The sequence below is a fragment of the Nonomuraea sp. B12E4 genome, assembly GCF_039871825.1.
Classification (GTDB): domain Bacteria; phylum Actinomycetota; class Actinomycetes; order Streptosporangiales; family Streptosporangiaceae; genus Nonomuraea.
The window spans coordinates 56,864-114,534 of the sequence record NZ_JBDPME010000008.1; the positions used below are offsets into that span (position 1 = coordinate 56,864).

The window sequence follows — 57,671 nt, forward strand, 5'->3', positions numbered from 1 at the left end:
TCGCCATTGACCGAATCCGCGTCCTCGGCGACCCACGACCTGTCGCCGTCGGCCCGCCGCGCGGCCGCGCCAAGATCGGCCCGACCAATCCGGGGGTAACGCATTAGGCTGATTCCAGGACGACTCGGACGGAGGCGTGGCCGGAGATGAGCGAGGCCGATCCGCACATCCACGTCGAGCGCAAGGTGATGCAGGCCGGTGCCGACTACCGCAACCTGATCGCCTCCACACTGGGTGCCGTGCCCGACGCGCCGAGTGTCGTCACCACCGGCTGCGGGCTCCAGGTGGCCTACGCGATGACCTCGCCCCGCCCGGAAAGCGTCACCTGCCTCGCCTGCCGGGAGCACGCGCGCCAGGAGCACCTGCGCTTCGCCGAGCAGGTGGAGCGCATGGGCTGGATCCCCGGCTCACCCATCGACGCCGACCAACTGGCCAAGACCGCGCAATGGGCCAGGGACATGGCGGAGAGGTTCGGCGGCTACTCCAAGGGCTGGTGACGACACCGGGCCGGGACCCCCGGTCAGGCGGGTGCCGGGGTTGTGCCGCCGGGCCGCGTCGATGAGCTCCTCGCCGGTCGGCTCCCGCCGCACGGTGACCACCATGCCGAGGCAGCCAGCCGCAACATCCCCGACCGCGGGGCCGTGGCTCAGAAGGTCCGGGAGAACGACTTCGAATACAACGGGGTCACGGGAAACCTCAACTTCCGGGAGTCGCGCCTGCCGGTAAACGGCAACCTGGCGACTCTCCGGATGGACGACATCAGCAAGCTCGACGCCCCCGCAATGCGTCCTCTTCCAGGGATACCTGTACGACAGGGCCCCGGCCGCGCCGTCCCCCGCCTCCTGTCCCGGCGGGCAGGCGGCACCGGCGCGCTGAATCCGTCCGCGGCGGCATCCCCAGTTTCGGGGGCGGCGCGCGAGAACGTACGTTGCGTGGTTTTTGCGGAGGGCTGAGCGATCTTCCGTACTGTGCGGGCAAGTTTGGCGTAAGCGAGATCGATTCCCGGTCATTCGCTCGTCGAGTTGCAGGTATATCCGGATCTGAGGCCGTTTCCCGAGGTCGCCTCGACAGCGGTCGTGCCCCGGGAGACGATCGGCTCGAACCCGCTCGAAAGGCGCCCGCCATGGCGATGTACGGCTATCGCTGTCCAGATTGCAGCGACCTCGCGATCGCATTTCCGATCGGCACCGCACCCGCCTCGGTGCCGTGCCCGGACTGTGGCGCGACCTCGGCCCGGGTGTTCTCGGCGCCGAGGCTGAGGCGTACTCCGGCCGCCGTGTCCGCGCGGTTGGGGCGTGCGGAGCGCAGCGCCACCGAGCCCGAGGTCGTCACGGCGCTGCCGCGGCGTCGCGGCGGGGGCGCGGTGGCCGCCCATCCCGCCACCAGCCGCCTGCCGCGTCCGTGACCGTCCCTGCGCCTGATCAGGAGTCTGCCGGATGGCTTACTCCCAGAACCGATGAGGAACCCAGCCGTGCCAGAGCTGATCTTCCCGCTCGACTCGACCAAGAAGTTCACCGACCAGGCCAAGATCGGTCACAACCGCTGGCATCCCGAGATCCCGCCGGTGGCCCGGGTCACGCCGGGCGACAGCTTCCGGGTCCACTGCCGGGAGTGGTTCGACGGCGCGATCCACAACGACGACTCCGCCGAGGACATCCGCGACGCCCCGCTGACGACTGTGCACGCGCTCAGCGGCCCGTTCGCGATCGAGGGTGCCGAGCCGGGCGACCTGCTGATCGTGGACATCCTCGACGTGGGGCCCATCCCACAGGAGGACAGCGGTCCGCTGGCCGGGCAGGGCTGGGGTTACACCGGGATCTTCGCCACCAGGAACGGCGGCGGGTTCCTCACCGAGCAGTTCCCCGACGCCTACAAGGCCATCTGGGACTTCTCCGGCCAGAACGCCACGTCCCGCCACATCCCAGCGGTGTCGTTCACCGGCATCGTCCACCCCGGGCTCATGGGCACCGCGCCTTCGGCGGAGCTGCTGGGGAAGTGGAACGCGCGGGAGGCGGCGCTGATCGCCACCGACCCGCACCGGGTGCCGCCGCTGGCCCTGCCGCCCGAGCCGCGGGACGCCGTCCTCGGGTCGGTGCCCTCGTCCGAGTACGACCGCGTCGCGGGCGAAGCCGCCCGTACCGCGCCGCCCCGGGAGAACGGCGGCAACCAGGACATCAAGAACCTCACCAAGGGCTCCCGCGTCTTCTACCCGGTGTTCGTCCCCGGCGCCAACCTGTCGGTCGGCGACCTGCACTTCTCCCAGGGCGACGGCGAGATCACCTTCTGCGGCGCCATCGAGATGGGCGGCTTCGTCGACCTGCACGTCGATCTCATCAAGGGCGGCATGCAGACGTACGGCGTGAGCGAGAACGCCATCTTCATGCCGGGCCGCGTCGCCCCCCAGTACAGCGAGTGGCTGGCGTTCTCCGGGGTGTCGGTCACGCTGGACGGCGAGCAGCGCTACCTGGACTCGCAACTGGCCTACCAGCGGGCCTGCCTGCACGCGATCAACTACCTGACGGCGTTCGGGTACAGTCCCGAGCAGGCATACCTGCTGCTCGGGGCCGCGCCGATCGAGGGCCGGCTGTCGGGGGTGGTGGACATCCCCAACTCCTGCGCCACCGTCTACCTGCCGACCGCGATCTTCGACTTCGACATCCGTCCCGGCGCGTCTGGCCCGGCCCGCGTGTCACCGGGCACCAGCGCCCCGCACGCCGCCTTCACCTGAACCGCCCTCTCAGTCAGCCGGACGGGGTGGGGAAGCTCGGTTCGGCCTCCACCGGGGTGGCGAACGGATCAGCCTCCCCACTCACCTGGAACCCATCGCCTGTATCCATGGGCACTGTTGTACAGCCACGCGCGCGGGTGGGGACCGATCTTCGCTCTCAGGGCACTCGGGTATGCCCGGCATATTTCAGATAAAAAATGCAGTGGGCAATAATGGACGAGATTTGACCCGTGGCCTTTCCGAAAACCGGCGGGCATGGGCTTTTCCGGCCCGCGTACCTCGGAGCGAGAAGAATGGCACTGACCACCGCCGAACGCAGGGGGGCGCTCCGCGCGGTCATGCGCGCGCCGCTGCTGCTGTACCGGCTCGATCTGGGATGGATTCTGGGGCGGCGGTTCCTCTACCTGGCGACCCGGGGCCGCCGCACGGGCCTGCGCCGCGAGACGGTGCTGGAGGTGGTCGGCCTGGACCGGGCGACCTCGACGGTCTACGTCGTGTCCGGCTGGGGGCGCGCGAGCGACTGGTACCGCAACCTCGAAGCCGGCCCCGCCCTGGAAGTACGCCTGGGCCGGCGCCGGCTGCGCGCCCCCGAGCACCGGTTCCTGACGCTCCAGCAGGCCCGGGTCCTGCTCAGCCGCTACCGATCGGCCCATCCGGTCGTCTGGAGGCTGCTCGCGCCGAGGCTCGGCCTGCCCGGCGACCCCATGGCCGTCCAGCAGGTGTACGCGGTGGCGTTCCGGCCCACCTGAACGGGGTCAGGGCGGCGAAGGCTGCCCCAGCGGGCCGAGCAGAAATCGGCCGCTGCGGTTCGGCAGCTCCAGCAGCGCGTTGATCAGCGGGGCGAGGCGCCGGAGCTCCTCCAGATGGGCGGCGCTGAGCAGGGACAGCTTCAGCCGGCCCGCTTCGGTAAGGGTGAGGCGCACCTCGCGGCGATCCCCGGCCCTTCCCCGGTTGCGCCTGATCAGGCCGAGCCGCTCCACCCGGTCGGCCAGTTGTACGGCGCTGTGGTGCCGGGTGCACAAATAGCCGGCGAGCTCGCCCATGGTGGGCCCGCGGGAGTCGGAATGACCGCGAACCGCCAGGAGCAACTGGTGCTGCGCCGACGTGAGACCCACCTCGGCCGCCCGCTGCTCGCTCCACCACAGGAAGGAGCGGAGCCAGGCCCGCGACGAGAGCAGGTTGGCGTAGTCCTGATCGGTGAGTCGTTCCGACGGTCGCCCCATAACAACAACCCCTCTTAACGTGATATTATCACACAAAGAGATACAAATCGGGCGGCCGCAAAGGGTCGGAAGCTTACGCCGCCGTCAATCAACGGCCGTCGTTCTCACAGCCTCAGGCACGCATGCTGGTGCATGCGCAAAGGTGGTGAAAGACATGGCTGGCGAGACCATGCGGATGCACCCCGACATCGCGGAACTGCGAGCGAAATACGAGCTCGCCGCGGAGTCACCGATCGCCAAGGCGGTCGCCGGTCTCACGTTCCTGACCGGGCTCTACCTCGCGATCTCTCCGTGGGTCGTCGGGTTCAACGGATTCACAACCCTGACGGTCAACAACCTGGTCGTCGGGCTCGCGCTGGCGATGCTGGCCGCCGGATTCGCCTCCGCCTACGGGCGGACGCACGGCATCGCCTGGATCGCACCGCTGATCGGCGTGTGGACGATCATCGCACCCTGGGTCGTCAGCGGAGACGTCGCCACGACAGGGACGATCTGGAACAACGTGGTGACCGGCGCACTCGCTGTACTGCTCGGGCTCGCCGCGATGGCCGGGATGAACCGCCCATTCGGCTCGCCGCTGGGCCGGCGCCGCTGACTGCCCGGGCGAACCCATCAGACGGGAGCCGGCCCACGCCGGCTCCCGTGTAGACATACCCGAGCGCCTCGTCGATGAGGAACCGCGTCGCTTCCCGGTCGGCGGCTCCCATCTCACCGATCTCGCTCGGCATGGAAGCGCCTTTCCGTGCGCTGGGGATCTCATTCAGAGCGTACTTGCGGTTGATCTTCCGTACCGGCAGACCGTCGTGACTCCGGGCGCCCGAGCCTGGATCTTCACAGCTCAGGGCCTTGGCGGGGGCGGTGATACCCTTCCCCCATGACCCCGCAGGAGCTCGCCAACCTCGCCCATCTGCGACGGGCGCGGGATCTGATCGACCGGGAATACGCCCGCCCGCTCGACGTGCCGACGATGGCGCGCCACGCGCTCATGTCACCGGCGCACTTCTCCCGGCAGTTCCGGGCCGCCTACGGCGAGACGCCTTACAGCTACCTCATGACCCGCCGCATCGAGCGGGCGATGGCGCTGCTGCGCGCGGGTGTCAGCGTGACCGACGCGTGCATGGAGGTCGGCTGTACATCGCTCGGTTCGTTCAGCTCCCGGTTCACCGAGCTCGTGGGCGAGACGCCGAGCGCCTACCGGGCGCGGGACCACCGGGCCGAGGCGGCCATGCCTTCCTGCGTGGCCATGGTGCGCACCCGGCCGACCAGAAACGCCCCGAGCAGAAATGGAGAAGCAGGACGTGAGGCCGCCGCCTAGCGTTGGCCGCATGTCCATCGCACTTCAGTACTGCCACATCACCGTCAACGACGTGGACGAGGCGGTCGCCTTCTACGGCCACGCGCTCGGCCTCGCGGTCCGCAACGACGTCGCGTCCGGTGACTTCCGCTGGGTCACCCTCGGCAGCCCGGACCAGACGGGCGCTGAGATCGTGCTCTCCGAGCCGCACGCCGGCCGGTCCCAGGCGGACGGCGACACCATGCAGGAGCTGCTCACCAAGGGCGTCCTGCCGATGACCGTCTTCCGCACCGACGATCTCGACGCGACCTTCGAGCGGGTCCGGGCATCCGGCGCCGAGGTGCTGCAGGAGCCCATCGACCAGCCCTGGGGCCCGCGCGACTGCGCCTTCCGCGACCCCTCGGGCAACATGGTGCGGATCTCGCAGGAGCCCAAGTCCTCCTAGCCGTACGCGCTTCCGGCTGCCGCCACCCGGCCGGCAGCCGGATCCGCCTCCATCCGGCCCTGGCCTGACAACGCCTTTCACATCGTTACAGTGGCGCTGACCTGCGGCTTCGCTTAGCTTGAGTAGCAGAGGGGAGTACTTCCCAAGAGCCGGTCCGGTCAATACGGACGTGACCACGTCCTCGGGGCGGCCGCCTGTGCCGTGAAGGAGACCTCGAACGGCCGATCGCCATCGTTCCAGGAGGTTCCATGCCGGCTCCCGCAGAGGTGATGACGGCTGCGCCGCTGGAGAGCATCGGCTCGCCGCAACTGTGGGCGATCAGCATCGCCTGTCTGGCGCTGCTGCTGGGCGCGGACTTCCTCCTGACGCGCCGCCCGCACAAGGTACGGATGCGCGAGGCGGTCGGCTGGTCGGTCTTCTACCTGGCACTCCCGCTGCTCTTCGGCGTCTACGTGTGGCGCGCGTTCGGGACCGGGGTGGCGTTGGAGTTCTACACCGGTTACGTGGTGGAGAAGTCGTTGTCGGTGGACAACCTCTTCGTGTTCATGCTGCTTCTCTCCGCGTTCGCGGTGCCGCGCGAGCTGGCCCAGCGGGTGCTGCTGTACGGCATCATCGGGGCGCTGGCGTTGCGGGCGGTCTTCATCGCTCTGGGCGCGGCCGTGCTGCAGAGCGGCACCTGGGCGTTCCTGCTGTTCGGCGGGATCCTGATCGTCACCGCGTGGCGGATCCTCAGGAACGCCGTGATCGGCAAGGAGCAGGAGGTGGACATCTCCTCCATGCGTACGATCCGCCTGCTGCGGCGCGTCATGCCGGTCACCGAGGACTACCGGGGCTCCCGGCTGGTGGTCCGCGAGGGCGGGCGGCGTGCCCTGACCCCGCTGGCGCTGGCCATCGTGGCGGTCTTCGCCACGGACATCGTGTTCGCGGTCGATTCAGTGCCCGCCGTGTACGGCGTGACCGAAGACCCCTACCTCGTCTTCGCCACCAACGCCTTCGCCCTGCTCGGCCTGCGGGCCCTGTACTTCGTGCTGTCGGACGTCCTGGGCAAGCTGCGGCATCTGAACTACGGGCTCGGCATCATCCTGGGTTTCATCGGACTCAAACTCGTCCTGCACTGGGCACACGGCCTCTGGCCCGCGGTCCCGGAGATCCCCACGCTGATCTCGCTCGGCGTCATCGTCGCGGTGCTGGCGATCGTCACGATCACCAGCCTGCACGCCAACCGCAGCGCAGCCCCCTCACGCCCGAACATCTGACTCCTCGGTCTCCCACCGCCCCCTGCCCCACGACGAGCCCGTCTGTGCTCTCCGTCGTTCCCGACCCCACCCGACACGTCCTGGGTCTCTCCACCAGCTCCGACGACCACGACGGCCCCCACCGGGATTTCCGTGATCACCAGCGATTCCGTCACTGACGATCCCTAGACTGTCGGCGCCCCAGTTTGATCATTCCGATCGATCGGAGATGCCATGTCGGTGCGGCGGCGGCTCGGAGCGCCCGAAGATCTGGAGACGCCGCGTCCCCTTCCCGGACGTTCGCCCGTTCCCCAGCGGATCACCGCGATCGCGGTCACCACGGACCTGAGCCGGACGGCGGTCGCGACGGCGGCGCCGTGGTTCCCGGGTCACAGCGAGGCGCTGGTGCTGGCGGACGGGGCCGTGGCCCGCCTGGCCATGCCCGACGACCGCGGAACCGTCCACGATCTCTGCTTCGACGGTGACGGCTCGGCGCTGACCGCCATGGTCAGCCGCAATTCGATCCGCCGCTGGGCGCTCGACGGCTCCGGCGAGGAGTGGCAACTGGGCATGATCGGCAGCGGCGGTTCGTCCGACCTGCCACTCGCCCAGGTCGCGGCCTCCAGCAGCCTGGGGAACGCCGGCCGGGCGGCTGGGGTCTTCGCCACGGCCAACGCGTTCACCCAGAACGTCGTCGTCCGTGACGCGCGGAGCCGGCAGGTCCTGCACGACATCCAGCAGATCTTCCGGGACCTCCCGCACGACGACCGGATGGTGAGCGAGGGGACCGTCGCCCTGGACGCCGGCGGATCACGCGTGGCCTTCTGCCGCCCGCGCCGTACGTTCTGGAAGGAAGACGAGGCGATCGTCGTCCAGGAGGTCGGCAGCAGTTCGTACGCCGAGCACCGGACCGGCATTCGCTGGGCGAACGGCCTGGCGTTCAGCCCGGACGGTGCCGCGGTCGCCATCGTGGGAGCCCAGGAGGACCAGACGCTGGCCACGATCATCGACCTCGACGACCCGGCCGGCGATCCCGAGCCCGTGGTGCTGCCGACCGAGGAACGCGTCGACCGGGTCAACCTGCGGCCCGTGTGGTGCGGCACCGAACCGCGCGTACCGATCGTGGAACGCGACCATGTCACCGTCTGGAACCTCGCCACCGCCTCCCCCGTCCTCTCGGTGAACGTCCCCGGCCCTCGAACCGCCACCACGCTCAGCCCCGACGGCCGCACCCTGGTGATCGCCTCCCCCGACGACGGCGTCCACGCCCACCCCCTCCCATGACCCTCCGTCACGCCCAATGCGACCCCTCCCAAGACCCCGGAACCCCGAAACAGGAACCCCCGCCGCTATGAGCTCCCTTGACGAACTACTGAACGCACGCCCGACCAAGCAGGTCTGGCACGAGGTCTGCCTGCTCCTCGCCGGACTGGACGAGGCGGGACTGGCCTCGGTCACGCCCCGGGTCCTCTCCTGGCCCGCGCAGCAACGCCCGATGCCCGACGACTGGTGGGCCCAGTGGACGGCGGGCGACGTGCGCCCGCACCACCTCCTCGCCGGAGTCCGCCACCTCGGGACCCTGCACGTCGCCCACGAAGACTTCGACGAGGACGAGGGCGAGGAGACCGGACTCGACGAGGCGTCCTTCTACGAGGGAGCCACCGCGGTGGCTGCGCCCTCCGACCTGTCCTGGGTGGCGCTGGGCGCGGCGGCCGAGTGGCACCACAACGGCGGCGACATCGTCCGCTGGGACACCAGGGAGAAGGATCGTCTGACCTGGTTCCTCGACGGCGGCGACTATCACGACGAGCCCCACGACCTCCAGCTCAGCCCCGACGGCCGAATAGTGATCACTTCCGTCGAGGGCCACCTCCGCGCCTGGTCCGCCGAAACCGGAGACGAACTGTGGGCCTTCCCCGAACTCTCCGACTCCGACGACGAGGACGAGGACTCAGAGGACTCAGAGGACTCCGAGGCCAAAGCCCCGTCAGCCGACCTCAGGAACCAGAACGGCGAGAGTGAGGGCCCGCCCCCCGACTTCAGAGACCGAAACGACGACGTCGAGCATCAGAACACCGACACCGAAAACCCACACGAAGACAAGCGATTCAACCAATTCGACCTGGTCAGGATCGGCTTCAGTGGCGACGGCCGCCGGGTGGCCTTCGGCATCGGTGCGTTGAGCCGAGTTGCCGGGAGGGCGGAGGAGGAGGGCCGGGTCGCCGTGATGGAGGCGGAGACGGGCCGGGTGGTGCTCAGCTTGCCGACCGGGCAGGCGTTCGGCCCCGTCGCGCTGGACGCGAACGGACACCTGCTGGCGCACACCTCGCCAACCGGGCAGGTGGTGGTCCGCGAGGTCGGCACCGGCACCGTGCTGGCCACCGTCCCAACCCAGCTCAGCCAGGTGAACGCCCTCGCCCTGTCCCCCGACGGGACTGCGGTGTTCGCCGCAGGCGGTACGGCCGACGATGCCGCACCGGCCGCCGAACTGCTGAGTCTCACCCCCTCCCACCCGGCCGGTGAGCTGATCCAGCCGACGGAACTCCCGTATAAGATCGACACAAGCTCAGTCACAACCTGTTGCGCAACACGCGCCGTGTGGACCGACCACGGCCCGTACGCCTTCATAACGGCATCCGGCGGCTCAGCCGGAGGCGCCGGCTCAGTGCTCTTCGACTCAACCGGGCGAACGCTGTGGACGGACCCGAACCACCAGATCGTCTCCTTCACCCCGGACGGCCGAGCAATGGTAACCGTCGACACGACCATCGAGGCATGGTTCCTCCCCGGTCTGGCCACCCCCCGCGAAGAGACGACAACGTAACCACCCCAGCAGAACCACCCCCACGCAACGCTGACCACAACCCCCAAACCGCCGGTCAGCCCCTGCGCTCACACGCCTCCAACCGCCCGCATCGGCGGCGGACGCCTCCGGCGCAAGAACCGACCCCACCGCCGAAGTGAGCGGCCCTCCGGCGGCGTCCGGCCGTCGAGGGTCTTCCTTCCCGTGGCGTCAGGCCGTCGGGGGGTCGTCCTTTCCGTAGAGGGCCGCGAGGAGCGGGCGGGTCAGGGCGGCCATCTCGGCGGGTGAGCGCGGGCAGTCGCGCTCCAGCCAGTCGGTGGCCACCCCGATGAGCGCTCCCGCGGTGAACGCGGCGGGCACGTCGTGCGGGACGGCCGCCGTGTAGTCGAGCGGCGCCCCGGTGCCGCACCCGGCGGCGGCCCGCCGTGCGCCGACGTAACCCGCCACCGTGGCGCGGCGCCGCACGTGGTCGATGACCCGCGCGCTTCCCTGGGGCCCGAGCACGCTGCGGTAGAGGCGGGCGTGCTCGGCGAGGTGGGCGAAGAAGGTGCGCAGCGTGTCGGTGGTCGAGTCCGGGGTGTCCTTGGTCTCCGGGCTGGGGATGGCCTCGATCAGGTCGTCGATCATCGCGGTGCACGCCGTCTCGGCCAGCTCGTGCACGTCACGGTAGTGGTCGTAGAACGTGGAGCGGCTCACTCCGGCGTGCTCGACGACGTCGGCGACGCTGATCCGGGACAGGTCGCTGTCCTGAACGAGGTCGATCAGCGCACGGCGCAGGGCCGCCTGCGTGCGGCGCACCCGCGGGTCGCCCAGCTCGCCGTTTGTCTCCCTGGTGAGTGCCACGCCTCAGTGTACTGTCCCCTACATGTGTAGGTTAGCCTACGGCTGTAGGGAAATTGGCATGCTGATTGGGGAATCGTGACCACTGAGTCCGCTGAGACGCTCCAGATCGCCCGCACCTGTCCGTACGCTCCACCCGAGCAGCACCTCCGCCTCCTGCGCGAGCAGCCGGTCACGAAGGTCAGGCTGCCGGGCGGGTCGGACGCCTGGGTCGCCGCCCGCTACGAGGACATCCGCACGGTCCTGAGCGACCCGCGCTTCAGCGCCAACCGCCGCCACCCCAACGCCCCCAGGCTGAACGGCGAGCTGTCAGCCGCCGACTCGCCGCTGCCCAAGATGATGCTGGAGATGGACCCGCCCGAGCACGGACCGGTCCGTCGCGCCGTGATCGGGGAGTTCACCGTCAGGCGCATGGCGGCGCTGCGGCCGCGCATCCAGCAGATCGTGGACGAGCACCTCGACGCCATGCTCGACGGCCCGCGCCCGGTCGACCTGGTGCAGGCGCTGGCCCTGCCGGTCCCCTCGCTGGTGATCTGCGAGCTGCTCGGCGTGCCGTACGAGGACCACGACTTCTTCCAGACCAACTCCGCGCAGTTGCTCGACCACAACATCACGGCGCAGGGGCGGCAGCACGCGGCCCTGGAAATGGCCATCTACCTGGACAAGCTGATCACGTCCAAGGAGGAGAACCCCACCGACGACCTGCTCGGCCGCCAGGTGATCAAGCAGCGCGAGAGCGGTGAGGCAGACCACGGTGCGCTGCTCAGCCTGGCATTCCTGCTGCTGATCGCCGGGCACGAGACCACGGCGAACATGATCTCGCTGGGCACGTACATGATGCTGCAGCACCCCGAGGCGCTCGCGGCGCTGCGCGCGGACCCGGACAAGGCGCCGGGCGCCGTGGAGGAGCTGCTGCGGCACTTCACCATCGCCGAGTTCGCGATCATGCGGATCGCCATGGAGGACGTGGAGCTCGGCGGCACGGTCATCCCCGCCGGGGAAGGCGTGCTCACGCTGGCCAACGCCGGCAACCGCGACCCGGAGGCGTTCGAGAACGCCGACGCGTTCGACATCGAGCGCGACGCCCGCAGCCACCTGGCCTTCGGCTTCGGCCCGCACCAGTGCCTGGGCCAGAGCCTGGCCCGCGTGGAGCTGGAGATCGTCTTCAACAGCCTGTTCCAGCGGATCCCCGGCCTGCGGCTGGCCGTCCCCGCCGAGCAGCTCTCGTTCAAGGACCACTCCACCGTCTACGGGATGCACGAGCTGCCCGTCACCTGGTGACGAGAGCGGCCGCCGCCGCTCCACCTGAGGCCCTGGTACCGCCGGGCGAGCGCGGATGCTCCCCGGCGGTGCCGGCTACTCGTGGCCGTGGTCGTCGTGGCCGTGGTCGTCGTGGCCGTGGCCATTGCCGTTGTCGTGGCCGCGGCCGTGGCCGGAGTGGGGGCGCAGGCCCGACAGGTCGCGGGCGACGACGGTGTTGCGGTCGGAGACGCTGCTGCCGAGCGCGAACTGCGGCCAGTAACCCATGATCTCCTGGCGGCTGCGCTCGCTCCACCGCCGGGCCAGGTCGCTGCGCGTCTTGTAGAAGTTCAGCGCGAAGCCACCGGTGTGCACGCGCAGCAGGGAGAACCCGCCTGGATACTCCTTGCCCGCGGCCACCTCCTGCAGGGTGACCTTCGGCGCCAGCGGGCTGATCGTACGCTTGTTGCGGTGGGTGTGCCCGGCGTGGTGCAGGAAGAGCCCGGGCGTGCCGGCGTAGTCCTGCAAGATGGTCTGGGCCTGCCCGGCGTCGAGCGAGTTGCTCGCGCTGATGGGGAACGCCGAGTCCTGGACGACGAGCGGGTGGTGGCCGAACACCAGGGTCGGCCGGTCCCGGTCCTTGGCGAGCTCGGAGCGGAACCAGTCGAACTGGTCGGTGGACAGGGCGCCCGCGTCGCCGCCGTTGCCCGGCTTGTCATAGGTGTCGATGCCGATGACCCGCAGGCCCTCCGGCAACTGGCGGGTGAAGTACGTGGGCTCGCTCCCCGGAAAGAACGCGTCGTGGAAGCAGTCGTTGCCCTGCCACTGCCCGGCCCGGCAGCCCGCGTAGGGGTCACCGACGTGCGCCCGGTCGTGGTTGCCCCGGGTGACGAAATAGTCCTGACGGTAGCGGCCGAACCGGCTGAGCATGCGGCCGGCCGTGCTGAGATCGACCGGCACCGCCTCGGCCGAGATGTCCCCGGCCGCCATCAGGTAGTCGGCCCCCAGCAGGTGGGCGTCGCGGACGAGGGCCTCCAACATGACCTCCGGGTACGGCGGCAGCCCGGGCTCCTGCGTGATCCCGATGTACTGCGGCTGGCCGCCGACCAGGCCCGCCTGCGTCTCGCCCATGTGCAGGTCGTTGCACAGGGCGATGGAGAACAGGAACCGGCCGGGCGGGGGCTTGGGGGTGGTGAAGCTGAACGGGCCCGAGCCGTCGAGGCCGTGGTCGGAGGTGCCCACGGCGTTTCCGCTGATGAGGGTGAACGGGGTCGGCGGGACCGGCTTGCCGTTCGAGCGTGCCTGGTAGTAGTACGTCCGGCCGGGCTCCAGGCCCTCCAGCTCGACGTAGTGGTAGGGGGTGTGGTTCGACAGGCCGCCCGCGACCCGGTTGAGGCGGTCGGGACGGGTGCCCCAGCGCACCTCGCCGTCGGCAGGGGCGGGCTCCATCCGGCCGAGACCATCGTCGCTGCCGGTGTAACCGGTGTACCAGGTGACGATGGCACGGTCTTCGGTCAGGGTCACCAGTTCGAGGTTCGCCGGTGACACGTCGCCGCCGCGGGACGACGCCTGCGCCACGCCACCGCCGACGGCGGCACCGGCGAACAACGGGGAGGCTGCCGCCACAGCGGACCAGCGCAGAAGGTCACGTCGGGTGAAATCACATCCAGGCATGACGGGCAAGGTATGGGACAGGAGTGAACAACCTGTGGGCCGGAGGAGATGGCAGATAGTCCATTTTCGAATGATTTGTCCGCCCTCACGGCCTCCGGAGGGTACCGGCGCCGAGGGCGTCGACGACGGGCTTCATCGCGTTCGGGTCCACGCCGTTGCGTTCGAGCTGCTCGGCGGGCATGGAGGAGGCGTAGCGGCCGACCATGCCGCGCGGCCTCCTTCGCCACCGCCGAGTCCGGGCCGGTGGCGAAGACGACTTAGGCGCCGATGTCCATCGACGCGGGGTCCTTGCCCGCCTTCTCCGCGCCCGCCCGCGGCCGGAATTCAGCCGGTCCGCAGGACTGGAAACGGCCGCTCTTTTGACCCGGCAAACCGCGGATCACTCATTTCATCGGGCACACCTGGAAAGGATCTTGGCAAGATCGCTTCTCACGGGCCCCTCTCATCGGCAAGGGGTGGCCGATTGCGGCCAGTCGGGAGCTTTCCGTAAGCGGGCTATTTACAACTATTCGCCGACCGGTCACCCTATGACCGTGGCCACACCCACCTCGTTGATCAGCGGCTGGCGCTGAAAGTCAGCGAGGTTGTCAACCAATGCGATTTGGTATCCGCTCACGCCAATACGCCAGGAGGGGTGGTGCAGTCATAGAAATTCTGCACGGCCAGCGATCCCAAATTCGTTATGGCGTAAAGCCACACCAGAAGGAATGACACCGATGAGAATAACGCGACGATTACGGGCCGCCGTGTGCGTGGTGGTGGCCGGTGCGATGCTGGTGGCCGGGGCAGGGACGGCGTCGGCCGCGCCCGGGGTCACCCCGGCGGACGTGACGTTGAACCTGAACCCGGGCGAATCGACGACGATCGCCAAGACCGTGTCAACTCCGGCGATTCCTCCCAAGCCGGATATCGCGTTCCTGATCGACACAACAGGGAGCATGGGCGGGGTCATCTCGAACGTGCGGACCAATGCGAACACCATCTTGTCCAACGTCGCTTCGGCGCAGCCGGACGCACAGTTCGCGGTTGCCGAGTACAGGGACGTGTCGGTGGACGCGACGCCGTTCCGGGTGGCGCAGAACCTCACCGGCAACCAGACCGACGTCACCAACGGTCTCAACTCGCTGGCCGCGACGGGCGGCGGCGACATCCCCGAGGACGGCATCAACGGTCTGTTCCAGGTCGCCTCCGGGGCGGTCGGCTTCCGGCCGAACAGCACACGGATCGTGTTGCTGATCGGGGACGCCCCCAGCCATGACCCCAGCAACGGCCATACGCTGGCCGATGCGATCAGCGCCCTGCAGGCAGCAGACATCACCGTGCTCGCGTTCGACCTGTCCGGGCTGGACTCGACCGGGCAAGCGACCGCGATCACCAACGCCACGGGTGGACAACTGTTCTCCGGCCTCAACCCCTCGGAGGTCAGCGACACCATCCTGGCTGCCCTGAACAACCTGCCGGTCACGGTCACCCACCAGCTGCGCGACTGCGACCCGAACCTGTCGGTGTCCCTGACCCCGGGCAGCCGGACGATCACCAGCGGCGATGATGCCACCTTCAGTGAGACCGTCTCCGTCGGCGCCGGAGCCGTACCGGGAAGCACGATCACCTGCAAGGTGGACTTCCTGCTCAACGGCGCCCTGTCACCAGGCTTCACTGAAACGATCACCGAACACGTTCCGAAGGTGACCCCATCGATCACCACGACGCCATCGGGTACGGTGCCCGCGGGCGGGAACGTCTCTGATACCGCGACCCTGTCCGGCGGGTACCACCCGACGGGCACCGTGACATTCGAGCTGTTCGGGCCAGGTGACACCGACTGCGAGACGCCCATCGCGACTCGTACCGGGACGGTGTCGGGCAGCGGCACCGCCGTGTCCGGGAACATCGCCGCGGGCGGGGTGGGTACGTACCGATGGGTAGCCACCTACAGCGGCGATGACAGCAACAACCCGGTCACCTCGGCGTGCGGCGACGAAGAGGTCGAGGTCGTCAAGGCCACCCCGGGCATCACCACCACCCCATCGGGGTCCACGCCGGCCGGCGGCGTCGTGTCCGACACCGCCACCATCTCCGGCGGGTTCAACCCCACCGGTACCATCACATTCCACCTGTACGGCCCCGGCGACACCACCTGCACGACACCGATCGCCACCCGCACCGACACGCTGTCCGCCGGCGGCACCGCCGCATCCGGCGACGTGACCATCGGCGCGGCCGGCACCTACCGGTGGTCCGCCACCTACAGCGGCGACGCCAACAACAACTCCGTCACCTCACCCTGCAGCGCCGAACAAGTCGTCGTCACGCCGCAGCGGCTGACCGGACGGGCCTACGGCCTGACGGCCACCGCCTCCCTGGCCGGCATCCAACTGGTCAACATCGCACCCACCCCCGACACCGGCCACATCTCCACCACCTCGACCAGCACCACCTCGGTGCCCTGCACCGCCACCCTCAGCGGACTGATCAGCGCGCACGCCCTGTGCGCCAAGGTCGCCACCACCGAATTCCCCGGCAAATCCGTGGCCACCGCCTCCATCGACGACACCACCGTCGGGATCACCGGCATCCCGGTGATCACCGTCAAGACCATCAACTCCAGCTCCACCACCACCTGCGCCGGATCCACCGGAACCACCACGATCGCCTTCCTCAAGGTCGGCAACACGGTGGTCATCGCAGAACCCACCAATATCCAACCCAACACGACCGTCAACGTCGGCGTCGTCAAGCTCGTCCTCAACGAGCAGATCCCCTTCACCACCCCCGACGACGGCCTGACCGTCAACGCCGTCCACATCAGCGTCAACGCCCTCGGCCTGGCCAAGACCGACGTCGTCCTGGCCTCCTCCGAAAGCGATATCGGCAACTGCCCATAACCCAACCCACCTGAACCGACCAACCCCAAGGCCGGGCGGAGCATCGCGGCTCCGCCCGGCCTCGGCCGCGCTTCAGGCGCCCCGGGGTCGCTTTGCTCCGCATCGGCGGTCTCGCCCTGGCCGCCCAGCTCTGGCGAATCTGGAAAGGGCAGAACTGGCCGCCATCCCCGGGATCGAGGCGGCGTTGCGGGCGACGCGGTGGTTCACCGACGAGCCGGTCCCGGCGGGCGAGATCCGCCGGGTGCTGGAGGCGGCCCGGTGGGCGGGGTCGGCGCGCAATCGCCAGCCGCTGCTCAGGCCACCTCGTCAGGTGCGAAGTAGTCGCGTAGCAGGGCGATCTTCCCGTCGCGGAGGCGGAAGATCTGCACCAGCGACATGCCGCTCTCCCCCGCGGGGCCGTCGAAAGCGGTGTCGATCTCGACGATGAACACGTCGGGGTCGGCCGTGGCGTGCAGGATGTAACGGGTCCTGTCCACGTTCACGGTGCGGTCGTCGCTCGCGGAGCGCTCGTAGTAGGCGGTCATGGCCCGGCGGATCTCCTCGCGCCCCGCCATGCGCCGGGGATAGGAGTGCCCGGCCGGGAGGAGCGGGGTCTCCAGGACGCCGTCCTCGGTGAACAGCTCGGCCAGCGCGGCCGCGTCCCTGGTCATGCCGGCCCAGACGTACCGCTGGTAGGTCTCCTGGTTGGTCAAGGGCATGGCTGGCTCCTCGGCTGGTCTGTCCCGCGGCGAGCGTAGTGCACCCGGGCGCCGCCGTGCGGGCCCGGGCGCGTGCTCGGTCGATCAGATGACGACGTAGCAGTTGACGCCGTCCGACTCGCGGTAGCAGTGGGCGGTCTCGATGCCGCTGATCTTGGTGTAGACGTTCGCGCCGATCCGGTGCCACGTTCCGTGCATGCTGAGCCAGTAGGGCTCGTACGCCATGGTGAACGCGTCGGTGTCGCTGTAGCCGGCGGCGTAGCTGTAGGTGTGGCCGTTCATGCTCGCCGTACGGCAGTTCGAGTCGGCTGTCACCCAGCTCGTGGCGTTGCCGCCGGTCCAGTTCCAGATGTCGCAGTTGCCGCCGTAACCGGCGTTGTAGTTGCGGATGTCCTTGGCGATGACCAGATTCTGCAGGCTGTCGTGCCGGACGACCAGGCCGCAGCACTCCACGTCGGCGGCGGTCGCCGCGCCATCGGGCTGGGCGGCGGGGGCGTCCGCCGGCGCGGTCAGCGGCGGCCCCTGCGGCTTGTCGTCCGCGTAGGCGGCCGCGCTCTGCGTGCCCAGGATCGACAGGGTGAGGGCGAGGGCGAGCATGACACAGCGGATGATGCGGCGAGTGCGTGACTCCACGGCGATCCTTCTCTCTGCTCCTGCGTTCAGCGGCCCGGCCAGGTGATCCGCGCCGGGCCTCTCATGGCATGAGCAGGCTCACCGGTCGGGGATGAGCGGGGCAACAGGCGGGCGGCCGCCCGGGACGGTGGAACGAGACACGGCCGCTGAGCTGCGCGGACACGAAGAGACGGGACGGCGGGACGGCCGTCCCCGAGATGGGACGGCCGTCCCCGGGACACGGTGGGGGTCAGAGGACGCTGGAGAGGAAAGCCCTGGTGCGCGGTTGCTTGCAGTCGGCCAGGAGCTCGGCGGGGGTGCCCTGCTCGACGACCACGCCCTCGTCGAAGAACGTCAGCGTGTCGCCGACCTCGCGGGCGAAGCCGATCTCGTGCGTCACCACGACCATGGTCATGCCGTCGAGGGCGAGCTTCTTCATCACCTCCAGCACCTCGTCCACGAGCTCCGGGTCGAGCGCGGAGGTCGGCTCGTCGAAGAGCATGAGCGTGGGGTTCATGGCCAGCGCCCTGGCGATGGCGACCCGTTGCTGTTGCCCGCCGGAGAGCTGGTGCGGGCGCTTGTGCGCGTGGTCGGCGAGCCCCACCTGGGACAGGTGCTCCATGGCCAGCTCGCGGGCCTTCTCGCCGCGAACCCCGCAGACGTGGACGGGCGCGCAGGCGACGTTCTCCAGCGCGCTCTGGTGGGCGAACAGGTTGAACCGCTGGAACACCATGCCGATCCTCATGCGGAAGGCCGCGAACCGCTTGGGCGTCCAGGGGTGGTATTTCCCGTCGCGCAGAGAGTAGCCGACCTGCTCGCCGAGGACCCGCAGACTGCCGCCGAGCACCGGCTCCAGGCCGTTCACGCAGCGCAGGAACGTGGACTTGCCCGATCCCGACGGACCGATGATGCAGCTCACCTCGCCGGGGGCGACGGTGAAGTCCACGCCGTGCAGCACCTGGGTGTCGCCGTAGCTCATGCGGACGTCGCTGGCGACCACGACCGGTTCGTCGTTCATCAGGTCCCTTCCGGTTTCGGCTGGCGGGGCAGCACCCGGGCGGCCAGGCCGCCGCCGCGCACCAGCCGTACGGCGTCGGAGCCGAACCTCCGCTCCAGCCTGCTCTGCAGGAAGGTGGCGATGGCGGTCATGAGCATGTACCACAGGCTCGCGACGATGAGCAGTTCCATGATCAGGTTGTTGGACTTGTAGATCTGGCTGGCGTTGGTCATCAGGTCGTGCCCGGCGACGACGTAGACCAGCGAGGTGGTCTTCAGCATGGAGATGAACTCGTTGCCGGTGGGCGGGATGATGATCCGCAGCGCCTGCGGCAGCACGATCACCCGCATCCGCTTGCCCGGCGTCATGCCCAGCGCGTACGCGGCCTCGGTCTGCCCCCGGTCCACCGCCTGGATCCCGGCGCGTACGGTCTCGGCGAAGTACGCGGCCAGGTTGAGCCCGAGCCCGAGCATCGCCGAGGTGAAGCCGGTCATCACCTGGTTGGTGTCCCACTTGAGACCGATCATGGTGAACGGGATCTTCAGGATCAGTTCGGGGAACAGGAATGCCAGGTTGTACCAGAAGATGAGCTGCACCAGCACGGGCGTGCCGCGGAAGAACCAGATGTAGAGCGTCGCCAGCCACTGCAGCACCGGGTTGAGCGACAGCCTCATGACGGCGAGGAACACGCCGAGCACCAGGCCCAGCACCGTGGCCAGGATCGAGATCTCGATGGTGACCAGGATCCCGCTCAGGATGAGCGGGTCGAACAGGTAGTCGAGGACGGCCCCCCAGTCCAGCCGGGGGTTGGCCACCACGAGGGCGACCAGCCAGCCGCACACGAGCAGCGCGACCAGGCCGGCCAGCCAGCGCCCCCAGTGCCAGGTCCGCGCGATCAGGACGGGCTTGCCCGACGGGTCGGTGATCGGTTCGGTACGCATGACGGCTACTTCGCGCCGTTGACGAGGGCCGACTCGATCGCCAGCTTGTCCAGGTCCCAGGCCGCGAGGATCTTGCCGTACTCGCCGCTCTGGATGAGCGCGTTGAGCGCGTCGCGGACGGCCTCGATCAGCGCCTTGTTGTCCGGGCGCAGCGCGATGCCCCACAGCGCCTCGGTGCCGTCGATGGACAGCGCCTCCACCTGCGTCTTCGGGTCGGCGGCCTTGTAGGCGGCGACCACGTAGTCGGTGATGTTGGCCTGCGCGCGCCCGTTGTTGACCTGGAGCAGCGCCTCCTGGTCACCGGCGAACTTGAGCATCTCCAGCCCCTTCTCGCCGTCCTTCTTGCACTGCGCGTCGGTGGCCTCGGCCAGCTCCAGGGACGAGCCGTTGTCGACCACGGAGATCGTCTTGCCGCACAGGTCGGCCGGGGTCTTGATGCCCTCGGGGTTGCCCTTGGCGACCACCATCCCGGCGCCCGCCTTGACGTAGTCGACGAAGCTGACCTTCGTCCGCCGCTCGGGGGTGTCCGACATCGAGGACATGAGGATGTCGTAGCGGCCGGTGATGATGCCGGGGATCTGGGAGTTGAACTCCTCGTCGGTGATGGCCAGCTTGACGCCGAGCTTCCTGGCGATGGCCCGGCCGAGCGACGCGTCGAGCCCGATCGCGGTCTTCCCGTCGGACCCGATCATGTTCATCGGGGGGTAGCCGAGGGAGCTGGTCATCTTCAGGCCGCCGGACTGGAGGTCGGCGGGCAGCTTGGCGGTCAGCGCCGGGTCGGGCTGGATGGCGTTGATCACCGTGGCGGCCTTGTCGTCGGCCGGCGCCTGATCGAGTACGACCGGCGCCGCGCTCTTGCCCGCCGGGGCGGACGGGTCGGCGCTGAGCGACTGGGCACCGCATGCCGTGCCGGTGAGGGAGGCGAGAAGCAGGGGGATGACGATCCGGATCTTCAAGGTGGCTCCTTTCAGGATCGTTGCCAGCGGATCTCGCCACCGACGACGCTGGTCAAGACCTTCGTATGGGGGATGGAGTCGATGTCTGCGGTGAAGGGGTCGGTGTCCACGGCGATGAGGTCGGCGAGCCGTCCGGGGGCGAGCACGCCCTTGCGGCCCTCCTCCCCCGCCGCGTAGGCGGACCCGAGGGTGTGCGCGAGCAGCGCCTCGCCGACGCCGAGCCGCTGCTCCGGCTGCCAGCCGCCGGGGGGATGGCCGTCAGTCCTGGTACGGGTCACCGCGGCGTGCAGCGCGACGAACGGATTGGGATGCTCGACCGGCGCGTCGGATCCGAAGGCCAGCGGGACGCCCGCGTTCAGCATCGTGCGCCAGGCGTAGGAGGCGAGGTCGTGCCCGCCGATCAGGGCCTGGACCAGGTCCATGTCGCTGGTGCAGTGGACCGGCTGCATGGACGCGACGATGCCGAGCCGGGCCATCCTGGTGATGTCCGAACGGCGCAGGTGCTGGGCGTGCTCGATGCGGTGGCGCAGGCCCGCGGGCCGCCCGGCCTCCTCGTAGGCGTCGATGACCAGCCGGTTGGCCCGGTCGCCGATGGCGTGCGTGGCCACCGCGATCCCGGCGGCGGAGGCGGTGCGGATCAGCTTCACCAGGTCGTCGTACGGGGTGACGGCGATGCCGTGGTTGTCCTCGTCGCCGGCGAACCCCTCGATCATGTGGCAGGTGTGCGAGCCGAGCGCCCCATCGCTGAACAGCTTCACCGGGCCGGTACGGAACCAGTCGTCGCCGTCCCCGGTGCGGCGGCCCTCGTCGATGGCGGCCTCCAGGTGGCCGACCGGGATCGCCTTGTGCACCCGCAGCTTGAGCCCGCCTTCGTCGCGCAGCCGCAGGTAGGCGGCGCGGCAGTCCTCGCCGTCGATGTCGTGCACGCTGGTCAGGCCGAGTGCCAGCAGCTCTTCCTGGGCCGCGCGCAGCTCGTCCACCAGGTCGCCCGCCGCCACCATGTCGCGCAGCGGGTAGGAGGCCGACTCGCGCAGGATGCCGGTCGGCTCGCCGTCCTCGTCCCTGACGATCTGGCCGCCCACCGGGTCGGGGGTGGTGCGGTCGATGCCGGCCAGGCGCAGGGCCCGCGAGTTCGCCCACACGGTGTGGCCGTCCACGCTGGGCAGCGCGGCGGGCCGGTCGGGGCACACCGAGTCGAGCGCGTACCGGTCGGGCTGCACCGGGCGGTCCCACACGTTGCTGTTCCACCGCCCGCCGGCGAGCCAGGCCCCGGGCGCGAGCCGGGCGGCGTGCCCGGCGATCGCGGCCAGCGCCTCCTCCAGGGAGCGGGCCCGGCGCAGGTCCACCTGGCTGAGCTCGCGCGCGTAGTTGGCGGTGTGGATGTGGGCGTCGTAGAGGCCGGGGATGACCGCCGCGCCGTCCAGGTCCACCAGTTCGGCGCCGCCGCCGGCGGCGGCGCGCACCTCCGCCTCGGTGCCGATCGCGACGATCTCCGCGCCGTCCGCGGCCAGTGCCTCGGCCGGCGGGTGTTGCGGCTCACCGGTGTGGATCCTGGCGTTCCTGAAGACGCGAATCGTCATACCAGCCTCTCGGTCGGAATGAGGTGAAACGAAGGGTGGGAACACTGTAGGACGTGCGCACTAGAGTCTGAAGTCGGTGATATACGACATTTCATACCTCTGAGGTGAAGTAACTCTTATGCTCAAGGCGGAACATCTGAGGACGCTGACCGAGGTGGTCCAGCGCGGGTCTTTCGCCGCCGCGGCCAACCGGCTCGGGTACACCGCCTCCGCGGTCTCCCAGCAGATGGCCATCCTGGAGCGCAAGACCGGGGTCCGCCTGTTCCACCGGTCGGCCCGCAGGGTGCTGCCGACCACCGCGGCCGAGGTGATGGCGCGGCACGCCGCGATCGTCCTGGCCGACATGGACCGGCTGCTCGCCGCCGTGGAGCGGACGCACAGGAACACCAAGCAGGAGGTCAGGCTCGGGGTCTTCCCGAGTTTCGGCCTGAACGTGCTCCCCGGTGTGCTGCGGGAGATGGAGCCGGCGGACCGCGCGGAGTTCAAGGTGTCGGTGGCCGAACCGTCGGAGCTCATCCCCGGGCTCGGCGTCGGCGGCGAGCTGGACGCGGCGATCGTCTACCAGGTGGGCAACTCCGGCCTGTCGTGGCCGTCCTCGGTGCAGCGACGGTGGATCGCCGAGGATCCCTTCCGGGTGGTGCTGCCCCGGGCCTGGCCCAGCCGGGCCCCGTACGACGTGGAGCAGTTCGTGGACCTGCCGTGGATCATGCACCATCCGGCCAGCAGCGACGCCTTCGTCCTGGACGGGGTGCTGAACCGGTGGAACCTGCACCCGCGCGTGGTCGCCCACTCCGACGACTTCAGCGCGACGCTGGCGATGGTCGGGGCCTGCCTGGGCGCGGCGCTCGTGCCCAGGCTGGCACTGCGCGGGCAGCCCGAGGACGTCGTCGTGGTGGACGCGCCCTGGCTGAACGTCAGCCGCAGCATCTTCGCGCTCTATCTCCCCGACCGCGAGACCGCCCGGCTGCGCCTGCTCTTCGACACCCTGACCGAGACCTGCTCCGGGTGAGCGGCCCGCCGGAGGTGCGCGGTCGTGTTTGTGGTAGACCTTGCAGGACGCGGCGGCCGGGCGGCGTGGTCGGCTCGGTCTTTGTGGGATTCCCACAACGCAGCAGCTCTGCCATGCGCGATGCGGGACATTGGTGTGCCAGGCGCCGATCTAGCAGGGTATAGACAGGTGCAGGCGACGCTCCGGGACCCGGACGTCGCCTGCTGCGCTTGGGGTAGTAGGGAGGCTCAACCGGTGTTCAGTCGTGTCGCCATCGTCAACCGTGGTGAGGCCGCGATGCGGCTCATCCACGCCGTAAGGGATCTTTCGGCGGAGACGGGGGCGCGGATCGAGACGGTCGCCCTCTACACCGACGCCGACCGCGACGCGACCTTCGTCCGTGCCGCGGACGTCGCCTATCCGCTCGGCCCCGCCTCGGCCCGCCCGTATCTCGACCACGCCGTCCTGGAGCGGGCGCTGCTGGAGAGCGAGGCCGACGCCGCGTGGGTCGGCTGGGGGTTCGTCGCCGAGGATCCGGCCTTCGCCGAGCTGTGCGAGAAGATCGGCGTCACCTTCGTCGGTCCGAGCGCGGAGGCGATGCGCAAGCTGGGCGACAAGATCGGCGCCAAGCTCATCGCCGAGGAGGTCGGCGTCCCGGTCGCGCCGTGGAGCCGCGGCGCGGTCTCCACCCTGGAGGAGGCGCTGCGGGCCGGCGCGGAGATCGGCTACCCGCTGATGCTCAAGGCGACAGCGGGCGGCGGCGGGCGCGGCATCCGCATGGTCGCCTCGGGTGCGGAGCTGGCCGAGGCCTACGAGCGGACCAGCCAGGAGGCGCTGCGCGCGTTCGGCTCCGGCGTGGTCTTCCTGGAGCGCCTGGTCACCGGCGCCCGGCACGTCGAGGTCCAGGTCATCGCCGACGGGCAGGGCACCGCGTGGGCGCTGGGCGTACGGGACTGCTCGGTGCAGCGGCGCAACCAGAAGATCATCGAGGAGTCCGCCTCCCCGGTCCTGTCGGCCGAGCAGACCGCCGAGCTCAAGGCGTCGGCCGAGCGGCTGGCCGTGGCCGTCGGCTACCGCGGCGCCTGCACCGTCGAGTTCCTCTACCACCCCGGGGAGAAACTGTTCGCCTTCCTGGAGGTCAACACCCGGCTGCAGGTCGAGCACCCGATCACCGAGATCACCACCGGCACCGACCTGGTCCGGCTGCAACTGCACGTGGCCGGCGACGGGAGGCTCGAAGGCGCCCAGCCGGGCGAGACCGGCCACGCCGTAGAGGCCCGGCTCAACGCCGAGGACCCCGACCGCGACTTCGCGCCCGCCCCGGGCCGCATCGCGCGCCTGGTGCTGCCCACCGGGCCCGGCATCCGCGTGGACACCGGCGTCAGCGAGGGCGACACCATCCCGGCCGACTTCGACTCGATGATCGCCAAGATCATCGCCTACGGCCGCGACCGCGAGCAGGCCCTGGGCCGGCTGCGCCGCGCGATGGCCGAGACCACGGTGATCATCGAGGGCGGCGCCACCAACAAGAGCTTCGTGCTCGACCTGCTCAACCAGCCCGAGGTCATCGACGCGAGCGCCGACACCGGCTGGATCGACCGCGTACGCGCGCAGGGCCGCCTGGTCAGCCACCGGCACTCCGCGGTCGCCCTGGCCGCCGCCGCGATCGAGGCCTACCAGGACGAGGAGGCGATCAGCCGGCAGCGGCTGCTGTCCACCGCGTACGGCGGGCGTCCCCAGGTGCAGCACAGCTCGGGCCGCCCGCTGGACCTCAAGCTCCGCGGCGTCGGCTACCGGGTGAGCGTGGCCCGGATCGGGCCCAGCCGGTTCCGCGTCGGCGTCTCCGGCGGCGGTGACGTGCACCCGGTGGATGTCGAGGTGCGGCGGTTCGACGCACACAGCGGCCAGATCGCGGTCAACGGGCGCCGGTTCCGGCTGGTGACGGCCACTCGCGGGCCGATCCACCTGGTCGAGGTGGACGGCGTGACCCACCGGATCAGCCGCGACGAGGGCGGCGTCGTCCGCTCCCCCGCGCCCGCGCTGGTGGTCGCCATCCCGGTATCGGTCGGCGACGAGGTCGAGGCGGGTGCGCCGATCCTGGTGCTGGAGAGCATGAAGATGGAGACGGTGCTGCGCGCGCCGTTCCGCGCCCGCCTGCGCGAGTGCCCGGTGTCGGTGGGCAGCCAGGTCGAGACCGGCGCGCCGCTGATGCGGCTGGAGCCGCTGCCCGACGAGGGCGCCGAGGAGGCGGAGTCGGCCGGCGAGAGCGTCGAGATCGACCTGCCCGGGGAGCCCGCGGGGACGTCCGCGGCCGAGCGCGTCGAGCGCGGCCTGCAGGACCTGCGCAGCCTGCTGCTCGGCTTCGACGCCGACCCGCACGACGGCAAGCGGGTCCTGTCGGCCTACCTGGCCGCGCGCGCCGAGCTGGACGCGCCGCCGATCGAGGGCGAGCTGGAGCTGCTCAACGTGTTCGCCGCCCTGTCCGAGCTGAGCCGCAACCAGCCGGGCGGCGAACTCGACGCCGAGCCGGGCAGCCCGGTGCACAGCCCGCGCGAATACCTGCACAGCTACCTGCAGAGCCTCGACGTCGAGCGGGCCGGCGTCACCGAGAGCTTCCAGGCCAAGCTCACCAAGGTGCTGGCCCACTACGGCATCGCCGACCTCGACCGCACGCCGGAGCTGGAGGCGGCGGTCTTCCGGATCTTCCTGGCCCAGCAGCAGATGAGCGGCGGCGTCGCGATCGTGTCGGAGGTGCTGCGCCAGTGGCTGGCCGGCGCGCCGCCGCACGAGTCGCTCGGCGAGCACGCCGGGCTCGCCCTGGAGCATCTGGTCGAGGCCACGCAGGTGCGCTTCCCCACGGTGTCCGACCTGGCCCGCGGGGTGGTGTTCCGCTGGTTCACCCAGCCGCTGCTGCGCCGCAACCGCGCCAAGGTCTACGCCGCGGTGCGCGACGACCTGCGTTACCTGGACGCCAACCCGGACGCGCCGGACCGCGCCGAGCGGATCCAGGCCATGGTGGCCAGTGCCGAGCCGCTGGTCCGGCTGGTCGGCCAGCGGATCGGCCGGCACGGCCGGGACCACGCGCCGCTGCTGGAGGTGCTGACCCGCCGCTACTACGGCAACCACGGGCTGTCCGAGGTCACCGCGCGGGAGATCGCGGGCTGCCGGTTCGTCACCGCCGAGCGCACCGGCCCCGACGGCGTCACCCGCGTGGTCGCCACCGCCGCCGACATCGCCGCCCTGCCCGACGTCGTGAGCGCCGTCGGCGCGCTCGCCGCCGACGCCGGCGAGCGCGGGCTGGTCGCCGACCTCTATGTCACGTGGGAGGACGAGCCGGACGCCGACACGATGGCGGCGCGGCTCGGCCGGCTTCTCGCCGAGCACTCCCGGCCCGCGGGCGTGCGCCGGATCACCACGACCATCGTCGGGACCAGCGGCGCCGTGATGCACCACCACTTCACCTTCCGGCCGGACGGCGCGGGTTTCGCCGAGGACCGGCTGATCCGCGGCCTGCACCCGCAGATCGCCGAGCGCCTGCAACTGCAGCGGCTGCGCGAGTTCGACCTCACCCGGCTGCCGTCCGCGGACGAGGAGATCTACCTGTTCAAGGCCGTGGCGCGGAGCAACCCGGCCGACGAGCGGCTCATCGCGATGGGCCAGGTCCGCGACCTGACACCGCTGCGCGAGGCCGACGGCAGGCTGGTCGCGCTGCCCACGGTCGAGGACGCGATCACCGCGGGTCTGGACGCGATCCGCAACATCCAGATGCAGCGCCCGCAGAACAAGCGGTACGACACCAACCGGATCATGATGTACGTCTGGCCGTCGACCGAGTTGTCCCACGACGAGCTGAACGCCCTGGTCCAGCGGGTCCTGCCGACCACGGCGGGCGCGGGGCTGGAGGAGGTCCAGTTCGTGGCCCGCCACCGCACCTCCTCCGGCGAGCTGAGCGAGGTCGCCGTGCGGATCACCCTCGACCCGGGCCACGGCGCGCAGCTTCACGTCGAGAAACCTTCGACGGAGCCGGTGCAGCCGCTGGACGACTACCGCCAGAAGGTGCTGCGCGCGGCCCGGCGCGGCAACGTCTACCCCTACGAGCTGACCGGCCTGCTCGCCGGGCCGCAGGGCCGCTTCGTCGAGCACGACCTCGACGACAATGGCGTGCTCGTGCCGGTGGACCGGCCGAAGGGCAGGAACTCCGCGGCGATCGTGGCCGGCGTCGTCGCGACGCCGACCCATCGGCACCCCGAGGGCGTCACCCGCGTGGTCCTGCTCGGCGACCCGACGAAGGCGCTGGGCGCGCTGTCGGAGCCGGAGTGCTCGCGGGTGATCGCCGCGCTCGACCTCGCCGAGCGGATGCGGGTCCCGCTGGAGTGGTTCGCGCTCTCGGCGGGCGCGAAGATCTCGATGTCCTCGGGCACCGAGAACATGGACTGGGTCGCGGCCGCGCTCAAGCGGATCGTCACGTTCACCCAGGACGGCGGCGAGATCAACATCGTGGTCTCCGGGATCAACGTCGGCGCGCAGCCGTACTGGAACGCCGAGGCGACGATGCTCATGCACACCAAGGGCATCCTGGTGATGACGCCGGACTCGGCGATGGTGCTCACCGGCAAGCAGGCGCTCGACTTCTCCGGCGGCGTGTCGGCCGAGGACAACTTCGGCATCGGCGGCTACGACCGGGTGATGGGCCCCAACGGCCAGGCGCAATACTGGGCGCCCAACCTGCCGGCCGCCCGCGACGTGCTGATGGCGCACTATGACCACACCTACGTGGTGCCCGGCGAGCAGGCGCCGCGGCAGGCCCGCACCAACGACCCGGCAGACCGGGACGTCTCGTCGTTCCCGCACGCGGTCGCGGGCAGCGACTTCACCACCGTCGGCGAGATCTTCTCGGCCGCGCACAACCCGGACCGCAAGAAGCCGTTCGACATCCGTACCGTGATGCGCGCCCTGGCCGACCAGGACCACCCGGTGCTGGAGCGGTGGGCGGGCATGGCCGACGCGGAGACGTCGGCGGTGCAGGACGCGCACATCGGCGGGTGGCCGGTCTGCCTGATCGGCATCGAGTCGCGGTCGGTGCCGCGGCGCGGCTTCCCGCCCACCGACGGTCCGGACACCTACACCGCGGGCACGCTGTTCCCGCGCTCGTCGAAGAAGACCGCGCGGGCGATCAACTCGGCCTCCGGCAACCGGCCGCTGGTGGTGCTGGCGAACCTGTCCGGGTTCGACGGCTCGCCGGAGTCGCTGCGCAAGCTGCAACTGGAGTACGGCGCGGAGATCGGCCGGGCGATCGTCAACTTCGACGGGCCGATCGTGTTCTGCGTGATCTCCCGCTACCACGGCGGCGCGTTCGTGGTCTTCTCCAAGGCGCTCAACCCGAACATGACCGTGCTGGCGCTGGAGGGCTCGTTCGCCTCGGTGCTCGGCGGCGCCCCGGCCGCGGCCGTGGTGTTCTCCGGCGAAGTGAACAACCGCACCGCGACCGACCCACGAGTGACCGAACTGCAGGCACAGGTCACGGCGGCCAGCGGCGCCGAGCGGGCGGCGCTGAACGCCCGCCTGGCCGAGGTGCAGTCCACCGTCCGGGCGGAGAAGCTCGGCGAGGTGGCCGCCGAGTTCGACCGGGTGCACAGCATCCAGCGCGCGGTCGAGGTCGGCTCCGTGGACGCGATCATCAGCGTCGCCGAGCTGCGGCCGCGCATCATCGAGGCCATCGAGCACGGCATGAAGCGGTAGCACCCTCGCGAACGGCACGAAGCCCCGTGAACGACGCCGGCCGCGGTTCGCCGCGGCCGGCGGTCGTGGTCGCCGCTAGGGCAGGGCGGGCACGGCCGGCCCGGCGTTGGTCCAGCCGGCCTGGAGCACGATCTCGGTGCTGGGCTTGTCCGTCGCCTTGCCGTTGATCGTGCTCGTCTGGCTCTCGGACAGCAGGAGCATCGTGCCGGTGTCCACGATCAGGTCGGTCCGGAGCCTGTCGGTTTCCTTCCGCACGACCTGTGGGGGGTCCTCGATCCTGAGGACCGCGCCGGCCCTGCCCATGCCGTCCTTGGCCGTCCCCCGGGACTGGACGCCCGGCATCGTCAGCAGGGCCTGGTAGGCGGCGGCACGGACCTCCTTGGGCGCAGGCAGGCGCCGGAAGAGGTCGGGCAGCGTCTGGGTGACGAAGCGGTCCAACTCGTTCTCCGGCATCCGCGAGACCCGCCCGGCCTCCATCAGCCAGGACTTCAGCGCCTTCGGATTCGCGGGGAGCCGTTGGACCTCGTCGTACGTCAGCTTCTGCCCGGCCAGCGAGAACGAGTTCCGCCCCCGTACCGGGGTGACGTGGCCGTGGCTCGGTTTGGTGGACAGATCCACGACCTGGCCGTCGGCCGTGCGGGTCCACTTGGCCGGCGAGCCGTCGCGGCGCCACGCCACCCGGTCCGCCGCGCTGCTCGGGTAGGCCCCCGGCACTCGCGACCCGACCCAGAATCTGCCGTCAGGTGTGCCCCATTCCTCGATGAGCACCTGCTCCACCAGCCAGTAGCGGTTGGCCCCCTTGCCGACCTGGCGGGGGCTGGTCTCCTTGATCAGCGTCCTCGTGTGCCAGTACGCGCCTGCCGGGGGAGCCGCGGTCACCCGTACCTCCGAGGCCTGCGCGGGGCCCGGCAGGGCCAGCAGGGCTGCGGCGCCCATCGCGGCCAGGCCGCCCCTGACCGATGCGGTCGCGAACTTCATGCTTCCTCCAGAACGTCCGAACATGGCCTCCCCCAATACGCTTGGGCGCCGCGCGAGGTTGCCCGGGATCCGCGGGCAACTGTCGGCGCGGCCGAGGCGTATTAGGGGGCGTGAAACTGGACGGACAGCAGTGAGCGGCGCGGAGCACGACTTCGGCGCGTTCGTGGCCGCGCGGGCCACGACCCTGCTGCGGGTCGCCTATCTCGCCTGCGGGGACGCGGCGGAGGCGGAGGACCTGCTGCAGACGGCGCTGGAGCGTACCTATCGGAACTGGGACCGGGTGCGGCACGACAGCCCCGAGCCCTACGTGCGCCGCGTGATCATCAACACCGCCATCAGCCGGGCCCGCAGGCGGGCGCTCCTGAGCATCATCCCGGTACGCGTCCCGCCGGAACGGGCGGCCCGCTCGGCCGACGTGGACCTGCGCCACGTGCTCATGGACGCGCTGCGCGGCCTGCCGCCCCGGCAGCGCGCCGTGGTCGTCCTGCGGTACTGGGAGGACCTCAGCGAGACGCAGACCGCGGAGGTCCTCGGCTGCACGGTCGGCACGGTGAAGAGTCAGGCATCGAAGGCGATGGCCAAGCTGCGTACGGCACTCGGCGAGACGTCCCTGGAAGGAGTGATCGGGAATGCCCATGCTTGAGGATCAGATCCGGCAGATCATGGCGGACGAGACCGCCCGGCTGCACGCCGCCCCCGACCTCGCGGAGCGGGTCATGCGGTCCTCGCGGCGCAAGACGAGGCGGGGCAGGATCGCGGCCGTCGCCGCGTCGCTGGCCGTCCTCGCGACCGGGCCCCTCTACCTGGCGACGGCCCCCGGTGCCATGCAGACGCCCGCGGTGTCCGAGACCCCCGAACCGCCTCCCATCGACGACACCCCGCCCGCGGCGTCTGACCCCCCGTCCTTCGGGGACCTGGGTGACGGGAGGGCGTTCGGGAACGTCAGGGTGGGTTACCTGCCCGACGGCCTGCAGTGGTCCCACCGGTCGGCGGACTATGGCGACGCGTACACGACCTCGTGGAACTTCGACGGCGACGAGCACGGCCCCTACTGCGTCCAGATCTACGTGTACGAGAACGACGCCGTACAGGAGCTCGACGACCAGCTACAGGTGCACCGCGACGAGGGGGAAGGCGAGGAGGTGACCATCGGCGACCGGACCGGCTACGCGGTCGTCCAAGCGGTCGGCGAGGACGGCATGAAGGGCACCCCCACGCTCTACCTGAACATGGGCGAGCGGCGGTGGGCCGCGATCATGTTCAGTCCCGTGTACGTCAAGGAATTCTCCGGCCCCGAGGCCGTGGACCGCGAACTGCGCAAGATCGCGGCAGGGCTCACCGCCGACGACTGACCGGGGCCGAAACCCCGTTCCGTCTCGCCTTCTGGTGGGCCGGAAAATGCCTCCCGTGCCGTTTTCGGGCGCAGGGTGACCTGAATGTGATGAGTTCCGACACGAGATCCGACTAAGTGTTCATTGCAGCGGTCTGACTCCTATGTCACATTCTGTATACGGTATGTCGATTCACCCGGCACCCAGGCAGAGAGGGAGAACCATGAGGCGCACAGGCCGACTTTTAGCAGCCGCCGCCTTCCTCGTCCTGCTCAACGCGAGCCCCGGAATGGGGCTCGCCCAACCTCAAACAGGCTCCGAAACTCCATTCGGCAAGCCGAACGCCGGAACTCCCAATCCCGCGGTGAACAACAAAGCGGTTCCGGCGACCCGTCCCGGCGGATACCTCGACCAGACGCGCTCGGAGGTCCTGGCCCGCAACGGCATCGCCGCCACGAGCAACCCGCTGGCCACCGCCGCGGCGGAGCGGATCCTGCTCGCCGGTGGGAACGCGGTGGACGCCGCCGTCGCCGCGTCGGCGGCGCTGGGCACCGTCGAGCCCATGAGCACGGGCCTCGGCGGCGACCTGTTCGCGATCGTCTGGTCCGCGAAGGACAAGAAGCTCTACTCCTTGGCGTCCAGCGGCTGGGCGCCCAAGGCGTGGACGGTCGACTACTTCAAGAACACCCTCGGCGTCGACGAGGTCCCCGGCAGGGGCATCAACTCCGCGGTCATCCCCGGCACCGTCTCCGGGTGGGACGCGCTCCTGAAGCGCTTCGGCAGTATGGGGTTCAAGGAGGTGCTGGAGCCGGCCGCCTCCTACGCGGAGGACGGCTTCCCCATCCACGAGGTCATGCACGGCCAGTGGAGATCGACGGTCAACACGCTCAGGGAGGACCCCGACTCGGCCAAGACGTGGCTCCCCGGCGGGCAGGCGCCCCAGCTCTACAGCGTCTTCCGCAACCCCGACCTGGCCCGCGCGCTGCGTCTGATCCAGAAGGACGGCCGGGACGCCTTCTACAAGGGCCCGATCGCCCGGGCCATCGTGGAGAAGTCCAGGACCGCCGGCGGGGTGATCGCGTCGGACGACCTCGCGCAGTACGGGTCGGAATGGGTGACCCCGCTCTCCACCGAATACCACGGCTATCAGGTGCACCAGCTACCGCCGCCCGGCCAGGGCTTCGCGGCCCTGGAGATGCTGAACATCCTCGACGTGTGCACCCCGCGGCTCGGCTTCGACCTGGCCGAGCTGGGGCCGCGTGACCCGCAGTACTGGCACCTGCTCATCGAGGCGAAGAAGCTCGCCTACTCCGACCTGCACCGCTACAACGCCGACCCCAAGTTCGACCCCGCTCCGCTCGACCGCCTGCTCTCCAAGGACTACGCGGCGACGCTGTGCGACCGGATCGACCCAGGCCGCGCGACGCCGCTGGAGGTCAACGGCCCCGACCGGGGCAGCACCGTCTACTTCGCCACGGCCGACCGCTGGGGGAACATGGTCTCCCTGGTCAACAGCGTCTACTCCACCTTCGGGTCCAAGGTCACCGTCCCCGGCTACGGGTTCGTCCTGGCCAACCGCGGGTCCGGCTTCACGCTCGACGAGGCCCACCCCAATGTGGTGGAGCCGCGCAAGCGGCCCTTCATCACCATCATCGCCAGCTTCATCACCAAGGACCGCCAGCCGGTGATGGCCTTCGGGAACATGGGCGGCGGCACCCAGCCGCAGGCCCACGCGCAGCACGTCGTCAACATGATCGATCTCGGGATGAACGTCCAGGCCACGACCGACGTCGCACGCTTCGACCACAGCCAGGAGAACGACGTCACCAGCCTGGACACGTACCTGTACGACCTCGTCGGGCCGAAACTCCAGGAGATGGGGCACCGGCTCAGCCGGGCCAACGGACACGCGGGCGGCTATCAGGGGATCCTCTTCGAACCGGACCCGCGCCTGCCCAAGCCCATCCTGCCCAAGGGCGACGGACCCCGTACCGGTGCGGCCTACGAACGCCCGGTGAACGGCGTCTACCGGGCCGGCTCCGACCCGCGCAAGGACGGCCACGCCGGAGGCTGGTAACCGCCCCTGAGGCCGGTACGACCTCGGCCTGATCGGCCCCGAAGCAGGCGCTGCCTCGGCTTCGTCGCCGGTCCTGAGGCCGGTAACCGGCACTGACCACCGGCGCGCGTCCGCGCCGGTGGTCAGGCCGTTCAGCATGGGGACGGCGCGGACGCCCGTTCAGGAGATCTTGGGGGTGGCGCGCATACTGACGTACACGCACGGAGTGCCGTTGGACAGGCGGGTGAAGACCACGGGAGTGTGGTCCTCGCCGTTGGGGCCGCCGGTGGCGGCGAACACCGTGCGGGTCGCCGAGTGCGAGACCGGCACCATGCCCGCTTCCAGCGGCGCGGAGAGGTCCTTCATGTCGTCCACGAACTCGTAACGGATGCGCACGCCACCGCCATCGCCACCGCCACCCTCGCCACCCTCGCCACCGTCACCGCCATCGCCGCCACCGTCACCGCCATCGCCGCCACCGTCACCGCCATCGCCGCCACCGTCGCCGCCGTCGCCGTCGCCGTCGCGGAATATGGTGATGGCGACGCCTTCTCGCCGGTAGGTGCCTATCAGCGGCGCCAGGTCCACCGGCGGCGGGACCGCCGGCGGGGCGAAGGGGGCCGGCATGCGGGCACCGGCCAGCTCGGCGGCCAACTCACCGACCAACTCCGTGTGGAGCCGGCCGAAGCCGCCGCCGTTGGCCAGCAGCACGAGAGCGACGCCGGCGTCCGGTAGGACCCGCAGGTAGGAGTGCTGGCTGACGGCGCTGCCGTCGTGCCCGAAGCCGAAGGTCCCGTTCCAGTCGTGCAGGGTCCAGCCGAGGCCCCAGCCGGCGGCGGAGACGGTCCACTCGTCCGGACTGTCCACCTCACGGCATTGCATGGCGGCGACCGCCCCGGCGGACAGGACGCGGGTGCCGTCGGGGGCGAGACCGCCGTCCAGGTGCATCCTGGCAAAGCGCGCGACGTCACCGGCGGAGACGATGACCCGCGCGCCCGGCGCGACCGCGCGCGGCATCAGGTCCCAGGCCGGCGCGGGGTCGGGGTCCCGGCCGGGCCCGCCCAGGTGGCCCATCGCCACGCGGAAGCGCAGCGCCTCCTCGGGCAGCGTCATGGAGTGCGTCAGCCCGAGAGGGTCGAACAGCCGCTCCTTGAGCGCCCGGTCCCAGGTCTGGCCGGTCAGCACCTCGACCACGCGGCCCAGCACGACGTAGCCGACGCCGCCGTAGGAGAACCCCGTGCCGGGTGGTACGTCCAGCGCCACACCCCGGGCGGCCTCGACGTACCTGGCCACGCAGTCGTCCCCCCGGCCGGCGTCGTGGTTGAAGTCGGTGGTCATCCCCCCGGTGTGGGACAGCAACTGCCTGAACGTGATCGTCCGGGTGGCTTCGGGATCCGGGGTGGCGAACTCCGGCAGCACGCTCACCACCGGGGCGTCCAGTTCCACCTCGCCGTCGTCGGCGAGTTGCATGACCAGGGTGGCGGTGTAGACCTTGGCCAGCGAGCCGGCCAGGAAGACCGAGTCGGTGGTGGCCGCCACCCCGGTTCCCCGGTGCAGCACACCGCTGGCCAGTTCGTGAACGGTGCCGCCGGCCAGGACGGCCAGCGACGCACCGGGGACGTGGTGGGCGGCACGCAGCTCATCGAGCCTGGCCTGCCAGTGGTCGGCGTCAAAGGACATGAGGTTCCTTCCAGGGATGCATGCGCACACCGTACGAGACTGCGCACACTGTACGCAAGTGCGCCGCATCCCACCCGGCCCCCTTCGCCGAAATGCCGGCGACAGCGAGGGGGCCGCTTAATTCCTGACGTTCACGAATATCGGCGGCTCCGCCGGCCGCCGGGGCTTCGCTTCCGGGATGAATCGGCTTATCCGGCGAACCCTCGGGTGCCGCCGCAGGCAAATGAATGAGGAATAGCTTTTCCGCGTGAGTCGGCGGATTATCGGTCCGTGAAAGACGGGCCGTGCGCGCGAGACGTCCAACCGCCCACGTCGAGCCGGAGTTTCGGTGCGACCCGAGGCCGGATTAAGGTGGCAGGACAATCGGTCCGGCCAATACTTGAAGCTTTGAACGCTGCTTGACAGCTCGGACGACAAACGAGTCTGGAGCCGAGTGGACGATCTCCGGAACGCCGGCGGTCGCGGTCGACCGGGGTTGGTTCTTACTGATCCGCGCAGATCCCATTTCCGGTGGTTGTCAGGGGGCGACAGAAGGACGCGCCGCACTTCGACAGGCTATGCCCTTTTCCCTCCAGAACTTCATGACAAAAGCCCACAAACTGGACAAACATCACAAAGCACACCCCAAGTCGCTGGGGGCGTGATTTCGGTCGCCCGAATCCTATTTATGGACAGATTATGGATTCGGTCCGCACTTATCATCGCACGTCCAGCAGGGCAAGTGGTCTCCGGGGTTGCATTGCTCAACCTCCCGCAGGTAACAGCAGCCGCAAATCGCGCCGTTGACTCCGCCCGGCAACATGGATATAAGAGTGAATGTTGTGCAACGGCTTGAGATCGCACGCTTTGTCAAGATTGTTCGTACAGCTCTCTATTTCGATGTTGTTTCGAGGTAATTGTCGAGGAGCGCCGTAACATGGCGGTTGACGACGTCTGCATTCAGCCACGAATCCCCCCAGCCACATCGTCACCCCGGCCGCGCGTGCCGCGTACGGCGCCCTCCTGCGGGGGAGGTGCTGGGCGATCAGTGGCCAGCTAGCCGCGGCGGCGCAGGATCCCCACCCTGTGGACCCGCACCCCGCTCGCACGATGTTCTGCCTGCCCTACGCCGGAGGAGGCGCCGGCGCCTACACCGGGCTCCTCCGCGAACTCACCCACCTCACCGTGGTCCCCGTCCAGCTTCCCGGCCGGGAGAGCCGCATCGCCGAACCGCCCGCCTTCACGATCGACGAGATCGCCGACGAGGTGGCACGCGCCACGGACGAGCCGTACGCCCTGTACGGGCACAGCATGGGTGCCCGGCTGGCCTTCGAGGTGGTCCGCGAGCTGCGCCGGCGCGGACTCCGCGGGCCGTCAAGGCTATATGTCGGCGGCGCGCACCCACCGGACCGCCGGGTGCCGCTGGCGGCCGCCGTGGACCTGCCCGACGACGCCTTCATCGACCAGCTCGTCCGCAGGTCGGGCGCGCTGTCCGAGCTCAAGCACATGCCGGAGCTACGGGAACTGATGATGCCGGTGTTGCGGTCGGACTTCACCTGGATCAAGAACTACGCCTTCGCCCCCGAACCCCCGATCGACACCCCCATCGTGGCCTTCACCGGCCTGGACGACGGGGAGGTCGGCGCGGCGGAGATGCTCGGCTGGGCCAGGCACACCACCGCCGGCTTCCGCCTGCGCACGCTGCGCGGCGGTCACCTGTTCGTCAAGGACCACCCGGCCGAGCTGGCCGCGCTCATCGCCGCCGACCTGGCGGCCGAACACCCCCTGCCCGAGCCGGACGAACTCCACCTCTGGCTGGGCCGGCCCGCCGACCACACGCCGATCCTGCGCCACTACACCGGCCGGGCCACGGTCGGCACGGACCACGCGAACGACGACCTGACCTTGGTGGCCGCGATCAGCACAACCCACACGAACGGTCCGATGTCGCTGGCCGCCGGTGACGAGCCCGGGATCGGGGTGGCCGTCCTGCGCGCGCTGGATGTCGCGGCGCCTGACAGCGGCCTCGCCGAGCTGAGCGGGGACGAGCGCGAGCAGATCGAGGACGCCGCCGAGGAGGACCGGGGGTGGCTGGCACTGCGTGCCGTCGCCGCGAAACGGGCGCTGATGGCCGCCGACGGCCGGGGGGCCGATCCCTCGGCGGTCAGCTTTCCCGACCTCGCCGATCCCGGACCTTGGCGTGCCCAGGACAGCGGTCCGGGGCTGGACCGGCTGGACCGGTGGCAGGTCGTACACCTGCCTCTGCACACCTCGCGGGGAGAAGCGTTGGGAGCAGTCGCTGTGCCGCACGACAGGGTGCGGCTGAGATTCGACACGCCGGCCGAACAGGCCGGGTAGCGGGGGGACGGACAGGGTGACCAAGGGGGCGCTTCTTCATGACCTCGTCCTGGCGCAGGCCGGGCGCACTCCCGACGCGACCGCCGTGTGGCAGGGAGACCGCGGCCTGACCTACCACGAGCTGGTGTCCGCCGCGGCGGCGCTGGCCCACCGGCTGCGCGGTCTCGGTGCCGGGCCCGAGGTCCGGATCGGCATCTGCCACCGCCGCACTCCTGACCTGCTGGTCTGCGTGCTCGGCGTCCTCATGTCCGGAGGCGCGTACGTGCCGCTGGACCCCTCGCATCCGCGCCGGCGGCTGAGCGGGATCATCGAGGACGCCGGGATCACCACGGTCGTCACGGACGAGACGGGCACCGACCTGCTGACCGGTCTGCCCGTCCGCCTGGAGACAGTCCGCGGGCCGGCCGCGCACGTCCCACCCACCGGCCCGTCACCCGCGAGCCCCGAAGTAGCGGGCGAACCCCCCGCGTACGTCAGCGCGGCGAACACGCCACAGGCGGACATCGTTGTGGCGGGTGAGGCGCTTGCGGGTGTCACACCGCCGGGGGCGGCGGCCTATGTGCTCTTCACGTCGGGATCGACGGGACGGCCCAAGGGGGTGGTGGTGAGCCATGCCTCGGCGGTGTCCTTCGTGACGATGGCGGGCGAGGTGTTCGGGCTGGACGCCGGGTGCCGGTCGATCGGGTTCGCCGCGCTCGGGTTCGACGTGTCGGTGCTGGACGTCTTCGCGCCGCTGGCGTGCGGCGGGTCCGTGATGCTCATCCCCGAGGAGGACCGGGTCGATCCCGCCCGGCTCCAGCGCTTCCTGGAGCGGCACCGGGTGACCTGGGGCACGATCCCGCCCGCCCTGCTCCCCCTGCTGGAGCCCGGCCGGCTGCCCTGGCTGCGCGACCTGCTCACCGCCGGCGAGCCGGCCGGGCCCGAGCAGGTGGCGCGCTGGGCGACGGGCGGGCGGCGCTTCCACAACTGGTACGGGCCCACCGAGACCACGGTGTGCGTGGTCGGCACCGAGCTGGCGGGCGCCTGGGACAGGCCGCTGCCGATCGGGCACGCGCTGCCGGGCTGCCACGCCTACATCCTCGACGACCTTCTCCGGCCCTGCCCGCCCGGCACCCCCGGGGAGCTGTGCATCGGCGGCCCGCAACTGGCGCGCGGCTACCTGGACCGGCCGGGGCTGTCGGCCGATCGGTTCGTGCCCGACCCGTACGGCGACCTGGGGACGCGCATGTACCGCACCGGGGACCAGGTCGTCCTTGAGGAAGACGGCCGCATCGGCTTCATCGGACGGCTGGACCGGCAGGTGAAGGTCCAGGGGCAGCGCGTCGAGATCGGCGAGGTCGAGGCGGTGCTGCGCGCGCATCCCGGGGTGCGGCAGGCGGTGGCGGACGTGACGACCGGTCCGGCGGGACTGAAGGAGCTGACCGCCTACCTGGCGCCGGAGGACGCGCCCGGCATCGACGACGTACGGGCCCACTGCCTGGAGAGCATGCCCGCGTACATGGTGCCCACCCGGGTGGTGCGGCTGGCCGTGCTGCCGCTGACGGTTGCGGGCAAGATCGACATGGCGGCCCTGCGCGCCCACCGCACCGCGTCCCCGGCAACCGGCGCACTGCGGGAGGCCGGACCGGGGCGGCCCACGGCGAACGAGACCGCACCCGGCGCCTTGATGAGCGAGACCGAGCGCGGGGTCGCGGTGGCGTGGGCCGAGGTGTTCGGGGATGGGGTGCCGGGGCCGGAAGACGACTTCCTGGCCTCAGGTGGGCACTCGCTGGTGGCCATGCGGCTGACCGCCCTGCTGCGCGTCGGCCTGGGCAGGGAGATCGAGGTCAGCGACGTGCTCGCGGGCCGTACCGTGGCCGGCATCGCCCGGCGGGTCGAGCTCGCCCCGCCGGTGCGGGACGAGCCGCTCGCCACGGCCCCGGCCGCGCTGTCGGCGGTGCAGCGGCGGATGTGGTTCGTGGAACGGCTGGCGCCGGGCACGCCCGCGCACAACATCGCGATGGCGCAGCGCCTGTCCGGCCCGCTGGACGTGGCCGCCCTGGGCGCCGCCCTGGCGGTGGTGGCCGAGCGGCACGAGGTGCTGCGGTGGCGCGTCCCGCAGTCGGGCGGGGTGCCGGCGGTCGCCGTGTCGCCGCCCGGCCCGGTGCCGCTGCCGGTGGAGGACGTGACCGAGCCGGAGGTGGGCGAGCGGCTGGAGGCCGAGGCCCGGCTGGCCTTCGACCTGGCGGCGGGGCCGCTGTGGCGGGCCCGGCTGCTGCGGATCGCCGACGAGGAGCACGTGCTGGCCATCACGGCGCACCACCTGGTGTTCGACGGCTGGTCGCAGCGGGTGCTCTACGACGACCTCGGACGCGCCTACCGCCGCGCGGCGCTCGCCCCGCTGCGCACGTCGTTCGGCGGGTACGTGGCCTACCTCGACGGGCGGGACAAGGAGGCGGGCCTGGAGTGGTGGCGGGACCACCTGGAGGGCGCGCCCACCGTACTCGACCTGCCCCGCGACCATCCGCGCCCGGCCGTGCAGACGTTCGAGGGTGCCCGTGCCGACGCCGAGGCTGACACCGCTGTCAGCGCCGGGGTCCGCACGCTGGCCGCGCGCCTCGGCAGCACCCCGTACGCGGTGATGCTGTCGGCGTTCGCGCAGGTGCTGCGGCGGCTCACCGGGCAGCGCGACCTGATCGTCGGGGCGCCGGTCGCCGACCGGCGCGACCCGGCCTTCCACCCGCTGACGGGGTGTCTGGTGCAGGTGCTGCCGGTACGGTTGCGGGTCGAGGACGGCGAGACCTTCGAGTCGCACGTGTCGCGCTGCCAGGAGACGCTGTCCGGCGCGCTGGCCCATCTCGACGTGCACCTGGAGCGGCTGGTCGACCGCCTCGGCCCCGGCCGCGACCTGTCCAGGAACCCGCTGGTCCAGGTCCTCTTCAACATGTACGACTTCACCGAGCCCCGCCTGGACCTGCCCGGCGTCACGGCCGTCCCGCTGCCGCCGGGGCTGCCGGGGGCCCTGTTCGACCTGACCCTGTACGTCGGGGAACGGAACGGCCGGTACGTGCTGCAGGCCGTCTACAACCCACGTCTGTTCCGTGGAGATCGCATCGAGGCTCTGCTCGGGGGCTACCTCCGGATCCTCGGCGACCTGGTCACCACCCCCGGACGCCCGGTCCACCACGCGTCCCTCCGCCCCCTCCCCGGCCAGAGCGGACCACACCACCGGACGAGCCTCCCGGACGGCAGCACCCCACTCCCCACCTGGGACGGCCCCGGCGTGCTGGAACGCATCCTCGCGCAGGGCAACCGCCATCGGGACACTCCCCAAGCGCCCAACATCGACCGGAACGTTCCCACGGCACCGCCCATCGACCGGGACGCTCCCGCACGACCCGACGGCGCTCGCGAACCTCTCGCACGAGCTGGCGGCGATCGGGTGGCGGTTGCCGGTGAGGGTGGTGAGCTGACCTACGCCGAGCTGGTCCGTCTCATGACGGCGATCGGCGAGGCCGTGTCCGCGACGGTACGACCGGGCGACACGGTGGCGATCCTGGCCGCGCGCACGCGCGAGCTGCCCGCCCTCATGCTCGGCGTCCTGGGGGCCGGCGCCCGCTGGGCCATGCTGGATTCCGCCCTCCCGCCCGCCCGCCTGGCGGTCCAGGCCCGCTCCGCCGGGGCCCGCGCCCTCATCGCCTGCCCCGGCGTGCCCATACCACCCGAGCTGGACTGGCTCCCCGAGCCGGCCCACCGTCCCGGACCCACCGAGCACCCCGAACCGGCCGGACTCACCAAACCGGGTGGGCTCACCGAAGTGCGGTTCCCGGTGTCGTTCGAGCGGCGGGGTTACCTGTCGTTCACCTCCGGCACCACCGGTGAGCCCAAGCCGGTGCGGGCCGCCGAGCGTCCGCTGGCCCGCTTCCTCGCCTGGTACGCCACCGAGTACGACCTCACCGCCGACGACCGGTTCGCGTTGCTGGCCGGGCTGGCGCACGACCCGCTGTTGCGGGACGCCTGCACGCCGCTGACCCTGGGGGCGACCCTGCACGTGCCGGGCCAGGACCGGGTACGCGACCCGGCCCGGCTGGCGGCCTGGCTGCGCGAGCGGGCCATCACGGTCGCGCACCTGACCCCCCAGCTCGCCACGCTGATCGCCGCGGCCGGGGTGGAGCTGCCCGACCTGCGGCTGGTGCTGTTCGGCGGGGACCGGCTGACCTACGCGGAGGTGGCCAGGTTCGCGGCGGTGGCACCGAAGGCCCGCCTGGTCAACACCTACGGCACCACCGAGACCCCCCAGGTCCAGGCCCTGTACGAGATCACCGGCCCGGTGGCGGCCGCCGGCGACCCGGTGCCGGTCGGCCGCGGCGTGGACGGGGCGGAGCTGCTCGTCCTGGACGCCGCCGGCGCCCCCGCCGGAGTCGGCGAGCTGGGCGAGGTGGTGGTCAGGAGCCGCCGCCTGGCGGAGGCGTACCTGGACGACGAGCTCACCCGGCTGCGTTTCACCCGCGAGCCGGACGGCGAGACGGCCCGCTACCGTACCGGCGACCTCGGCCGCCACGACCCCGAGGGCCGGGTGGTGCCGGCCGGGCGGGCGGACGGGCAGGTGAAGATCCGGGGCTACCGGGTCGAGCTCGGCGAGATCGAGGCGGCGCTGGCCGCGCACCCGGGCGTCCGGGCCGCCGCCGCGAAGGTGGCCGAGCAGCCCGGAGGCCGGGTGCTGCACGCGTACGCGGTGCCGGAGAGCGCCGCCGTCCAGGCCGGGGAGCTGCGCCGCCACCTCGCGGCGAGCCTGCCCGACCACGCGGTCCCCACGGAGCTCGTGCTCCTGCCGGCGTTGCCGCTGACGCCGAACGGCAAGGTGGACCGGGCCGCGCTGCCGGCCCCGCCCCCGCGCGCCGCCGCCGGGCCCGGCCAGGAGCCCGCCACCCCGACCGAACGCCTCGTCGCCGGCATCTGGCGGGAGGTCCTCGGCCTGCCGCGGGTCTCCGCCGACGCGAACTTCTTCGAGATCGGCGGGCACTCGCTCGCCACCGCTCAGGTCCAGGCCCGCCTCGCCGCCTCGCTGGGACGCGAGGTGCCGATCGTGGACCTGTTCCGCTTCCCCACCGTACGGACGCTGGCCGCGCACCTCGACGGCGAGCGGCGCACGGCGGGATCGGAGCGCGCCGCCCGGCGGGTCGCGGCGCGCCGGGCACGACCCTCAACTCGGCCCCACCGGGCCAGACGGGAGAGTAACGAATGACCGCTGCGCTGAACCACGACGAAGACGGGCCCGGGGTCGAGCCGATCGCGGTCGTCGGCCTGGCCTGCCGTCTCCCGGGTGCCGGGGACGTGTCCGCCTACTGGCGCAACCTGGTCGGGGGCGTCGAGTCGGTGCGCTTCTACACGCGCGCGGAGCAGGAGGCGCTCGGCGTGCCCGACTACCTGCTCGACGATCCGACGTGGGTCCCGGCGTGCTCGATCGCGGCCGGCTACGGCGCGCTCGACGCCGCCTTCTTCGGCATGTCGCCGCGCGAGGCGGAGTTGCGCGACCCGCAGCAGCGGATGTTCCTGGAGCTGGCCAGCACCGCGCTGGACGACGCGGGGTACGACCCGGCCCGGTACGCCGGGGAGATCGGCGTGTACGGGGCCATCGGGTCGGACGAGTACCAATGGCTTTATATCCGGCCGAACAAGAAGGTGTTCTCCTCCGTCGGGAACCTCGCCGTCTACACCGGCAACCACCCCGACTACCTGGCCACGATGGTGTCGTACCGGCTCGACCTGCGCGGCCCCAGCCTGACCCTGCACACCGCCTGCTCCTCCTCGCTGGTCGCGCTGCACGTGGCGTGCGAGGCGCTGCGCACCGGCGAGTGCGACATGGCCCTCGCCGGCGGCGCCTCCCTGGAGCTGCCCGCCGAGTGGGGATACCAGTTCCACCAGGACGGCATCTACGCCCCCGACGGGCACTGCCGCGCGTTCGACGCCGCCGCGGCCGGCACGATCTGGGGCGGGGGCGGCGGCATGGCCGTGCTGAAGCGGCTGTCCGACGCCGTCGCCGACGGCGACCACATCCGCGCCGTGGTGATCGGCAACGCGATCAACAACGACGGCGCCACCAAGGTCGGCTTCTCCGCGCCGAGCGCCGAGGGCCAGGCGGCGGCGGTCTCCCAGGCGCTGGGCGTCGCCCAGATCGACCCGCGTACCATCACCTACGTCGAGGCGCACGGCACCGGGACCGCGCTGGGCGATCCGATCGAGGTGGCGGCCCTGTCCAGCGCGATCGGCGCGGGCACCGACGAGGCGGGCTGGTGCGGCATCGGCTCGGTCAAGACCAACATCGGCCACCTCGGCCCCGCCGCCGGCATCGCGGGCTTCATCAAGACCGTGCTCGCGCTGGAGCACGGCATGATCCCGCCGAGCCTCAACTTCGAGTCGCCGAACCCGCGCATCGACTTCGGCACCAACCCCTTCCGGGTCGTCTCGACGCTGACCAAGTGGGAGACGAACGGATTCCCGCGCCGGGCGGGCGTCAGCTCCTTCGGCATCGGCGGCACCAACGCGCACGTGGTCGTCGAGCAGGCGCCGCCCGCGCCGCTGCCCACCGCCCAGCCGCGCCCCGCCCACCTGCTGCTGCTGTCGGCCCGCACGCCGGCGGCGCTGGACGCCGCCGTGGCCGGGCTGGCCGGCCACCTCAAGGACCGGGAGACCGATCTGGCCGACGTGGCGTACACACTGCGGGCGGGCCGGCGCCGGTACGCGCACCGCGCCGCCGTGGTGGCCGCCGACCCCGCCGACGCGGTCACGGCGCTGACCACCCCGCGCCGGGTGGTCAAGGGCAGGGCGGGCACGCCCAAGGTGGCCTGGCTGTTCTCCGGACAGGGCGCGCAGTACGCGGGGATGGGCGCCGGGCTCTACCGTACGGAGCCGGTCTTCGCCGCCGCCGTCGACGAGTGCGCCGCGATCCTGCGCGAGGAGCTCGGCCTGGACCCGCGTACCCTGCTCTTCCCCGCCGAGGACGAGCGGGAGGCCGCCGACGACCGGCTGCGGCAGACGGCGCTCACCCAGCCCGCGCTGTTCACCGTGGAGTGGGCGCTGGCCGGCCTGTGGCGCTCGTGGGGCGTGGAGCCGGCCGCGATGATCGGGCACAGCATCGGCGAGTACGTGGCCGCGACCGTCGCCGGCGTCTTCTCGCTGCCCGACGCGCTACGCCTGGTGGCGGCCCGGGGCCGGCTCATGCAGAGCATGCCGCCCGGCGCGATGCTCGCCGTGCGCCGGGACCACGAGGAGGTGCGCCGGGACCTGCCGGAGGGCCTGTCGATCGCCACCGTCAACGGCCCCGGCACGTGCGTCGTCGCCGGCCCCGGCGAGCTGGTCGCAGCCTACGCGGCCCGGCTCGACGGGAGCGGCGTCCAGCACACCGCGCTGCGCACCTCGCACGCCTTCCACTCGGCGATGATGGACCCGATCCTGGGCGACTTCCACGAGGCCGTCGCCGCCGCGGCCCGGCACGCGCCCAGCCTGCCCTTCCTGTCCAACGTCACCGGCACCTGGATCACCGCCGAGCAGGCCACCGACCCCGCCTACTGGACGCGCCACCTGCGCGAGGCGGTCCGGTTCGGCGACTGCGTGGCGACGCTGGCCGCCGAGGGCGAGTGGCGGCTGGTGGAGTGCGGCCCCGGCCGCCAGCTCGCGGGCCTGGCCAGGACCCAGCTTCCCCGGACCGCCCCGCGGCCGCTGGCCAGCCTGCCCGGCCCCGCCGACGCCACGCCCGACCTGGAGGTCCTCTACGCGGCGGCCGGCGCCCTGTGGACGGCGGGCGTCCCACTGGACACCGACGCCCTGGCCCAGCCGGCCCGCCGCGTCCCGCTGCCGGCCTACCCGTACGAGCGCGCCGACCACTGGGTACGCACCGCGTTCGACCCGGAGCTGGTCTTCACCCGGCCGCCGCGCGCGGGGGCGCTGCCGCTGGAGGAGTGGTTCTCGGTGCCCGCCTGGCGCCAGGCGCCCGTCACCCCGGGCGGGACCGCCGCGCTCGCCGGCCTCCGCTGCCTGGTGTTCGCGGGGCCCGCCGCCGAGCCGCTGCTGGCCGGGCTGCGCGCGGCCGGCGCCGAGGCCGTCCGGGTGGTCCCGGGCAGCGCGTACGGCACCTCCCCCGACGGCACGATCACCGTCCGCCCGGCCGAACGCGACGACTACGAGGCGCTGCTCGCCGGGACCGGGGTGCCGGGCCGGATCATCCACGCCTGGGCGCTCGACGGCGACCCCGCGACCACGGCCGAACGGGCCACCGCCGCCCAGGACCTCGGCTTCCACAGCCTGCTGGCCCTGGCGCAGGCGCTGGCCGGCGCCGAGCGCGAGGCGGGGGTCCAGCTCGACGTCCTGACCGCGGGCACGCAGGGCGTCACCGGCCAGGACGTCCACCGGCCCGAGCACGCCACCGTCGCCGGCATCACGGGCGTCGTCCCGCTGGAGGCCCGCTGGCTGACGGCGCGCCACCTCGACCTGGAGCCGGGACCGTACGACGTGGCGAAGGTGCTGGCCGAGCTGGCCGCCGAGCCCGGCGAGCCGGCCGAGGGCGTGCCGCCGTCCCCCGTCGCGCTGCGCGCCGGCCGCCGCTGGCTGCGCGGCTTCGAGCCGGTGCCGCTGCCGCCGCAGGACGACCCGCTGCGCCGGCACGGCGTGTACGTGATCACCGGCGGGCTCGGCGGCATCGGCCTCACCCTGGCAGAGGACCTGGCCCGGCGCGCCCAGGCCAGGCTGGTCCTGCTCGGCCGCTCCGGACTGCCGCCCCGGGCCGAATGGGACGCGCTCGACGGGGCGCCGGAGCGGGTGCGGCGGGCCGTCGCCGCCGTCCGCCGCATGGAACGGGCGGGCGCCGAGGTGCTCGTGCTCGCCGCCGACGTGACCGACCCCGGATCGCTGCGCCAGGTCAGGGACGAGGTGCTCGGCAGGTTCGGCCGCATCGACGGCGTCGTGCACGCGGCCGGCGTCCCCGGCGGGGGCATGGCCGAGGTCAAGGAGCGCCGGGCCGCCGACGACGTCATGGCCCCCAAGATCGCCGGCACCCTGGCGCTGCGCGAGGTGTTCGGCGACCTGCCGCTCGACTTCGTGCTGCTCTGCTCGTCGGTGACCGCCGTCGCGGGCGGGTTCGGGCAGGTCGACTACTGCGCGGCCAACAACTTCATGGACGCGTACGCGCACGTCTGGCCCGGCCGGGTCCTGTCGGTGAACTGGGGAGCCTGGCTGGAGGTCGGCATGGCCGCCGAGGTCGCCGCCCCGGTGGCGTTCCGCGCCCTGCAGCGCGGGGACCGGGTGACCCGGCTGGACCACCCCGTGCTCAGCCACCGGCACGAGAGCGCCGGCCGCCACCCCTGGTACGCCGCCACCCTGTCGCCCGAGACGCACTGGGTCCTGGGCGAGCACCGGGTGGCCGGGGTGCCGGTGATGCCCGGCACCGGCTACCTGGAGACCGCCCGCGCCGCGTTCGAGGCGGCCGTGCCGCGCCCCGGGCCCGGGCACGCGATCGAGCTGCGCGACGTCGCCTTCGTCGCGCCGCTGCCGGTCACCGAGGGGTCCGCCGCCGAGTTGCGGGTGCTGCTCACCCCCACCGGCGACGGCATGGACTTCGAAGTGGTCAGCGTCACCGGCGGCGACCAGGCCCAGCATGCCAGGGGTTCGGCGGCCTGGGTCGCCGCCGGCGAGCCCGCCGGGGACGGCCTGCCTGCCCTCGCCGAGGCGCGGGCCCGCTGCACCCACGGCACCGGCGAGGCGAATCCGTTCGCGTCGGCGTCCGGGCTGGTCACGTTCGGGCCGCGGTGGAGCAGCCTGCGTGACGTGCGGCTCGGCCAGAACGAGCAGCTCGCCCACCTGGTCGCCGGCCCCGAGGTCGCCGCCGAGCTGGCCGCGCTGCCGCTGCACCCGGCGCTGCTGGACGAGGCGACCGCGTTCATCGCCGTCTCCGGCGAGCACAGCTACCTGCCGCTCGGCTACGGCCGCCTCACCGTGCACGCCCCCCTCCCGGCCACGCTGTGGAGCCACGCCCGGATCCGCGACACCGGCGGCGGCGAGGTGCTCGCCGCCGACCTCACCCTGTACGACGACGCCGGCGAGCCGATGGTGAGCATCTCCGACTTCGTGCTCAGGCGCATCGACCGGCAGTCGATGACCCGCACCGTCGGCGAGAGGGCCAGGCACGGGGCCGAGGACGTGACGGTGAAGGAGGAGTCCGCGACCGCGGGCGTCGCCCTCGACCTCGACGGGGCCAGGCGCGGCATCCCGCCCGCGGACGGCGCCGAGGCCTTCCGCCGCCTGCTCGCCACGGACCTGGGCGCCCAGGTCGTGGCCAACGCCACCGCGCTGCCCGAGTTCGTGGCCGGCGTACGCGAGCTGACCCAGGACACCGTGGCCGACGAGCTGGCCTCCGCCTCCGCCGCCGGCGGGGCCGAGGCGGCCTCCGACGACCACGTCGCCCCCCGCAATGACCTGGAGGGCCTGCTCGCCGGGCTGTGGGGCGAGGTGCTCGGCGCCCGCCGCGTCAGCGTCGAGCAGGACTTCTTCGAGCTGGGCGGCAACTCGCTGGTGGCGGTCCAGCTCATCGCCCTCATCAGGAAGAAGGTCGGCGTCCGGCTGCCCATGCGCAGCCTCTTCCAGGTGCCCACCGTGGCCGGCATGGCCGCGCTGGTGGAGGAGCTGCGCGGCCAGGACGCCCAGAAACCGGCAACGACGATCACCCGGCTCCCCCGAGAGGAAAGGCGCTGACATGCGGGACGGCCAGTACAAGGTCGTGGTCAACGACGAGGAGCAGTACTCCATCTGGTTCGCCGACCGTCCCCTGCCACGGGGCTGGCGGGAGGCCGGATTCGAAGGGGCGAAGCAGAGCTGCCTCGACCACATCGAGCAGGTCTGGACCGACATGCGCCCGCGCAGCCTGCGCGAGGCCATGGGGCAGTAGAGGAGCGGCCCCGGTGACCGGCACGTACGCCTTTCCCGCCTCGTACGCCCAGGAACGGCTGTGGTTCCTGGCCCGGCTCGATCCGGGCGCGCCCGCGTACCACGTCAATGCCGTGATCGAGCTGCCCGAGCGGGGCGGTCCTGACCGGTGCGAGCGGATGCTGGACGAGCTGGTCCGGCGGCATGAGACGCTGCGCACCGCCCTGACGGTCGAGAACGGCGGTCTCGTCCAGATCGTCCAGGTCGAGCTGCCGGTCGCCCTCCCCCGGACCGACCTGCGCGAGCTGCCGCCGGAACGGGCCGAGCGCGAGTTCCGCGCGCTGGCCCTGGCGGAGGCGCGGCGGCCGTTCGCGCTGGACCGGGCGCCGCTGTGGCGGGCGCGCCTGGTGCGGATGCCGGGCGGGGAGCAGCGGCTGGTGTTCGTGGTCCACCATGCCGTGTTCGACGCCCGCTCCGGCACCAACCTCGCCGAGGAGCTGCGGGAGCTGCACGCCGCGTTCGACGAGGACCGCCCGCCGCGGCTGCCCGACCTGCCCGTCCAGTACGCCGACTACGCCGCCTGGCAGCGCGAGCACCTCGGCCGGGGGGTGCTCGCCGCCCAGCTCGGCCACTGGCGGGAACGGCTGGCCGGCCTGCCGCCCGACCTGGGGCTGCCCACCGACCGGCCCCGGCCGGCCGTCCGCGGGCACGCCGGGGCCGAGCACCACCTGGCGCTGCCCGCCGGCCTGGTGGACGGGCTGGAAGCGCTGGCCAGGCGGCGCGGCGCGACCCTGTTCATGGTGCTGCTGGCCGGGCTGAAGGCGCTGCTCTCCCGGTACGCGGGCCAGTCCGACGTCGCGGTGGGCACGCCGGTGGCCGGGCGTGACCTGCCCGAGTTCGAGCCGCTGATCGGCATGTTCGTCAATACCCTGGTGCTGCGTACCGACCTGGGCGGTGACCCGTCGTTCGGCGAGCTGGTGGACCGGGTGCGGGAGACCGTCCTCGACGCGCTGGACCACGCCGAGGTGCCGTTCGACCGGCTGGTCGAGGCGCTCCAGCCGGTCCGTGACACCAGCCGCACGCCGCTCTTCCAGGTGGGATTCAACCTGCTGCCGATGGAGTCGCGCGGGCAGTTCCCGAACGGCACCGCCCAGCTCGATCTGAACGTGGACGTCGTCAGGACGGCCGGTGACGCCGGTGTCTACCTCGAATACAGCACCGACCTGTTCGACGCGGACACCATCGCCCGCCTGGCCGGTGCGTACCGGCTGGTCCTGGAGGCCGCCGTCGCCGACCCGTCGGCGCGGCTGTCCGAGCTGCCGCTGATGACGGAGGCGCAGCGGCGGGAGGTGCTGACCGGCTGGAACGACACCGCCGTGCCGTACCCGGAGCGGGCCCTGCACGAGCTCGTCGCCGAGCAGGCGGCGCGCACCCCGGGCGCGGTGGCGGTACGGGCTCCGGACGGCGTGGAGCTCACCTACGCCGAGCTCGACGCCCGCACCGAGGCGCTGGCCGGGCGGCTGGTGGCCAGGGGTGTACGGGCCGAGTCGTGCGTGGCGCTGTGCCTGCCGCGTGGCGTGCACCAGATCGTCGCGCTGCTCGCGGTGCTGCGGGCGGGGGCCTGCTACCTGCCGCTGGACGCGGCGTACCCGGCGGAGCGGCTGGCCTACCTGCTGGCCGACTCCGGCGCCGCCCTGCTGCTCACCGACTCCGACCACCGCGACCGGCTGCCCGTGGACCGGCCTCCGGAGCTGCTGCTGGACCAGCTCACCGAGTGCGCCGGCACCGGGCCGCTGCCCTCGGTGGGGCCGGACCACCTGGCATACCTCATCTACACCTCCGGCTCCACCGGGCGGCCCAAAGGGGTGCAGGTGCCGCATCGCGGCGTGGTCAACCTGGTCACCGACGTGATCAGGCGGCTGGGCGGCGGCAGCGCGCTGTACCTGACCTCGCTGTCCTTCGACATCGCGGCCCTGGAGATCTTCACGCCGCTGCTGTCCGGCGGAACCCTCGTGATCGCTCCCGAGGACGCCGCCCGCACGCCCAAGGAGATCCGCCGGGCCGCCGAGGAGGTGGACCTGGTCCAGCTCACCCCGTCGGTGGCGAGCCTGGCGGTCGAGCACCTGCCGCCGGGGCTGCCCCGCGCCGTCCTCGGCGGCGAACCGCTGCCCCTCGACCTGGCCACCCGCCTGCTCACGGTCACCGGCGAGCTGTGGAACTTCTACGGGCCCACGGAGACGACGATCTGGTCCACCGCGTACCGGGTGCCGCACTCCCCCGCCACGATGCTCATCGGGGAGCCGGTGGCGAACACGACCGCGTACGTGGTGGACGGCGACCTGCGGCCGGTCCCGGTGGGCGTACCGGGCGAGCTGCTGCTGGGCGGAGCCGGGGTGACGCGGGGGTATCACGGCCGGGCGGCGTTGACGGCCGAGCGGTTCGTACCGGATCCCTTCGGCGCGCCGGGCGGACGGGTCTACCGCACCGGGGACCTGGCCCGGCGGCACCCGGACGGCACCCTGGAATGCCTCGGCCGCCTGGACGACCAGGTGAAGGTGCGGGGCGTCCGCATCGAGCTCGACGAGGTCGCCGCCGTACTCGACGAGCACCCCTCGGTGCGGCGAGCCGTCGTGGCCGTCCGCGACGACGCCCCCGGCGGGCGCGGCCTGGTCGCCTACGTCATCGGAACCGGGGAGGAAGCCGAGCTGCGGGCACACCTGCGAGCCCGGCTCCCGGAGGGGATGATCCCGGCCGCCTTCGTGTCCGTGCCGGACCTCCCCGTGCTGCCCAGCGGCAAGCTCGACCGCGCCGCCCTCCCGCCGCCGCGGGCCGGGGGCGCGACTGCCGCGTACGTGCCGCCGCGCACCCCGATGGAGGAGACCCTCGCCGCCATCTGGGCCGAGCTGCTCGGCCGGGAGCGCGTCGGGGTGACCGACGACTTCTTCGCCCTGGGCGGCCACTCCCTGCTGGTGGTCCGCCTCGTCGGCCGGATCGACGACGAGTTCGGCGTCGAGCTGCCGCTGCGCCGCTGCTTCGACGCCACCACCGTCGAGGAGCAGGCGCTGGCGGTGCTCGAAGAGGGACTGACGGATGCCGACCTGCTGGAACTCCTGGAGGAGGAGCAGTGAGCGACGGGAACGGGGTACGCGCGCGGCTGGCCAGGCTCAGCCCGGAACAGCGCGCCGCGCTGGAGGCCCGCCTCACGCGTGCCCGGGCCGCGAAGAAGGACGGGCCGGACTCCGATCCCGCGCCCTTCCCGCACCCCCCGGGCCCGGACTCCGGGCCGGTGTCCGAGGGGGCGCTGTCCGATGGGCAGCGCCGGCTCTGGGTGGTCGATCAGCTCGACCCGGGCAACCCCGCCTACACCCTGTCGTGGGCGTACCGGATCGTGGGCGACCTGGACGCCGCCGCGCTGGCCGCCGCGTTCGACGCGCTCGTGGACCGGCACCCGATGCTCGGGTACGCGATCGGGACGCGCGACGGCGAGCCCCGCCAGGCCCCCGGCCCCACCCGCCCCGCGCTGGTCGTCGAGACGATGTCCGCCGCCGAGGCCGACGCCGTCGCCCGCGACGAGGCCCGTTTCGCCTTCGACCTGAGCACCGGCCCACTGACCAGGGCCCGCCTGCTGCGCGTCGCCTCCCGGGAGCACCGCCTGATCCTGACCCTGCACCACATCCTGGCCGACCGCTGGTCGGTGGCGATCCTGTTCAGGGACCTCTTCCGGCTCTACGCCGGGGAGCCGTTGCCCGCGCGGCCGATGCCGTACGCCGACTACGTGGCCTGGCAGCGGGGCGGCCAGTCCCGGGAGCGGGACCTGGACTACTGGCGCAAGGCCCTCGACGGCCTGCCGGACGTGCTCGACCTGCCCGCCGACCGGCCGCGCCCGCCCATGCGGTCGAACCGGGGCCGCCGCCTGCTGTTCGAGCTGGACGGCACCCTCGGCGCCGGGCTGCGTGACCTGGCCGCCGGCGAGCGGGCCACGCCGTTCATGGTCCTCGTCAGTGCCCTGCAGGCGCTGCTCGCCCGCTACACCGGCCGGTCCGACATCCCGATCGGCACGCCGATGTCCGCCCGCCCGCACCCCTCCCTGGACCAGACCGTCGGGCTGTTCCTCAACACGGTGGTGCTGCGCGGCGACCTGTCCGGCGACCCGTCCTTCACCGAGCTGGTATGCCGTACCAGGGAGCGGGCGCTGGCCGCGTTCGACCATGCGGGTCTGCCGTTCGAGACGCTGGTGGAGGAGCTGTCCAGCGGCCGGGATCTGTCCCGCAACCCGCTCTTCCAGGTCATGCTCGCCTACCAGAACACCCCCGAGCTGCCGGGCGACCCGCGCGGCCTGCGCCTGGAACGCCTGGACGTGCGCCCCGGCACCGCCATGTTCGACCTGGACCTCATCGTGGAGGAGCGGTCGGACGGTTCGCTGCTGTGCGTGCTCGACTACGCCACCGACCTGTTCGACGACGACCGCGCGCGGCGCCTGGCCGCCCATCTGCGTACGCTGCTGAGCGCCGCCGTGGCCACCCCCGGCCTGCGGCTCTCCGAGCTGCCGCTGATGGACCCGGCCGAGCTCCGGAACACCCTGCACGCCTGGAACGACACCGCGACCCCGTACCCCGGCCGTGGCATCCACCACCTGGTCGCCGAGCAGGCCGCCCGCTCCCCCGCCGCGACGGCCGTCGAGGGCCCGGACGGCACGTCCCTGACCTATGCCGAGCTTGAGTCCCGTGCGAACGACCTGGCCGCCGAGCTCCGCTCCCTCGCCGTCGGCCGGGAGACCAGGGTCGCCGTGTGCCTCCCCCGGGACCCGGACGTGGTGGCGGCCCTGCTGGCCGTCCTCAAGGCCGGCGGCTGCTACGTCCCTCTGGACCCCGGCTACCCGCCGGACCGCCTCGACCAGATCGTCACCGACTCCGGCGCCGCCCTGGTGGTCACCGTCGCCTCCCTCCGGGACCGCCTGCCGGCGACCGCACGCCTGCTCCTCCTCGACGCCCTCCCTGATCCGCCTGTCACAGAGAGCACCCGTACCGCCCAGGAGGCCGCCTTCCACCCGGACCAGGCCGCGTACCTGATCTACACCTCCGGCTCCACCGGCCGGGCCAAGGGCGTGGTGGTGCCGCACCGGGGTCTGGTCAGCCTGCTCTGGGACGTACGCGAGCGGCCCGGCCTCGCGCCCGGCGCGCGTTTCCTGTTCCTGACCTCGGTGTCGTTCGACATCGCGATGATCGAGATCTTCGGCCCGCTGGTCACCGGCGGCACCGTCGTGCTCGCCTCGGCCACCGGCATCGAACGGGTCCACGACCTCATCCAGCGCGGCGACCTGCACACCGTCCAGGCCACCCCCTCCGTCCTGGAGGGGTTGCTGCCCGCGCTGGCCCACCGGGTCCCCCGGGTGATCAGCACGGGCGAGGCGCTCCCCGGCCCGCTCGCCGCCCGCCTGCTCACCGTCACGGACGAGCTGTGGGACCTGTACGGCCCCACCGAGACCACCGTGTGGTCCACCCGGCGCCGCGTCACCGACGACCGGGGCGGCTCGATCGGCCGGCCGGTCGCCAACACCGCGACCTACGTGGTGGACCCCGGCCTGCGGCCGGTCCCCGTGGGCGTGCCCGGTGAGCTGCTGCTGGGCGGAACCGGGGTGACCCGGGGGTATCACGGCCGGGCGGCGTTGACCGCCGAACGCTTCGTCCCCGACCCCTTCGGCGCGCCGGGCGGCCGCCTCTACCGCACCGGGGACCTGGCCCGCCGGCGCCCCGACGGCACCCTGGAATACCTCGGCCGCCTGGACGACCAGGTCAAGGTGCGCGGCGTCCGCATCGAACTCGACGAGGTCGCCGCGGTCCTGAACGCACACCCCTCGGTGCGGCGAGCCGTCGTCGCCGTCCGCGACGACGCCCCCGGCGGCCGCGGCCTCGTCGCTTACGTCATCAACACCGGCAGGGGAAACGACCCAGGCGGCTCGACCAGCCCGGGCGGCTCGGGCGGTTCGGACGGCTCAGGGACCTCAGAGGGCTCGGGCGGGGAAAGCGAACTGCGAGCACACTTGCGAGCCCGCCTCCCGGAAGCGATGATCCCGGCCGCCTTCGTGTTCGTGTCCGACCTCCCCGTGCTGCCCAGCGGCAAGCTCGACCGGGCGGCCCTGCCGGCGCCCGCCAGGCGTACCGGCGAGGCGGCCCGGCGACACCCACCACGGACCCCCGCCGAACACGCCCTCCACACCATCTGGACCGAGTTGCTCGACCGCGACGACATCGGGATCGAGGACGACTTCTTCGCCCTCGGCGGCCACTCCCTGCTGGCCATGCGCCTGGTGGTCAGGCTCAGGGAAACCTACGGCGCCGAGGTGACACTGCGACGCTGCTTCACCACCCCGACCATCGCCGGCCTCGCTCCGCTCATCCCCGACACCTCCAACCTCGCCGACCCCGGCGGGCCCAACACCGACCGCCTCGGCCCCGAGGACTTCGGGCCGATCCCGACCGCGTCCGGTGGGCCGGTGCGGCCCTCTCATGCGCAGGCCCGGCTCTGGTTCCTGGACCAGCTCGACCCCGGCAACCCCGCCTACAACGTCGCCTGGGCCGAGCGGCTGACCGGCCCGCTCGACGTGGCCGCGCTGACCGTCGCGTTCGACGACCTGGTGGACCGGCACGACGCCCTGCGCCTGGTCATCGTGGACGACGACGGCGAACCCGCCCTCCGGGAGGGCGCCCACAGGCCGCGGTTGGCCGTGCGGCCGGGTGCGGACGTGGGGCTGGAGGAGGCGCGGCACCGGTTCGACCTGGCCGCCGGTCCACTCGCGCGCGCCGCCCTGGTACGGCACGGCGCGACGGAACACGAGCTGTACCTCACCCTGCACCACGTCATCGCCGACCGGTGGACCCTGTCGATCCTCCTGCGCGACCTGATGGAGCTCTACCGCTCACGGGTCACCGGCACCCCGGCCGAGCTACCTCCGCTCACCACCGGCTACCGGGACTTCGCCGCCTGGCATCGGGCGCGGGTCTCCGAGCGGGCGGCCGACCTGGCGTACTGGAAGGACGCGCTCGCCGGCCTGCCCGCCACCCTGGACCTGCCCGCGGACCGGCACCGGCAGGGACCGGCGAGCATGGCAGGGCGGCGGCTGACGTTCCCGATCGACGCCCGGACGGTGGCGGCGGTGCGGGCCCTCGCGCTGGAGCGGCAGGTGACGCCGTTCATGGTGCTGCTGGCCGCGTTCCAGGCGGTGCTGGCCCGGTACACGGGGCGTACCGACATCGCCGTCGGCACCCCGGTCTCCGGCCGGGCCCATCCGGACGCGGAGGAGATGGCCGGGCTCTTCCTGAACACGCTCGTGCTGCGCGGCGACCTGTCCGGCGAGCCGAGCTTCGCCGAGCTGCTGTCACGCACCCGCGAACGCGTACTGGACGGGCACGACCACGCCGAGCTGCCGTTCGAGGTGCTGGTACAGGAGCTGGCCGAGGAGCGTGACCTGGCCCGCAACCCGCTGTTCCAGGTGATGCTCGCCTACCAGAACGTGCCGCCGGCGCCGCCGGACGTGGCGGGGATCGCCCTGCGTACCCTCGACCTCGACCCGGGGGTGACGCAGGCTGACCTGCACCTGGTGATCGAGGAAGCCGGCGACCGGCTCACGGGCGTGCTGCACTACGCGGAGGACCTGTTCGAGCACGACCGGATGGAGCGTTTCGCCGACCACTTCCGCACATTCCTGTCGGCCGCGGTCGCCGAGCCGCGGCGGCCGGTCGCCGACCTGCCCCTGCTCACCCCCGCCGAGCTGGACACCATCCACCGGGCCAACGACACAGGCACCCTCGCCGCCGCCGGGCCCGCCACGCTGCCGACGCTGGTGTCCGGCCAGGCCGCCCGGACTCCGTACGCGCCCGCGCTGGGTTTCGAGACCCCGGCGGGGACCCGGGCCTGGCTCACCTACGAGGAGTTCGCCGACCGGGTGAACCGCCTGGCCAGGCGGCTGCGCGCACTCGGGGCCGGACCCGGCCAGGTGGTCGGGGTGTGCCTGGAGCGAGGGGCGGACCTGGTCATCGCCGTACACGCGGTCGTCGCCACCGGTGCCGCCTACCTGCCGCTGGAGCCCGATCACCCGGCCGAGCGCCTGGCGGGCATGCTGGCCGACGCGGGCGCCCGGCTCACCGTCTCACTCGAACGCTTCACCGGCCGGCTGCCACACTCGGCAGGCACCCCGGCCGAGGGCACCCAGGCCGCGGTCGCGACGGTGCTGCTGCTCGACCGCGACGCCGAGGCCGTCGCCGCCGAGGACGGCGGGCCGCTCGGGATCCAGCCGCACCCCGACTCCCTCGCGTACGTGATCTTCACCTCGGGTTCCACCGGCAGGCCCAAGGGGGTCGGCGTCTCGCACCGGGCGATCGTGAACCGGCTGCACTGGATGCAGGACGCCTTCCGGCTGACCGGGGACGACCGGGTGCTGCACAAGACGCCGTTCTCGTTCGACGTGTCGGTGTGGGAGCTGTTCTGGCCGCTGATGACCGGCGCCGGGCTGGTCCTCGCCCGGCACGGCGGGCACGCCGACCCCGCCCACCTGGCCGACCTGCTGGAGGGCGAGTCGGTCACCACCGTGCACTTCGTACCGTCCATGCTCGACGCCTTCCTGGCGGAGCCCGGGCTGGGAGCGCGGCTCGGCGCGCTCCGTACCGTGGTCTGCTCGGGGGAGGCGCTCGGGGCCGACCTGGCCGCCCGGTTCGCCGCCGCGCTTCCCGGAGCGGGCCTGCACAACCTGTACGGGCCGACCGAGGCGGCGGTGGACGTGTCATGGCACGCGTGCCGGGCGGGAGAGAGCACGATCCCGATCGGGCGACCGGTGGCGAACACCCGGCTGGAGATCCTCGACGACCGGATGAACCGCGTCCCCGTCGGCGTGCCGGGCAACCTGTGGATCGGCGGCGTACAACTCGCCCGGGGGTACGCGGCCCGGCCGGCGCTGACGGCCGAACGCTTCGTCCCCGACCCGTACGGCCCCCCGGCCGGGCGGCTGTACGACACCGGCGACCTGGCCCGATGGCGGTCCGACGGCGAGATCGACTACCTCGGCCGCTCCGACCACCAGGTCAAGATCCGCGGCATGCGGGTCGAACCGGGCGAGATCGAGACGGCCCTGGCAGCCCTGCCGGGCGTCCGCGCCGCCGCCGTCCGCGCCATCAGGGACGGCACCGGCCTCCGCCTGGCCGGCTACGTGGTCCCCGCCGAACCAACCACCGCGAAAACGACGGACCCGGCGGACAGGGCGGGCGAATGGGAGCGGATGCTGCGTGGCACGTTGCCCGACCACATGATCCCCAGAACCTGGACCGTGCTCGGCGAGTTGCCCCTCAACCGCAGCGGCAAGCTCGACAGGAACGCCCTCCCCGACCCGCGGACCCCCGAGGCCGCCGTACCCGCCGAACCCGAGGGAGCGGCCGAGGTGGCCGTCGCCGACGCCTGGCAGGGGGTGCTGGGGTTGGAGCGGGTCTCGGCCCACGACAACTTCTTCGCCGTCGGCGGTGACTCCATCCG

At 71.9% G+C, this 57,671-nt stretch carries 34 protein-coding genes (1 of these 34 cut by a window edge); 23 read left to right on the forward strand and 11 right to left on the reverse strand.

Going from position 1 to position 57,671, the window contains the following annotated elements; all coding sequences use genetic code 11:
• Window positions 1–146 precede the first annotated feature (146 nt).
• From ABGB18_RS19810 to ABGB18_RS19825, 4 genes are all read left to right on the forward strand, one after another.
• Complete coding sequence (locus ABGB18_RS19810) at window positions 147–497, forward strand: hypothetical protein (RefSeq protein ID WP_347697010.1); 351 nt, start codon at window positions 147–149, stop codon at window positions 495–497.
• Between the two features lie 779 nt (window positions 498–1,276).
• Window positions 1,277–1,405: a hypothetical protein gene (locus ABGB18_RS19815; RefSeq protein ID WP_347697011.1), complete on the forward strand. Its 129-nt coding sequence runs from the start codon at window positions 1,277–1,279 to the stop codon at window positions 1,403–1,405.
• Window positions 1,406–1,471: 66 nt separating this feature from the next.
• On the forward strand, window positions 1,472–2,728 hold the full coding sequence (gene fmdA, locus ABGB18_RS19820) for a formamidase (protein WP_347697012.1): 1,257 nt from the start codon (window positions 1,472–1,474) through the stop codon (window positions 2,726–2,728).
• 293 nt (window positions 2,729–3,021) lie between these two features.
• Window positions 3,022–3,477, forward strand: a complete 456-nt coding sequence (locus tag ABGB18_RS19825; protein ID WP_347697013.1) for a nitroreductase family deazaflavin-dependent oxidoreductase — start codon at window positions 3,022–3,024, stop codon at window positions 3,475–3,477.
• Window positions 3,478–3,483: 6 nt separating this feature from the next.
• Here ABGB18_RS19825 and ABGB18_RS19830 read toward each other — a convergent pair whose 3' ends face one another.
• Window positions 3,484–3,951, reverse strand: coding sequence for a MarR family transcriptional regulator (locus tag ABGB18_RS19830; RefSeq protein ID WP_347697014.1), 468 nt, complete (start codon window positions 3,949–3,951; stop codon window positions 3,484–3,486).
• Between the two features lie 154 nt (window positions 3,952–4,105).
• Here ABGB18_RS19830 and ABGB18_RS19835 point away from each other — a divergent pair, with 154 nt between their 5' ends.
• The 6 genes from ABGB18_RS19835 to ABGB18_RS19860 all read left to right on the forward strand — a co-directional run bounded on the left by ABGB18_RS19835 (window position 4,106) and on the right by ABGB18_RS19860 (window position 9,749).
• Entirely contained in the window at window positions 4,106–4,546 is a 441-nt protein-coding gene (locus tag ABGB18_RS19835; RefSeq protein ID WP_347697015.1) for an SPW repeat protein, read from the forward strand.
• 279 nt (window positions 4,547–4,825) lie between these two features.
• A complete protein-coding gene (locus ABGB18_RS19840; RefSeq protein ID WP_347697016.1) occupies window positions 4,826–5,266 on the forward strand; it encodes a helix-turn-helix transcriptional regulator in 441 nt (146 codons plus the stop codon).
• 10 nt (window positions 5,267–5,276) lie between these two features.
• Window positions 5,277–5,690, forward strand: coding sequence for a VOC family protein (locus ABGB18_RS19845; RefSeq protein ID WP_347697017.1), 414 nt, complete (start codon window positions 5,277–5,279; stop codon window positions 5,688–5,690).
• Between the two features lie 248 nt (window positions 5,691–5,938).
• Window positions 5,939–6,946 carry a TerC family protein gene (locus tag ABGB18_RS19850; protein WP_347697018.1) on the forward strand — a complete coding sequence of 336 codons (1,008 nt, stop codon included), beginning with the start codon at window positions 5,939–5,941 and terminating at the stop codon, window positions 6,944–6,946.
• Between the two features lie 213 nt (window positions 6,947–7,159).
• The gene (locus ABGB18_RS19855) at window positions 7,160–8,209 is read left to right on the forward strand and encodes a hypothetical protein (RefSeq protein WP_347697019.1); all 1,050 of its coding nucleotides are present in this window, start codon (window positions 7,160–7,162) and stop codon (window positions 8,207–8,209) included.
• 67 nt (window positions 8,210–8,276) lie between these two features.
• Window positions 8,277–9,749, forward strand: coding sequence for a hypothetical protein (locus tag ABGB18_RS19860; RefSeq protein WP_347697020.1), 1,473 nt, complete (start codon window positions 8,277–8,279; stop codon window positions 9,747–9,749).
• 189 nt (window positions 9,750–9,938) lie between these two features.
• Here the strand turns inward: ABGB18_RS19860 and ABGB18_RS19865 are convergent, their stop codons facing one another.
• Window positions 9,939–10,571: a TetR/AcrR family transcriptional regulator gene (locus tag ABGB18_RS19865; protein WP_347697021.1), complete on the reverse strand. Its 633-nt coding sequence runs from the start codon at window positions 10,569–10,571 to the stop codon at window positions 9,939–9,941.
• Window positions 10,572–10,646: 75 nt separating this feature from the next.
• Between ABGB18_RS19865 and ABGB18_RS19870 the strand changes: the two genes are divergently transcribed.
• On the forward strand, window positions 10,647–11,849 hold the full coding sequence (locus ABGB18_RS19870) for a cytochrome P450 (protein WP_347697022.1): 1,203 nt from the start codon (window positions 10,647–10,649) through the stop codon (window positions 11,847–11,849).
• A 75-nt stretch (window positions 11,850–11,924) separates the two neighbouring features.
• On the opposite strand, the gene ABGB18_RS19875 is transcribed toward ABGB18_RS19870, so the two are convergent.
• On the reverse strand, window positions 11,925–13,481 hold the full coding sequence (locus ABGB18_RS19875) for a metallophosphoesterase family protein (RefSeq protein ID WP_347697023.1): 1,557 nt from the start codon (window positions 13,479–13,481) through the stop codon (window positions 11,925–11,927).
• A 716-nt stretch (window positions 13,482–14,197) separates the two neighbouring features.
• Between ABGB18_RS19875 and ABGB18_RS19880 the strand changes: the two genes are divergently transcribed.
• Entirely contained in the window at window positions 14,198–16,366 is a 2,169-nt protein-coding gene (locus ABGB18_RS19880; RefSeq protein WP_347697024.1) for a vWA domain-containing protein, read from the forward strand.
• 293 nt (window positions 16,367–16,659) lie between these two features.
• Here the strand turns inward: ABGB18_RS19880 and ABGB18_RS19885 are convergent, their stop codons facing one another.
• The 6 genes from ABGB18_RS19885 to ABGB18_RS19910 form a co-directional block, all read right to left on the reverse strand.
• A complete protein-coding gene (locus ABGB18_RS19885; protein ID WP_347697025.1) occupies window positions 16,660–17,064 on the reverse strand; it encodes a nuclear transport factor 2 family protein in 405 nt (134 codons plus the stop codon).
• A gap of 84 nt (window positions 17,065–17,148) precedes the next feature.
• Window positions 17,149–17,697 (reverse strand): hypothetical protein, encoded by a 549-nt coding sequence (locus tag ABGB18_RS19890; protein WP_347697026.1) that lies wholly within the window; start codon window positions 17,695–17,697, stop codon window positions 17,149–17,151.
• Window positions 17,698–17,926: 229 nt separating this feature from the next.
• Window positions 17,927–18,694 carry an amino acid ABC transporter ATP-binding protein gene (locus ABGB18_RS19895; RefSeq protein WP_347697027.1) on the reverse strand — a complete coding sequence of 256 codons (768 nt, stop codon included), beginning with the start codon at window positions 18,692–18,694 and terminating at the stop codon, window positions 17,927–17,929.
• The gene (locus ABGB18_RS19900; protein WP_347697028.1) at window positions 18,694–19,614 is read right to left on the reverse strand and encodes an amino acid ABC transporter permease; all 921 of its coding nucleotides are present in this window, start codon (window positions 19,612–19,614) and stop codon (window positions 18,694–18,696) included. The genes ABGB18_RS19895 and ABGB18_RS19900 overlap by 1 nt, the downstream gene beginning before the upstream one ends.
• Window positions 19,615–19,619: 5 nt before the next feature.
• Window positions 19,620–20,570 carry an ABC transporter substrate-binding protein gene (locus tag ABGB18_RS19905; protein ID WP_347697029.1) on the reverse strand — a complete coding sequence of 317 codons (951 nt, stop codon included), beginning with the start codon at window positions 20,568–20,570 and terminating at the stop codon, window positions 19,620–19,622.
• Window positions 20,571–20,581: 11 nt separating this feature from the next.
• Window positions 20,582–22,150 (reverse strand): amidohydrolase, encoded by a 1,569-nt coding sequence (locus tag ABGB18_RS19910; protein ID WP_347697030.1) that lies wholly within the window; start codon window positions 22,148–22,150, stop codon window positions 20,582–20,584.
• Window positions 22,151–22,268: 118 nt separating this feature from the next.
• Between ABGB18_RS19910 and ABGB18_RS19915 the strand changes: the two genes are divergently transcribed.
• Window positions 22,269–23,159 carry a LysR family transcriptional regulator gene (locus tag ABGB18_RS19915; RefSeq protein ID WP_347697031.1) on the forward strand — a complete coding sequence of 297 codons (891 nt, stop codon included), beginning with the start codon at window positions 22,269–22,271 and terminating at the stop codon, window positions 23,157–23,159.
• Between the two features lie 234 nt (window positions 23,160–23,393).
• The gene (locus tag ABGB18_RS19920; RefSeq protein WP_347697032.1) at window positions 23,394–28,877 is read left to right on the forward strand and encodes a biotin carboxylase N-terminal domain-containing protein; all 5,484 of its coding nucleotides are present in this window, start codon (window positions 23,394–23,396) and stop codon (window positions 28,875–28,877) included.
• A 75-nt stretch (window positions 28,878–28,952) separates the two neighbouring features.
• Here the strand turns inward: ABGB18_RS19920 and ABGB18_RS19925 are convergent, their stop codons facing one another.
• Entirely contained in the window at window positions 28,953–29,855 is a 903-nt protein-coding gene (locus ABGB18_RS19925) for a hypothetical protein (protein WP_347697033.1), read from the reverse strand.
• Between the two features lie 130 nt (window positions 29,856–29,985).
• Between ABGB18_RS19925 and ABGB18_RS19930 the strand changes: the two genes are divergently transcribed.
• The 3 genes from ABGB18_RS19930 to ggt all read left to right on the forward strand — a co-directional run bounded on the left by ABGB18_RS19930 (window position 29,986) and on the right by ggt (window position 33,263).
• Entirely contained in the window at window positions 29,986–30,498 is a 513-nt protein-coding gene (locus ABGB18_RS19930; RefSeq protein WP_347697034.1) for a SigE family RNA polymerase sigma factor, read from the forward strand.
• Window positions 30,485–31,207, forward strand: coding sequence for a hypothetical protein (locus ABGB18_RS19935; RefSeq protein WP_347697035.1), 723 nt, complete (start codon window positions 30,485–30,487; stop codon window positions 31,205–31,207). The genes ABGB18_RS19930 and ABGB18_RS19935 overlap by 14 nt, the downstream gene beginning before the upstream one ends.
• Before the next feature lie 343 nt (window positions 31,208–31,550).
• Window positions 31,551–33,263 carry a gamma-glutamyltransferase gene (gene ggt, locus ABGB18_RS19940; protein ID WP_347697036.1) on the forward strand — a complete coding sequence of 571 codons (1,713 nt, stop codon included), beginning with the start codon at window positions 31,551–31,553 and terminating at the stop codon, window positions 33,261–33,263.
• A gap of 159 nt (window positions 33,264–33,422) precedes the next feature.
• Here ggt and ABGB18_RS19945 read toward each other — a convergent pair whose 3' ends face one another.
• Window positions 33,423–34,922, reverse strand: coding sequence for a serine hydrolase domain-containing protein (locus tag ABGB18_RS19945; RefSeq protein WP_347697037.1), 1,500 nt, complete (start codon window positions 34,920–34,922; stop codon window positions 33,423–33,425).
• 1,065 nt (window positions 34,923–35,987) lie between these two features.
• Here ABGB18_RS19945 and ABGB18_RS19950 point away from each other — a divergent pair.
• The 6 genes in view from ABGB18_RS19950 to ABGB18_RS19975 are tightly spaced (at most 16 nt apart) and all read left to right on the forward strand, a layout consistent with a single transcriptional unit that may run on beyond the window.
• Entirely contained in the window at window positions 35,988–37,259 is a 1,272-nt protein-coding gene (locus ABGB18_RS19950; protein ID WP_347697038.1) for a thioesterase domain-containing protein, read from the forward strand.
• A gap of 16 nt (window positions 37,260–37,275) precedes the next feature.
• Complete coding sequence (locus ABGB18_RS19955; protein WP_347697039.1) at window positions 37,276–42,483, forward strand: amino acid adenylation domain-containing protein; 5,208 nt, start codon at window positions 37,276–37,278, stop codon at window positions 42,481–42,483.
• Complete coding sequence (locus ABGB18_RS19960) at window positions 42,480–47,981, forward strand: SDR family NAD(P)-dependent oxidoreductase (RefSeq protein ID WP_347697040.1); 5,502 nt, start codon at window positions 42,480–42,482, stop codon at window positions 47,979–47,981. Before ABGB18_RS19955 ends, ABGB18_RS19960 begins: the two co-directional genes overlap by 4 nt.
• Before the next feature lies 1 nt (window position 47,982).
• A complete protein-coding gene (locus ABGB18_RS19965) occupies window positions 47,983–48,174 on the forward strand; it encodes an MbtH family NRPS accessory protein (RefSeq protein ID WP_347697041.1) in 192 nt (63 codons plus the stop codon).
• A 13-nt stretch (window positions 48,175–48,187) separates the two neighbouring features.
• A complete protein-coding gene (locus ABGB18_RS19970) occupies window positions 48,188–51,280 on the forward strand; it encodes an amino acid adenylation domain-containing protein (RefSeq protein WP_347697042.1) in 3,093 nt (1,030 codons plus the stop codon).
• A protein-coding gene (locus tag ABGB18_RS19975) for an amino acid adenylation domain-containing protein (RefSeq protein ID WP_347697043.1) crosses the window boundary here: on the forward strand, window positions 51,277–57,671 show its 5' portion. Its footprint extends 205 nt past the window's final position; the window shows 6,395 of its 6,600 coding nt (coding positions 1–6,395); its start codon is at window positions 51,277–51,279; its stop codon lies off the right edge, out of view. The genes ABGB18_RS19970 and ABGB18_RS19975 overlap by 4 nt, the downstream gene beginning before the upstream one ends.

Bases quoted from the DNA above. Each gene is read 5' to 3' on its own strand.
- ABGB18_RS19810 (WP_347697010.1), top strand. From the start codon at position 147: ATGAGCGAGGCCGATCCGCACATCCACGTCGAGCGCAAGGTGATGCAG.
- ABGB18_RS19825 (WP_347697013.1), top strand. From the start codon at position 3,022: ATGGCACTGACCACCGCCGAACGCAGGGGGGCGCTCCGCGCGGTCATG.
- ABGB18_RS19830 (WP_347697014.1), bottom strand. From the start codon at position 3,951: ATGGGGCGACCGTCGGAACGACTCACCGATCAGGACTACGCCAACCTG.
- ABGB18_RS19835 (WP_347697015.1), top strand. From the start codon at position 4,106: ATGGCTGGCGAGACCATGCGGATGCACCCCGACATCGCGGAACTGCGA.
- ABGB18_RS19840 (WP_347697016.1), top strand. From the start codon at position 4,826: ATGACCCCGCAGGAGCTCGCCAACCTCGCCCATCTGCGACGGGCGCGG.
- ABGB18_RS19845 (WP_347697017.1), top strand. From the start codon at position 5,277: ATGTCCATCGCACTTCAGTACTGCCACATCACCGTCAACGACGTGGAC.
- ABGB18_RS19850 (WP_347697018.1), top strand. From the start codon at position 5,939: ATGCCGGCTCCCGCAGAGGTGATGACGGCTGCGCCGCTGGAGAGCATC.
- ABGB18_RS19855 (WP_347697019.1), top strand. From the start codon at position 7,160: ATGTCGGTGCGGCGGCGGCTCGGAGCGCCCGAAGATCTGGAGACGCCG.
- ABGB18_RS19860 (WP_347697020.1), top strand. From the start codon at position 8,277: ATGAGCTCCCTTGACGAACTACTGAACGCACGCCCGACCAAGCAGGTC.
- ABGB18_RS19875 (WP_347697023.1), bottom strand. From the start codon at position 13,481: ATGCCTGGATGTGATTTCACCCGACGTGACCTTCTGCGCTGGTCCGCT.
- ABGB18_RS19880 (WP_347697024.1), top strand. From the start codon at position 14,198: ATGAGAATAACGCGACGATTACGGGCCGCCGTGTGCGTGGTGGTGGCC.
- ABGB18_RS19885 (WP_347697025.1), bottom strand. From the start codon at position 17,064: ATGCCCTTGACCAACCAGGAGACCTACCAGCGGTACGTCTGGGCCGGC.
- ABGB18_RS19895 (WP_347697027.1), bottom strand. From the start codon at position 18,694: ATGAACGACGAACCGGTCGTGGTCGCCAGCGACGTCCGCATGAGCTAC.
- ABGB18_RS19900 (WP_347697028.1), bottom strand. From the start codon at position 19,614: ATGCGTACCGAACCGATCACCGACCCGTCGGGCAAGCCCGTCCTGATC.
- ABGB18_RS19910 (WP_347697030.1), bottom strand. From the start codon at position 22,150: ATGACGATTCGCGTCTTCAGGAACGCCAGGATCCACACCGGTGAGCCG.
- ABGB18_RS19915 (WP_347697031.1), top strand. From the start codon at position 22,269: ATGCTCAAGGCGGAACATCTGAGGACGCTGACCGAGGTGGTCCAGCGC.
- ABGB18_RS19925 (WP_347697033.1), bottom strand. From the start codon at position 29,855: ATGAAGTTCGCGACCGCATCGGTCAGGGGCGGCCTGGCCGCGATGGGC.
- ABGB18_RS19935 (WP_347697035.1), top strand. From the start codon at position 30,485: ATGCCCATGCTTGAGGATCAGATCCGGCAGATCATGGCGGACGAGACC.
- ABGB18_RS19945 (WP_347697037.1), bottom strand. From the start codon at position 34,922: ATGTCCTTTGACGCCGACCACTGGCAGGCCAGGCTCGATGAGCTGCGT.
- ABGB18_RS19960 (WP_347697040.1), top strand. From the start codon at position 42,480: ATGACCGCTGCGCTGAACCACGACGAAGACGGGCCCGGGGTCGAGCCG.
- ABGB18_RS19965 (WP_347697041.1), top strand. From the start codon at position 47,983: ATGCGGGACGGCCAGTACAAGGTCGTGGTCAACGACGAGGAGCAGTAC.